The organism is Mycolicibacterium madagascariense, assembly GCF_010729665.1.
Taxonomy (GTDB): Bacteria; Actinomycetota; Actinomycetes; order Mycobacteriales; family Mycobacteriaceae; genus Mycobacterium; species Mycobacterium madagascariense.
The window spans coordinates 115,344-173,014 of record NZ_AP022611.1 but is presented as its reverse complement, the minus strand read 5'-3'; the positions used below and the strand labels follow the sequence as shown (position 1 = coordinate 173,014).

Genomic DNA, 57,671 nt, shown 5'->3' with positions numbered 1-57,671 from the left:
TTTCGCGTCCGCGCGCGCGCCGGGGCCGCATTGGCGGGAACGATCGCGCTGCTGGCGGCCACGAGCGTAGGAGCGAGCTGGGCGGTCACCCCGCCAGTGGTGCCGCCCGGCCCGCCGCCGGCTGATCCCGCACCGGGCCCGGACTGGCCGATGAAGCAGACTCGCGCCTGCACCCTCACCGGCGTGATGCCGGGCAGCGATCTTCGCGAGATGCCCCCGGCGCTGCCGCTGCTCGACATGCCCGCGGCGTGGCAGGAGTCGACCGGGGCCGGAGTGGTCGTCGCGGTCATCGACACCGGAGTTGCGCCCTCCCCGCGCCTGCCGCATCTGGTGGCCGGCGGCGACTACGTGATGGGCCAGTACGGCGACGGCCTGGCCGATTGCGACGCCCACGGCACCCTGGTCGCGTCGCTGATCGGGGCCTCACCCTCCGGAGCCCCGCTGCCGGTGCGCCCGGAAGGTGCCCAAGTCGCGCCGCCGCCCCCCGCAGCTCCCGCGCCCGAACCGATCCCGCCGCCACCACCACCGCCGACGATCACCGTCACCAAGACCACCGCCGCGCCGCCGCCTCCGCCGCCCCCGCCGGCCGAGCCGCCCCCGCCGCCGGGAGACCTGCCGCCAGGGCCGCCCCCGGCCTGGGGTCCCAGCGGTCCGGTCGCCCAAGCGCCCCGGCTGCCCATGCCGCAGCTGCCACCGCCGACCGGCGGGCCAGACGGTCTGATCGGGATCGCCCCGGACGCAGTGATTCTCGCGATACGCCAAAGCTCGCAGAACTTCGGTTTGAAGGACCCGCGCCTGGATCAGGACGCGGAGCAGACGCGCAGGACCGGCGACATCAACTCGCTGGCACGCGCCATCGTGCACGCCGCCAACCTCGGCGCGCGCGTCATCAACATCTCCCTGGTGTCTTGCATCCCGGTCACCAAGCCTACCGATCAGACGGTGCTGGGTGCAGCCCTTCGCTACGCGGCAGTCGACCGCGACGCGGTGATCGTCGCCGCAGCGGGCAACGCGGGCACCCAGGGGTGCACTCAGAACCCGCAGCCGCCGACCGGGGCGTCCGGGTGGGACGAGGTGACGACCATCGCCTCACCGGCCTGGTTCGACGATTACGTGGTGGCGGTGTCGGCCACCGACAACTTCGGTGCACCACTCATGGGGCAAGCCGCGTCGCTGCACGGGCCGTGGGTCGACCTTGCCGCGCCGGGGGCTGACATCGTTGGACTGTCGACCTCGGGCAGCGTCATCAACGCCTCGATCGACGAGGACAAGTTCAAGCCCATCATCGGCTCGTCGTTCTCGGCGGCCTACGTCTCCGGCGTGGCAGCGCTGGTGCGGGCGAAGTTCCCGCAGCTCTCCGCAGCCGAAGTCATTCACCGGCTCACGGCTACCGCGCACGCGCCGGCCGGCGGGCGCGACAACGTGATCGGCTACGGCGTGGTCGACCCGCTCGCGGCGCTGACCTGGGATGTGCCCCCGGCGCCGGCCAAGGCGCCTACGGCGACCGATGTGCCGTTGCACGTTCCGCCGCCCCCGCCCGCACCAGATCCGCGCCCGGCGCGCATGCTGGCCGCCCAGATCGGGGCCGGTGTGGTGTTGATCGGTGCGGTGCTGTGGGGAACGACTATCTGGCGAAGGAAGAACCAACGATGAAGGAACGCACCTGGAGTGCACGCGCGGATCTGCGCGCCGCACTGCCGACCGAGATCCTCGCCGTGGTGGGCACGGGCATCGCCGTCGCCTTCGGCGCGCCGTGGTGGGCAGGAGCGGCTGGCGGCGCGGTCCTGGGGGCGCTGCTGTTCATGGTCAAGGCCGCACGCCTGACTGCCTGGCAGTGGCTCACGCGGTCCATCGGTCGGCTGCGCCACAAGGACCACCGCGTCGAAACCGGCGAGTTCGTCGACGTCGACAGCGACGGCCACCCGTTGGGACTGCACATTGACGGGCACACCCTGGTCACCATGGTCAACGTGTGGGGCCGGCCCTACATCCCGACCCTGCTGCGCCCACAAGGTGCCGAAACCCCGAACACGCTGCCGCTGACCGTGATCGCCAAACAAATGCAGCGCGTCGGTCTCGGGGTAGACGTCGATGTCATCGCCCAGGGCCGCCGCACCGCCAGCGACAGCTACGGCCAGTTTTACGCCCAGCTGCTCGCTGACCGGCCTGCAGCCGGGCAGCGCACTACCCTTCTCGTCATCCGCATGGACACCCGTGCAGCGGACACCGCGGCGGGTCTGATGTGGCGCACCGATGCCGCGGCCGCGGTCGCCGCGGTCACGCGTCGCATCACGCGCGCGCTGCGCCAAAGTGGTTGCCGCGCAGAACCGATGACGGCCGAGGACATGCGTCAGTCCGTGCTGGACATGCACGGCGGCAGCCAAGAGGACATCGAGAGCACCTTCAGCGAAGGATGGAAGGACCTCACCCACCGCGGAACACACGTCACCAGCTATTACCTCAGCGCCGAGGACCTCAACGCCGAACGTATCGACGACATGTGGGCGATCACCTCCGATCACACGCTGCTCGCAATACACCTGCGTCGCTCGAGCGAGGGGATCACAGTGTCGGCGACGGTCCGCTTCACCACCGCCCAACCGCTGCTCACCCCGCCGGCAGTCATCCTCAACCGCTACACCGGCCGCCAGTGGTGGGCGTTGTCGGCGCTGCTACCGGGTGCGGAGCGGATCACCGGTATGCCGGCACGCCTGCTGACCGACGATCTCGACGCCGCAGTGGCCATCGGCTCGTCGGGGGTCATGCTCGGCAAGGTCGACGACGCGCTGCTGCTCATGCCGCTGCGCGATCCTGCCGGGCCCACGCGCATCGTCATCGACGCCGACGACGACTTGGCGGTGCGGCAGATCATTCGCCGCGCATCGGCCAGCGGTGAAATGGTCGCGGTGTACGACCCGCGCCGCCGCTGGGCCATGGGCGCGCCCTCCTCGCGGATCTGGAACACCGCCGACCTACGGGCGCAACCACCGCGGCCGCCCACAGTGGTGGTGCACAACGGGACCAGCAACCCGTATCCCGGCGCGCCGGTGAGCATCAGCGTCGGGGCCGGAGCCCGGTCAGTCGAGCCCGATGTGCGAATCACCCAGCGCAACGGGCGGATTCGCATCGAGACCGAACGGTTCACCGCACGCGTCGATGCGGTGAGCTTCCGCAGTGAACAGGTCTTCCTCAACTGAGGACTAAGCCAGGGCCGGCGTCGCCGCCTCAGGCGCCACCGGGGGGCTGGAGCCGACGCCGGGCCAGCTCGATCACCTGCTGAGACCAAGGCGTGTACGCCGGGATGTGGGGTCCGGGCACAGCGCCCGGCGCATTGGCGATGGCACGCAGGCCGGGCTTACCTGCGAACATGTCGTCGAACTCCGCCACGGCTTGACATGCCGGCGACATGCTGTCCAGCAACTTGGTCTCGATGGCTTTGTTCACCGTGGCCAGCGGCTCGGTAATCTCCTCGGCCAGGTCGAGCAGGCTGGGGTTTTGACTCAGAGCCACGATGTCGGTCTTCGCCGGTTTCTTCATGTCGGACTGAGCAACAAAGGACCGGTCCACGGTCACGATCCAGGTCGATTGGACCTTGCCGCCGACCAGAAGCTGATTGACCGCCGCCGTGACAGCTTCCATCGACTCATGCACCATGACGTTGCGCAGGTCGTACAGGAACCGATAACCGGCGAATCCGTCGTAGAGACCGTGAAAATCGCTCTTGGCTTGGCTGTATTCAGGGCTTTTCGCCCCGTAGGCCTTCTCGATACGCCGCAGCATCTGGTCCTGGTGATAGACCACCGACGAGCACAGCGACAGCGCGGTTGCGCGCAAGCTGGTCAGCCACGTTGCGAACGAGTCGGGAGCCGAGTTGAACTGGACCAGGCCAACGTCCGAAGCCTGGTTTGCTGCCATCACGGCTGACCGCAGCAAGCTCTTCGACGAACTGAAATAGGAGTAAATAGAGCCAAACACAAGACCGGCAATTTGCTTGTAGGCGTCCTTGAATCGCGTGTATTCGTCACTCGATAACACACCTATCTGCTCGAAACTCACCGCCTGCCCTGAGGAATCGGTCGTGATCAGCAGGGCGCCGCGCGCATCGGTCGGCGGGCCGCCAGGATTCGTCATGCCCTCCAGCCTGCCCCGCCTGTCCCGCACCCGAGATGGCGGGCTGCGGTCCTGGGCTAACGGCGCCGCTACGTGCCGGCGAGCGCGGTGGCCGGCAAGTGGGCGAGGGTCGTCGCAACCGCGGCTAGGTACCAGAGGCTGCCCAGTGCAGCGACGGCGGCGGGCATGGCCAGCCGGGTCCAGTTCACGGGTGCTGGTCGTCGGCGCGGGACACGCAAAGCGTCTGACACCGGCTTAACGGCGGCTGGGTCGGGATCGAGCAGGGTCGGCATGGAGACGGGAGCCGGGCCAAGGATGAGGGTGTCGTCGACATCGCGCTGCGCGGGTGCCAACGGCCACCAGTCGCTGGAACCGTCGATGGCCAGCCACCCTTCGAGAACACCGTAGGCGGCGGCCGAGGCGAAGGTGGCCGGGATCTGGGCCAGCAGCCACGGGATGATCAGTGTGCTCATCAACGACGGGTTGGGGTCATAGAGCAGCGGTAGGGGAGCCCCGCAGAGGATCGCAGCGCCGAGCAGCGCCGCGATCGGGTAGGCCTGCAGACGCTCGGGGATCAACCCGGTGATCGCGGTATAGAGCATCCGGCCGGCCGGCCACCCGATGGGGGCGGCTGCAGCAAGGGCTGCCGCGACTCCGGTTTCGACGGCGCCGGTGGTGGTGGAGGACGTACGGAAGATCAGCGGCGGTGTCACCTGGTCGTCGTGCGGGTCGGGGCGGGCACCCACCTTCGCGCGGCTACGGGCCCGAATGCGTTTGCCTAGCAGTTCCGCGCGACGCTTCTGGAACATCCAAATGCCGGCACGCGCGGCGATCCAGGCGCGGCGCTCCTCGTCGTAGATCTCAGCGGGCATGGCCAGACCCGAGCAGACCTTCCACCAGCTCCAGGGCGGTGTGCAGCTGTGTTCGGGTGCTTTCCAACACGGTGACGACGTGTTCGTGCGCCGGGCAGGCAGCCTCGCTGGATGCCGGGATGCGCGAGGTGGGGGTACCGCCGTCCATGACGGACTCCGCTGAGCCCGGCGCCCATCCCAGTGCCCGATCGATGCGCTCTAGGGTCGATCGCGATAGCCCGCGGTCCCCGGTGAGCGCCTTGTTCATCGTCGATGGCGACGGCCCGCCGCGGGCGAACATCTGCGTGCGGCTGATTCCCAATGCGCGTCGGCGCTCGGTCACGAAGTGGTGCAACCGTTCTATGCCCTGCTCTGGTACCTCCATGAGCTAACAGAACCATATTTCGCCCTTAGTCGTCCATGAGTGTGGACACATTTACCTCCTAGTGGATACGGTGCGGTGACATAGTTGGTCATTGACCGGTCCGAGGAGGCTAGACGTGAAGACCATGCTGATGGTGGCGGCAGGGGTGGTGGTCGGGTTCACCGTCGTCATCGCCGTGCTCGTCCAGATACTCGTGCAGCTCACTCCGGTTCTGGTGGCGGCCGCGGTCGCGATCCTGGTCGTGCACCTATTGCGCAACCGCCGGCCGCGTCAGAACGTCCAAGTCCTTCCGGCTGCACCGTGGACGCCCACGCACGTCGCGCCCGCGACCCAGGCGCCCATTCCGGCTCCCCGCGCTGCGGCCTTGCCGGCGACTGCTGGCCCCGTGGAGGACCTGTACCTGCGATGGGGCCCGTCCGAGACCGAGGGTCTGGACACCGCCCCAAAGTTCACACCGCGCGCCGCGGTGCCGCCAGGCCGGCGTTCGCGCGCGGGCAGCCGTCCCACCGGCAGCGATCGGGGTCGGCGGCCATGACGCATGCGCTGACGACTTGGCATCGGGCGAGGCGAGACTTTTCAACGGCGTCGCGGGATCTGTACGCCTCCATCTCCACCGCGACGGGGCAGTCGAGGCCCGCGCCGGGACGGACCGCTGCGCAGCACAGCCATACCGACACCGAGGAGTGGCTGAGGGACATCGACGCGCTCACCTTCCTCGACTCTTGCCCGAGCACCTATGCGAACGACCGTGTCGTTCAACAGCTTCAGGAGTGGTGCGCAGCGCGTGACGTTCTCACGAACGCGCCGTGGAACCTGAGGGAACGGTTGCGGCGCGGCGTCGCGGCCCGGTGGTCGTTCACCGTCATCTGGGGGCCGACAGTGCGAAACCTTGTCCGGCGACCGCAGTCGTGGCGTCCATCGACGGTATGTGCCCTCGCCGCCGTGATGGGCGTCGATCTGATCGAAGGCAGCCGACGCATGGCGCGTTGGCGTGGCGTGGTCGATGCGAGGCTGTCATGACGGGCCACATCGACAACGACGAGTGGCTCAAGAACATCGGGGCGATCAGCGTCCACGAAGGCGACGACCGCGGCGACGACCGCGATGGCGACCTCCCCACCTCGACCACGGTGCGGACGCCGCGAGCTGCGACGGCGATCAAGAATCCCGACCTTGAATCAAACGAGATCCTGCCGGAGGCGACGCCCTCGGAGGAGTTCGGCGACGACGGCGAGGAGGAATCGGCCTCTGGGTACGGCGAATTCGACGACGACTACGACGCTTCGGGACGCGATGTTTTGCTCGGTTCGCCGCTCGACATCGGCGGGCCGGCAGTGGAACTGGACGACGGCCCCGCCGACGCCCGTTCGGAGGACGGGCCGCCGCGCCGGTTCACTCCGTGGGTGTTGGCCGCGTTCGGCGCTGTGGCCGCTATCGGCACTGTCATCACGCTGGTCGTCACCATGGCCAACTCGCCCAGCGACCAGCCGCCGCGACCCACTGCCGCGCCGGTGGCACCCCGAACGGTCGACGTGGCACCGCCGAGCACACCGCCGAACACCGATGGGCCGCTACCTTTTACAGCGTCCTCAGATTGTCCACCGGGGTCCACATCGGCACAGTCAGTAGCCGACCCCAGCTCGACCACCCCGTGGGTGTGTGTGAGATCGGTCGACGGGCAGGTCCTGGAGATCGATTTGGGGCGCACGTTCGTCATCACTGCGGTGTCGATCGTGCCGGGCGCGGTGAACAAGACCGACGTCGGACCTGACCAGCCCGATCCGTGGCTGCAGCATCGCGTGGTCACGCGGGTGCAGTGGCAGTTCAACGACACCGACCGAACGGTGAAGAATCAGAACACCGGCAATGTCCGCGGCGAAGCCGTGGAATCGGTTCGACCCGGCGTGCTGGCCTCGAAGATCACCGTGATCATCCAGGAGACCAGCCGCCCGCCCGCTATTGCACCGTCTGGCAACACCCCCACACCGCCGCCCAGCGCCGGACCGTCGATCCTCGGCGACATCCTCGGCGGCACTCAAGGTGGGGCCGCTCCCGCGCCCGTCCTACCAGGCGGAGACGCCTCTCGCGATCCGGCGGACGGAACGTTCGCGGTGTCGAGCATCAAAATCATTGGACACAAGGCGGTTTGACATGCAATTGACGAACACGTGGCGGCGACGCCTGACCACGACCGGCCAGGGCGGCGCCAAGGTCATCGTGATCATCCTGGTGGTCTGCTCGGTGATCAGCGGGGCGTCCACGCTGTGGCGCTGGGTCTTCCCGTCTGACGAAACACCGGTGGCGGTGACGGCGCGCTCGGTCGGCAACGAGACCGCTCTAGTCGAGAGCTACGCCATTGACTGCGTGACAGTGCTTTTGACGGCCAGCAGCAGCCGGGCCGCCGAGGTGGCGCGCTGCTTCCCCGACACCAGCGACATGTCGCTGCCCACGACCTCCCCGCTGATCGTCTCGGCGCAGGCCGCCTCGGCGACGTTCGTCGGCGAGACGGCACCCAACGTCACCACCTACGGCGTCATCGTGGCCGTCACCGAGCAGTCCTACACCAACGCCCCGCCGATGCGCAGCTACTACCAGCTGCCGGTCAGTGTGTACAACGGCAGCTCACCCCGCGCGATGGCCAAGCCCGCACGCCGCGACCCGCCACCCCCAGGGGTCGACGTGTCCCTGGACTACCCGGTCACCATCACCAACGACGCCGTGCTGGCCGGGGTGATCAGCGGGTTTGTGACGTGCTACCTGACTGACGCCAACGGCATTGAGCGGTTCGTCACCGTCGACTCGGGCCTCGGGCCGCTGCGCGCCTACGCGACAGCCACCGTGACCTCCATCCGCGCTCAGCGTCAGGTTCCCGACGCCCCACCCGAAGGCGCCGAGCTGCGCGTCTGGGTCACGGTGAGCGCCCGGGCCGCCGACTACACCACGACGCCGCTGCAGTACCCGCTCACCTTGCGCGCCACCGGGGGCGCGTGGTCGGTCGCCGCAATCGACGTGGTGCCCGCGATCGACCCCGACGCCCCGCCGACCCCCGTCGCCGGCGCAACGCGATGACCCCCCAGCACCCGCCGCTGGCGACCCGCCTTCGGTTCAGTCCATCCAGCATCACACGAAAGGAAACACGATGATCAACGAGTCGGGCACAACGATTTTGGCGGCGCAGGGGATCGTGGGAATGTCCCAGGAAATCTTCTCCATCGTGGTCGTCGTAGGCGGCCTCGCGGCGATGGCGCTGGGTATCGCGGTCGGCTTACGCAACGGGTTCAAGCAGGGCATCGGATCGGCCATCGCGGCCGTCGTGGGCGGCATCATTCTGTCGCTGATCATCGCCAACGTCGCGGGATTCCAGCAGTCGGGCAACCAGGAGCTGCAACAGCGCGGCATCGTGTCGGTCTACGGCCATTGACGTCTCGCCTGTCTGAACTGGGCGCATCCCTGCTTTGCGCCCTCGCCGTCGCCGCGCTGGTCAACGGCACCACCCAACTGATCGACGACACGAACAACCAGCCCATCCTCATCAGCAACCACGAAGAGAGATGACCGTGCAAAACGAGGTCCACACCGGAGAGCCGGCGAAGGTCTTCACCGGAATCCGCGACGTTCCGATCTACGCCGGAGAGTCCTCGACGGGTAACCGGCTGCCCGGCGGCCCCTACCGCGCTCCCGAGCTGATCGCCATCGGCATGATCGTGCTTCCCGCCCTGTGGTGGTTCCGCACGCACGAAGGCACCGGGTTCGGAGTGCTTGGCGGCGCCGTCGTCGCGGCGGTCCTTGTGACGGTGATCCTGCGCATGGTGCTGCCTAAGCGGCGGCCGTCTCTGTCCGCCCGCGTTTCTTTCGCCCTGACCACGATCCTGCCCAAACATGCGTGCGCGGCACGCCCGCGCACCAAGGAGCGTTGATGACTCGCAATGCTCAGCCGCGCGTCGATCATCTCTACGACCCGCCCGTGGCGGTGATCGGCAATCTGCGTTTCACCCGCGGCGGGGTGTACGCCGACTACCTCATCGACGGGCTGCCCCTGGTGCTGCGGCCGCTGCGCACCCATGAGCGGGGGAGCCGCTACTACCGCAACCTGGCCCGCGCGTTGCCCTCGGGATGGTCACTGTCCGGGCTACTGGACACCACCGATCCGAACCGCCTGCTGCGCAACATGGTTGGCAACCACGGCCACCGATCGGAATGGGTGGAGCACTGCCGACTGTGGGAGCCCACCTTTAACCCGGCCGCCGCACCCGCTGGCGCGCCGGTCTTCCTCGAACAACGTCGGCGCGGCTGGCTGACCTTCCCCGTCGACAGCGGCCGGGGCGGTCGCAACGCGGCTGGCGCGGCCACCAAAGCCAAGGACTGGGTGGTGGGCCGCGACGTCGACTCCGACACCTCGGTAGCGGCCTACGCGCGCCTGGCCGCTGAGGTCGTCGCCTCCGTGCCCGCACAGTTCAGCGTCCGCGCGGCCAGTCCACTGCAGATCCTGTGGCAGCACCGCCACCAAGTCTTTCGCGGTGCACTGCACGAACCGATGCCGCCGGCCGCAGCCGGCCCGGACCGGCTGACCGGCGCGGCTTTCGTGCGCCCCGGAGTCGACGAGGGCGCCAATGCGGTGCGGTCGTCCTGGTGGCCGACGATGCGCCCCGTCGTGCGCCTATATGACGCCGATCGCCCCGATGGTCCATGGAGTTACCAGGCACTGCTACCGGTCACGCATTTTCCCGACACCGGCCTGCGGTTCACCAAAGCGGCCTACCTGTATGCGCTCGACAACGTCGAAACCGACGCGACCATCGACTGGATGCAACACGTCACGGTGCGCAGCCCCGACCGCGCCGAGGCGCTCAACGCGCGCGCGGCCAAGAACATCAAAGATCAGATGCGCCAGCGCGGCCGCATGATCGAAGAGGACGACGAACTCGACATCAAGCTGGCCAACACCCGCGAGTACAACGCGCAGATCAAGGCCAACCCCAGCGAGCGCGAGCTGGACGTCGCCACGCTGATCGCCGTGGGCGCACCCAACTTGGAGGTGTGCGAGGACGCGGTGAAGCAGGTCCGCCACGAACTCGACCAGGCTGAGATCGCCGTCAGTCGGTGGCGTGGCGCTCAATCGAAGCTGTGGGCGGGGTTTAATCCGGGCAGCGAAAAGCACGCCCACCTCGACGAGTTCCGCGACCCAACGTCGGCGCACCTGTGGGGCCGATTCACACCACTGATCTCCACGCGCGTGGGTGACTCCCGCGGGACACCGCTGGCTGAGAACCAGAACACGTTGCGCCGCAGCTTGATCCTGCACGACCCTGAGGGATGCGCCCGCCGGCAGAAGAACACCGGGCTGATCGTCATCGGTGACCCAGGGGCAGGAAAGTCCAACCGCGCCAAACTCTCTGGGATCGAGGTGGTGCTGCGCGGCGGCAAGGTCGACGTGTTCGACCCCGGCACGCACGGCGAGTGGGGCCAAGCCTTCCGCAACGTCACCGACACCACCACCGTCGACTTGGGAGATTCCCGGTTCAGCCTTGATCCGCTGCGCATGTTCCCGTTCGAGGAGGCCGGAGACGTGGCCGCCGACCACATCCTGCCGATGATCGGGGTTCCCGCCGACAGTGACTTGGAGAACCGGTTCACCCTCCTGGTGAGCCCAGACATGCGTCACACCAACGGAATCAACTCGATGCGTTCACTGATTGGGTATCTGCGCGACCAGCCCGGCGCCGGCAACGACATGCTGCTCGCCCGGCTGGAAGCCTGGGCCACCCAGCGGGCAGCGCGGGCCATCTTCGACGAGACGCTGCCGGCGTACTCGACGTCGCAGTCCCTGGCCACGATCTGGCTGACCAACCGGCTGGGCCTGCCCGACGCCGACGACATTCTCAACCCGCACCTCTACGACAAGCTGCCCAAGAGCGCGCGGGCGGGCATGGCGATTTACGGGCTGATCATCGACACGGTGCAGCGCCATCAGTTCCTGCGGCGCGAGCAGTTCTCGACGATGATCTTCGAAGAGGCCGCCGAACTGATGGCCTACCCCGCTGGTGCGCGCACGGCGCACCGCATCACACGTCAGGGCCGCAAACACGCCACCGGCATTTGGCTGATTTCCCAGGACTACCGCGATTTCGAGCGGATGGGCGACAAGTTCATCACCCAGAAATGGCTGTTCGCGATCCGCAACGAGGAGCTGGCGACCAGGACGTTGGAGTGGGCCGGTGTCGATCCCGCGCTGTATCCCGAGGTCGTGCAGTCCTACTACGAGGACACCAGTCCGGCCGAGTCGGCCGATGACGAGGACAGCGACGACGACGCCTTCGGCAAGGTTCACCCGTCGCGGATGGGGGAGGGGTTCATCGTCGATGAGCGCGGTCGGCGGGCGCGCTGCCGCTTCCTAGGCGCTCCGACCGCGCAGCTCGCCAACGACGTCGACAGCACCCCGCCCGAGGAAACTTCCACCCCGCGCGAGGAGGTGCTCGCATGACCTCCGGCGCTGTGACGCTGTGGTTGGCCGACCACCCACGGGCACGCCGCGCCGTGGTGACGATGACGCTGACCTACACGCTGTCCTTCGTGGCCTTGCTGTGCGCGCCGAATGCCGTGGCCGCCGGCGGGTCGGCGGCGCTGGGCTGGACCGGGCTGCGCGACACAGATGGTGTCCCGGTCGCCTTCTACTTCCTGTCGATGGTGTCGGTCCGGGAAGCCGCGACCAACAACGGGCAGGACATCTCGATGCTCGATCCGAGTACGTGGATGCCCTGGATGGCCGCCGCCATGGAACGCGCCGTGGACAATGCGACGGCCGCGTGGTGGCTGGGCATGATTGCAGGCACCTTCATCTTCATCATGGCCGCGGCGCTGTGGTTTCTGCGCTTCGCGTTGTCCACCGGCTGGCTAGCCGCCGTGGCCACCTTCGCCGCGCCGCTCTACAACGCCGTGAACTCCCTGGTCAACTCAATGATGTTGGGACCCATCGCCATTACGATCTGCGTCACCGTCGCGGGCTATCACATACTGCGTGGACAGCCCGGCCGAGGGTGGGCGATGCTCGGAACCGCCGGCGTCCTGACGGTCCTGCTGGCCACGGTGTTCTCCGATCCCATCAGCGACCTCTACAGTGACCACGGCCTGCTGGCGCTGGGCCGCGGTACCGGACTGGAGATTGCCCAGGCCGCGACCGGAGCGCCCTTCGCCTCCGGCGGTTCGCTGGACGCCAAGCTCGACGCCCTGATGGCCAACGTCGTGACCGCCGGGGTACGTCACCCGTTGCAGGTCCTCAACTTCGGCATGGTGGTCGATGACGTCGGCGGATGCCGACAAGCGTGGAACACGGCCATCATCGGCGCGGGCGGCGTGGACGGCCCCGGCCCGGCACACGCCATGGCCAGCTGCGGTGCGCCGCAGGCCCTGGCCTACGCGCAGCGCCTCGGGGGGTCCGACGCGACGATCGGCCTGCTGCTGGTCCTGGTGGCGATCGTGGTGGCGTTCTTCTACTTCTACGTCGGCCTGTCGGCGATGATGGTGGGGATCAAGTCGCTGTACTTCGGAATCCTGGTGGGCCCGTCCTTCCTGATCGGAATGCTGGGCTTCGGACGAGCCCTTGCCTTCGCCAAACACTGCGGCACAGAGCTTTTCATGCACGTCGTCCAACTGATGGTGTTCGAGGTCTACCTGGCCGTCTCGGCGATCGGCATCACGTGGGTGCTGACCACCGACGCCTTCGGCGCCGCCACCACCACGGCCATCCCGCGGGTGCTCATCATGGCCGTCGCCGCGGCTGCACTGTGGCTGGGCTTCCGGTTCGTCGACCGCTCCTTCCACGCCGACAGCACCGGCACCATCGGACGCCAGATCAGCAGTGCCTGGCACGCGGGCACCGGTGCCGTGCGCGAAGAGACGGCGAGCTCGGTCGCGCGGGGGGTCAGCGCACGCCGCAGAGCCCGCCGCGACGCTGCATCCGGCGACCAGGACTCCGACAGCGGTTCAGAGGCCCGGCCCACACCGGGGGTGGAGTGGTTCAAGCCGCGCTCGACGAGCACGGCGCACACCGCGGTCACCGGTAGCGGAGCGGACACCGGCGCCGCCACGACATCGGCGAAATCCGCAGCCAAGTCCGCCACCACCACCGCGGTCATGGGCGCGGTGAAGGTGGCTGCCCCCGAGGTGGCCGTACCCGTCGAGGCTGCGGCGAAAGCGGCTGGCGTCGCCAACAGCACCGGGCACGTGCTCCGCTCCGGCAAGAACGCCAACGGCGCGCCGCCGTCCCGACCCGCCTCCTCAGGGTCGGCCGACACGTCCTCACCGGCCCCACTCCGCCAGCCCGGCCCGGCCACCGCAGCTACCCCGTCCTCACCCGTACGTGCGCCCGCGCAGGCCCCGACGATGGCCAGTCGCGGCGCGAACCAGACATCCGGCCGCCCGTCCGAAGCGGGGTCTGCACCGGCGCGCGGCGGCGACGCCTCAGCGGGGACAATTGACTACGACGGGCCGCGCCAGGGCGACACTGCGGCACTTCGCGCCTCCCGACCGCCACGACCACCGCGAGAGATTGGGTCATAGACGATGAGCACTGCGCGCGACTACCTCGACGCCGGATTCGACGCCTTGGGCCTGCTCGGCAACCCGGCTGACCCGAACACCGCGCGGGAGCGGTTCCGCCGGGCGGTCAGCATGGACCCCGGCATGTGCGACGCGTGGCTGGGACTGATCGCCACGGGTGATCACTCCAGCGAGACGCTGCGTCACGCCCACGACACCAGCGCGACGCTGCACCGCGAGACGCGTCGCCTGGGCCTGCAGGACACTGCCTTGGAGGCCTCGGTGCCCTCGCCGGGCTTTATCGAGGTGTTCCCCTACACTCCGGCGTCGATCACGTTGGCGTACATCGCGGCACTGCTGAGCCAACAGGACTACGACGCCGCCGAGAAGCTGCTCGAATCCTTCGACACGGCGCGCGAGCCCATGCAGTCGCCCATTTGGCGTTGCCTGGGCGCCACCCTGCATTACGTCACTCAACGCTGGACCGACGTGCTGGACTGGGCCGCTCGTCCCGTCAGCGGGACCTTGCGGGTCGTGGATGCCGCGACCGACCTGATGGCCGGGATCGCCCATGTGGGTCTCGGTGAGTTCGATGCCGGGCTGGTCCTGCTCAAGGGTGTGCCCTCAGATCAGGTGAGCCCCCACGCCGCTGCCATCGCGGCGCTGTACCGGGGATACGCCCTGCGTTGGCTCGGCCGCGAGAACGACGCGCGTGCCGAGTTCGGCATGGCCGCTGTCGGCGGCCGCATGCTGCCCGACGCGTCCTCGGCTCTCGCCGACACCACGTTCGGACCCAAGACCACTACCGCCGAGGCCATTGCCGCGCGCACCAGCCGCTGGGACCCGCAGTCCGGTCCGAGCACCGAGGAGCTGCGGCAAGCCGAACAAGCCCAGGCCGCCGCCACCGTCCTCGAGGAGGCCGAGCGCGACCTACAATCCTTCATCGGGCTGGGCGGGGTGAAGGCCCACGTCAACAAGCTCAAGAACGTGCAGAACTACGACCGGGCGATGGCCGCGCGCGGGGAGGGAGTCGGGCAGCGCAACGCCCTGCACTTGACCCTCGTCGGCCCTCCGGGGACGGCCAAGACATCCATCGCACGCGTGATGGGCAAGATGTACTTCGGCCTCGGCATCCTCACCTCGCCGGAGTTCATCGAGGTCTCACGCAAGGATCTCGTCGGTGGAGTGATCGGCGAGACCGAGGCCAAGACCGGCGCCACCCTCGACCGTGCCCGAGGTCGCATCCTGTTCGTCGACGAGGCCCCCGAACTGTACAAGGAAGACAACGAGCGCGACTTCGGCCGCATCGCACTCGACGTGATCATGAAGTTCGCCGAAGATCACCGCGACGACACCATGGTCGCCCTGGCCGGCTACGCCAGCGACATGAACCGCCTCCTATCGGCCAACCCCGGCCTGCGGTCGCGGTTCCCCACCCAGCTCGAATTCAGCTCCTACAGCGCCAACGAGCTGAGCCAGATCGCCGCGCTGTTCGCCGACAACTACCGCGTGCTCGTTGCACCCGAGGCGGTCGACACCTTCAACCGATACACCACCTGGCTTACCTCGACGCTGAGCAACAACCCCAAGAACCCCACCGAGCTGCTCATCGACATCGCCGGTAACGGCCGCTACGTGCGCAACGTCATGTCCGAAGCCGTCGAGAAGATGAAAGCGCGGGTCGTCGCCGACGCCTCGATCGACCTAGCCACCGCTGACCTCAACGTGCTGCGGACCGTGGTCGCCTCCGACATGGCCGATGCCGTCGGTACGGTCCTCAACGCCGCCGGGATTCCAACCGGCGGGCAGGGGTGACGTGGCACGCGAGGCGGAAGTGGCCGCGCTCAAAGCTATCGAGGACGCGTACCAATGGTGGACGGTCACCAGCGACCAGCTGCACCGAGACGTCGGCGAAGCCGCCGAGCGCCGTGGTGGGGCACCTGCTCAGTCCCTGAGCGCCGACTTCGACGCCCAACTCGCGGTCACCCGCGCCGTGGCCGCATTCGCCCACATCTGCCCGGACACGGGCCCCGATATCGACGGCCTGCCCGGTGCCGCCTTCATCCAGGCGCTTTACCACGTCGGCAGCCAACCCCGCCTGGATCAGAGCATCGCCGATCTGACCCACCAATGGCAGTCCTGGCTAGCCGAGACCGTCCGATGGTCGCCGGAGTCGGAGATCCCGCCACCGGCCCGGCCCACCTCAGATGCCCACACCCGAGTGTTGACCGCAGTCGACGACTGGTGGAGCTTCGGGGCTGATCGACTCCATGAGCAACTGGTCGGCTCGCTGACCGCCCAAGGGCACCACGTCACGGAATCAATCGACACCGGTGTTGACGGCGAGCTGATCCAGTCCGCGCACGTGAGATTCGAACGCGACTCGTCCACGCCGGGCCCGTGGGCGCGGCTGCGAGCGCTACTGCATGTCGGCGACCGCCGGTAACAGTCATGGACACCGAGACAGCATCGGACACGCCCGGACGCACCGAGCGGTCCGCCGCCCCGCCGGTAGGCGATGCTGTGTCTGTGTTCGAGGTGGGCAACCTGGTGGGGGGATATCGAATCGAGCGGCTGGTGGCCACCGGTGCCACCGGCACCGTCTACGTGGCCAAGAATCCCACCCTGCCGCGCCGCGACGCCCTCAAAGTGCTCAACCCCGACCTGTCCCGCGACCCGGCATTTCGGGAGCGGTTCGTACGCGAAGCCGACATCGCCTCACTGCTGAACCACCCGAACATCGTCTCCATCCACAACCGCGGCGAAGCCGACAACGGCCAGCTCTGGATCGCCATGCACTACGTCGAGGGCACCGACGCCGAGGCCGCACTGCAAGCGGGCACCATGACCATGCCACGAGCGCTGCGCATCGTCGGTGAGGTCGCCAAGGCCCTGGATTACGCCCACCAGCGCGACGTCGTCCACCACGACGTCAAGCCCGCCAACATCCTGTTGGCGCCCGGACCTTTCAATGAGGAGCAGGTACTGCTCAGCGACTTCGGGGTGGCCAGGGCAGCCGGCGCAGCAGAAGACTCCGACGACGCGACACTGGCGGTCACCCTTGCCTACGCCGCCCCGGAAGTGATCACCGGCGGCGCCGTCGATGGCCGCGCCGACATTTACTCCCTGGCGTGCACGCTGTTTCGATTGCTCACCGGTAAGCAGCCGTTCTACAACGCCGAGGGGACGACCGCTCTCGCGTTAGCCCATCTGCGTCAGCCGCCGCCGCGGACCTCCGAGCACCTGCCTGCGGCCAGCCCGCAACTGGACGCGGTGATGGCCCGAGCGTTGGCCAAAAACCCGGCCGACCGATACGGCTCGGCGCGTGAATTCGTCGCCGCGGCCTCAGCCGCGGCGACGCTCACGCCGCGCCGCGCGCCCACAGTCCCACCGGTGCCCGGAACCCCGCCGCGCACGCCAGGGTTCCGCAAGAGTTTCGATGACCCGATCAGCGTGACGCCAACGCTGCGGCGGCGCACACCGGCGAAGCCGGTGCTCATCCTCTGGGCGGTATTCGCCGTCGTAGCGCTAACCGCCGGTGCCCTCTGGTTCAAACTCATTGCTGGATGGTCGGATTCGCCGACCGACACATCGACATCGACATCCACGACGGCGGTGACGAGCCCCGCCGCTCTCCAGCTCGACCGGTTACTGCCCTCGGGTTACCCCGCAGGGACTTGCGACCCCGCGCCGGTCGACGGAGGTGCGGCGGCCGCAGTCGCGTGCGGCCCCAACGTCGACCTCGGCGGCCCTACGTCGTCGACATACACGCTCAGCAGGGATCTGCCGGCACTCCGCGCGTCGTTCACCGACGCCATGAATCGCTCCATCGCTCGGATCTGCCCGCCGAACATTCAGTCACCGGGGCCGTGGCGTCGCAATGACAGCCCGGACGTTGTACGGGGGACCGTCTTCTGCGGGCTGCAGGGCGGCCAACCCGTCGTGGTGTGGACCAACGACGACAAGCTGCTGCTCAGCGTCGTTCGGGCCGCGCAGCCCGCCGCCACGCTGGAAGGCCTGTACACGTGGTGGTCGTCGCATTCCTAGCGCGTTTGGCGGAGTGTTCAACTGCGCAGGGTCACCAGTTGAACACCCAGTGACCACGGCTACTCGCGGGCGGCTATAAAAGGCGTTCATCTGAGGAAACGTCCCGGCTGGCCAATTCGGCTCTGGTGGTGGACTGCTGAGCGTGCCGCCCGCCACGATGTAGCCCATGAGCAAGCGGCCCGAGCCCTATAGCCCGTACTGCGGGTTGGTCGTCAACGACAACGAGCAGTACGAGAAGGTCCAGGGCGCACCACATTTGGCCATCAGCGCACCCACGCGCACCGGTAAGACACGGCGCCTGCTGGCCCCGGCTGCGGTGCTGCATCCCGGACCTCTGGTGGCCGTGTCCAGCAAGGAGGACCTCGCCGAACTGGTGCTCATGCGCCGCGGCGTCACGGGCCCGACCGGGGTCATCGACCTGCGCCCGGAGAAGACGCTCGTCTGGCCGGCAGGGGTGCGGTCCATGGTCAGTGACCCCACCGCGTCGATCGGATCTGCCGACGAAGCTCTCACGGTCGCCGAGACCATGCTCGCGACCTCCGGTGTCGGCTTCGGTGGAGCGTCCAGCGGCCAGACGGTGGCCGCTGGCGGTCTGTGGGAGTCGACGGCCAGCCGCCCGCTGGCGTGCCTGCTGTACGCGGCGAGCCCCCAGGGCAACAGTCAGGGCATGCCATGGGTCCTCGAAGCCGTCGAGAACCTCGGGGTCGAGGAGGAGGAAGACGGCCCCGGCGGCGGTCAGATGTCGCTGGAGGCCACACCGTCCTGGATGACCGCGGCCGCCCTGTGTCCGCATCCGATGCTCTCCGATCCCATGCAGCGCGTGCTCACGATGAACAGCCGCATGCGCGACAGCGTGGCTATCACCGTCTCCAAGGCGGTTACCCCGTGGGTGCGTCTCGGGCTCAGCGCCACCGAACATCTCGACCGGCTCAGCGCGGTCGACGAACTGAGCATCGAATCCTTCGATGTCTCCATGCTCGACGACCCCGACGCGAGCCTGTTCGTCATCGCACCCAACACCGGCACCGTCGCCGGCGCGGCGGTGGCGTTGATCGACTCCATCATTCGCCATTTCCGCAAGCGCACCGCTCAACACCAGCTCGAACACCGGTTGCTGCTCGAACTCGATGAGGTGTGCAACTCCTGCCCGCTGCCCGCGCTGCTCAATTACGTGGGCGAGTCGGCGGGTCTGGGCGTCAACATCATGGCCACCGTCCAGGCGTCCAGCCACTTCGACGTCGTGTACGGACCGAAGTACGCCGACGCGCTGCGCGACATCTTCCCCGGCACCGTCGTGATGTACGGCGCGCATGAGCGCCACTTGCTCGAACAGGCGTCGCACTGGCAAGGCCTGGGGACACGGCGAACAGAGTCTTATGAGCCCAACGGTGGAAGCCGTTCGCAGTCATCACATCTGGGCGCGATCATCGACTGGCAGGAGCTGCTTCCACAGAGCTATGAGGAGGCCCAATTGCTGCTTCGGGGCACTGCGGGTCGCCGCGTTCAGATTCCCGACTGGAGCCAGTTCCTCGACATCTACGACAGCGCGATCCAGACTCGTCAACGCCGGCAGCGGACGGCCGTTGCGACGGCCTGACGGGCCGAGCAGGACGTACGTCTTGAACTCTCGCCCGTCTCGGTGATGCGGTCGGCGGGCGTACCGTCGATGCGTGGCCGCTGGGCGTTCTGTGGTGCGCCGGCGTGCGACGCCGGCGCCGATGCTGGCCACGCTCGGCCCGCCGCCCAGCGGCGATCGGTGGGCTGTGGAGTGGAAGTTCGACGGCCAGCTTCACTGAACTTGTCAACGTTTAGTTGGGCTCGTCAATCTTTGAACTCTCGTCGACGTGTTTAGCGGATGATCCCCGTGCAGTGGGTGCACTCAGCATGCACGACTAGAAAAAGAGATCGACTACGCGAGCGTAAGGAACAGCTTCTCGAGTTCGGCCTCTGTCATGGGTGCGGTGTTGCCGTTGCGGTCGGCGACGATGCATTCGCGTAACCCGGTGGCGACGATCTTGAACCCTGCTCGGTCGAGTGCGCGGGATACGGCGGCCAACTGGGTGACGACGTCCTTGCAGTCACGCCCTTGTTCGATCATGTTGATTACGCCGTTGAGCTGTCCCTGGGCGCGGCGCAGCCTCCTGAGGATCGCGTCGATGCTTTCTTGATCGTCGATCATGTGTTCCTCCGAAGTAGTCCGTTGATTTCAGCATACCCGCATGGGTATCGACCACGGTTTACGGCGCACTGGGCGAGACGGGCTCGCGAACCGAAGGGATCGGCCTTTTGCGGATGTTGAGGGGCCACCAGAACCAGCGAGCGAGAAGCGCAGCGATGGAGGGGGTCATCAGCGAACGCACGATGAGGGTATCGAAGAGTAGCCCCAGGCCAATCGTGCTGCCCGCCTGTCCTATCGAGCTCAGATCGCTGGCGACCATCGACATCATGGTGAACGCAAAGACCAGCCCCGCCGCAGTGACCACGGCGCCGGTCTGACCCATGGAGCGGATGATCCCGGTCTTTAGCCCGGCTCCCATTTCCTCCTTGAAGCGGGAGACGAGAAGCAGGTTGTAGTCCGAGCCGACGGCTAGCAGGATGATCAGCCCGAAGACCGGGGCGATCCAGTTCAGGTCTAGACCGAACAGGTACTGCCACACCAGGACGGTGAGTCCGAAGGCGGCACCGAGCGAGAGCAGGACGGTGCCGACGATCACCAGGGACGCCACCAGTGCTCGGGTGATGATCACCATGACAGCGAATATCAGTGTCAAGGCTGCTATTCCGACGATGAGGAGGTCGTAGTGTGCGCCCGACTGGATGTCGCGGTAGATGGCGGCGGTGCCGGCGAGGTAGAACCGTGCATCGGTCAGCGCGGTGCCCTTGACCGCTTGGTGGGCGGCGTCGAGTTCGGAGGTGACCGACGCGATGCCGGCGGGGGTCGCCGGATCGTGATCGTGGGTGATGATGAAGCGGGCCGCTTTGCCATCGGGTGAGAGGAAGAGCTTCAGTCCGCGTTGAAAGTCCGGGTTCTGGAAGGCCTCTGGCGGTAGGTAGAAGTAGTCACCGCTCTTGGACGCGTCGAACGCCTGTCCCATCGCGCTGGCGGTGTCGGTCATCTGGGCCATCTGAGTAATGAGGCCCGAGAAGGTGCTGTGCATGGTCAGAAGGGAATTGCGCATCGACTGCGCGACACCGATGATCGGTCGAAACTGGGTGACCACGTCGGACACGCCACCGTCGGCATCGCCGATGTCGGTCATCAAAGCGGTCATGTCATCGCTGAACGTGTCGACCCCGTCGATGGCCTCGAATACCGACTTGGCGCCCGAGCAAATGGAAATGTCGAAGCAATGCGGTTCCCAGTAGAGGTAATTGCGCAACGGTCGCACCGTGTCGTCGAAATCGGCGAGGTGGTCTCGAATCTGGTCGAGGGTCGCCTTCATTTCGCCCGTGTCCCCGACCAGGCGGTGGGTGGCACCGCCGATGCGGGCCAGCGAGGTCTCGATCCGCTTCATGGAACTGATCATCGCGCCGAGGTCATCGCTCATCGCGAGCATGTCGGCGACCCTGTCCCGCACGAATTGCAGGTTCTGCTGGATCGGTATCGATTGGGCGCTGATTTGAAAGGGAATCGAGGTGTGCTCGATCGGCCCGCCCAGGGGGCGGGTGATGCTCTGCACCATGGCAATTCCCGGTGTCCGGAAGACCTCGGTGGCGATCTTGTCGAGGACGATCATGTCCGCACTGGTCCGCATGTCGTGATCGCTCTCGATCATCAGGATGTCGGGATTCATCGTCGCGGCGCTGAAATGCTTTTCCGCAGCCGCATATCCAACATTGGACGGAGCGTCGTCGGCGATGTAGAAGCGGTCGTTGTAGCTGATCTGCATGGTCGGCACGACGGCGATGCCGACGACGGCGATGGCCAGGGTGGCGGCAAGCACCGCGCCGGGCCATCGGACCGTCGCGGTGCCAATGCGATGCCACCGTCGGACGTTCGACTCCCGCTTGGCGTCGAGTAGGCCGAAGCGGCTGGCCACCGCCACGACGGCGGGAGCCGCGGTCAGCGCTCCCGCGACGACGACCAGCAGGCCTATCGCCGACGGCAGCCCGAGGGCCTTGAAGTAGGACAATCGGGCGGAGTGCAGGCACAGGGTCGCACCTGCGATGGTCAGTCCCGAGCCCAGGATGATGTGATGGGTGCCGCGAAACATGGTGTAGTACGCGGCTTCCCGGTCCTGGCCGGCTCGGCGTGCCTCCTGATAGCGGCCGACGAGGAATATCGCGTAGTCGGTTCCCGCGGCGATCGCCAGCGTGGACAGCATGGCGACGACGAAGGTGGAGAAGCCCAGGACGTCGTGCGCGCCGAGCAGCGCGACGACTCCTCTGGCAGTGCCCATCTCGAAGCCCACCATGACCAGCACCAGCAGCATGGTGACCAGCGAGCGGTAGGTGATCAGCAGCATGATCATGATGACCAAGCCGGTCACGCCCATCATGATGAGCATGCTCTTGTCGGCAGCGTGGTTCATGTCCGTGGTCAGCGGTGCTGGCCCCGTGACGTACACCTTCAGACCCGCCGGTGGAGACGAACGAGCGACGATCTCTCGCAGCGCTTCGACGGAGGCGTTGCCTGCCGTGCTGCCCTGGTCCCCGGCGAGATTGAGCTGCACGTAGGCGGCTTTGCCGTCGCGACTCTGTACCCCGGCCGCGGTGAGGGGATCTCCCCACACGTCTTGCACGTGCTGCACGTGTTCGGGGTCGGCGTGCAGCTCGCGAACGAGAGTGTCGTAGAAGCGACGCGCCTCATCACCCAGCTCGCGGTCACCTTCGAGGACGACCATCGCGATGCTGTCGGAGTCCGACTCGTGATAGGTCGCACCAATGCGCTTGGCCGCGATCATCGCCGGAGCATCCTGCGGTGACATCGTCACCGCATGGTCCCTGGCCACCGACTCGATGGGCGGGATCAGGACGTTGACGGCGACGGTCAGCAGCAGCCACGCCACCAGGATCGGTACCGCAAAGCGTCGAATGAACCGCATGAACGCCGGACGGGCCTCGGAGTCCTGGGTCACGCGGCCTTCGCCAAACAGGAGGTCTGGGCGTGGTGTCCGTCTGCCCGGCCTTCGTCCTTGACCTCACCGTTGACCGTGATTCGGCATCCGATGGAGTCACCGTCGCCTTGCGCCACCACACTTGCCAGTACCGCGGGCGCGGACGTCGAGACGGTGACGCTCCAGGGCAGTCCGGTGAAGTTCGCCTGGTGCGCTTGGGCGTTCGCGTCCAGATAGTTGACGCTTCCGATCATGTCACGAGATCCATAGAGGTCGTAGGTCACGTATTTGACGTGAGCCTGTTCAAGGGGTTCGGCGTCGGCACCCGAGGCGGAGAAGATCGCCTCGGAGCCGAACGCGCCGCGCAACCTGACCACGGTCACACCGCCGAGGACGACTGCCACCACGACGACCACCGGTACCCAGCCCTTGGCGAGCACGCTCACCGCTGACGTTCTCCGTGTCACGTCAGTGCGTGGTTGGCGCAGCCGCCAATTCCCAGAGCGCTCGCCAGTCCCGTTCTTCGTCCTGTTTGTCGTGATGGAGCTCGACCGACGGAGCGGCCAGGTGGATCGCGGGGTGGGGCAGGGTGAAGAAATCGCCCTTGCCCTGGGCTGAGGCACCACCGCCGACGTCGACGTAGCAGAACCCCTCGCCGGACAGAGCGCTGGTGGCATCGGTGATACCGAGATGGTTGAGCACGTTGGCCGCCGCGGCCTTCGCACCGTTCTTGGCGAAGATCGCGGCCTTGGGCAGGGGGCGTCCCGACGGGGACGTGACGGCGGTGGTGTCACCAATCGCGTAGATGCCGGGATAGCGCGTCTGCATCGTCGCGTTGTCGACACCGATCCACCCGGGCTCGCCGAGCGTCAGGGCGGGCTCGTGGGGCGGCACGAACACCAAGAGGTCGTAGTCGGCGGTCGAACTGTCGGCGAAGTGGACCGTCCGGTGCTCGGCATCGACTCGGTCGACGGCATGTTCGGCGAAGAACGCGATGCCCTTGTCGTTGAGCAGAGCGACCAACTCCGGGCCGGCGAAGGGCCCGCCGATGGCATCGGTTGCGGCTCCGGGCTGTGCACCGAGATCTGGGTGGCGGTCCGTACTCCGTTATCGTGCAACAAATCGGCTGCCAGCATCGCTCCCTCATAGGGCGCCACGGGACATCGGTACGGCAGCGCGGTGACCAGGAATACCAGTTTGCCGCCGGTGAACTCACTGAGCGCTCGGTTGGCGTCGGCGGCGGCGTCGGCGCTGTAGTAGTGCACGGCGGTGTGCGCGTCGACGGCGTCCTGCAGTCCCGGAACCCGTCCGATCGCGTTTCGCGCGCCGGTGGCGATGACCAGGGCATCGAAGGACACCAGTTCGCCCGTGGCCAGCGTCACCACACGCGCTTCGGGATCGACGTGTTGGACCGCTCCGGTGATGGTTTCGACGTCCGCCAACGCATCTGCGGTCGGACGGATCGCGACACTGTCGCGGTCACGCCAGCCACGCATGACCCAGGGCAGGGTAAATCCGAGGAAGTGTGAGAAGTCCTCGTCGATCACGGTGACGTCGAGGTCGGCGAGGTCGACCCCGGTTTCGACGAGTTCGTGGACAACGCTGAGGCCACCGATCCCGGCACCCAGAATCAATAGTTTCTTAGTCATGTTCATCGACCTTTCTTGAACGGGAATGATCTACGATGTGGCGGCGTCTCGTGCCCGTCACACCACTGTTCGGTTGGTACGGACTTCTTGACGGCTTCGACGTGTGCACCGCAGCCCGACCACGTCGTCTTCTGGCAGACTTTGCATCGGATGGCGTGACACATCTCAGTGCGATCCCTGGGACGCGCGGGGCCGTTCGAGTTGGCTGAATTGGGGCGTGTTCGCCAACGCGGTGATCGCGTCGAACAGCGCCCGATGCGTGTGGCGATCGGGGACCGAGGTGAGCACCGGACCGAAGAGTGTCCGTCCGCCGATCGTCACCATTGGGCTGCCACCGCTCATCCCCAACGCCTCCTGGCTGGCTTCATGCGATCGGCGGACCGTCGCGTCCAGGGAGGCATCCGACATGGACGACACCGTGGCCACCTGAGCCCCTGCGGTCTTCAACACCTGCGTGGCGAGGTGCTCGTCCACCGCCACGTCGTGGTCGAAGTAGGCCGTACCGAAGGCGAAATATGCTGCCGACAAACCGCTCTGGCCGAGTTCACCCTGGATGGCCGCCATCAGCCTGCCGATGCGACGTGAATCCTCCATCCGGGCCTGCGCAGGAGGCGGCAACGTCTGACCCTCATTGAGCACCGCGAGGCTCATCAAGTGCCACTCGATGTCGAACTCGCTGGCCTCGGCGACCTCGGCCAACCACCTCGCGGTGTTCCACGAGAACGGGCACACCGGATCGAGCCACAGTTCGACAGCGGGATCGAGCGTTCCGGCTTCACGTGTTGGTTGCATCTGATCTCCTCAGCCTGGTCTTCGAGGGAGGGCGCGGTTCGGTGTCCGTACGTCTCTGAAATACCATACCCCCTATAGTATCAATCGCACCAGCAGAATGCGGATTGCTGATACCTGACGGCGTTGCTCGTGCGCGAGTACAGCACGCGACGGTCTCGACCTAGGTGGCAAGCCCAGGGAGAATGTCGCCCAAGGCGAACGTCAGTGGTTGCTCGAGTTGGGCGTAGGTGCACGAGCGCGCATCGCGGTCGGTTCGCCAGCGATTGAATTGGGCCGTGTGGCGAAACCGTTCCCCTTCCATGTGGTCGTAGCGGACCTCGACCACCCGCTCGGGTCGCAACGGCACGAACGAGAGGTCCTTGCCCGCATTCCATCGGGAGGCTTCGTTCTTGCGAGGGGTGCGTTCGCCGGCGTCGTGCGCGGCCCAGTTCCACGGGTGGTCATCGAAATTGGTTACCAGCGGCTGCATTTCGGTGAACAACTGCCGCCGCTTGGCCATGGGGAACGCACCGATCACGCCGACCGAGGCGAGGGTGCCGTCATTCGTGTAGAGACCTAGCAGCAGTGAGCCGATCGCTTCGTCGCTGGACTTGTGCACGCGGTAGCCGGCTACGACGCAGTCGGCCGTCCGCTGATGCTTGACTTTGAACATGACGCGTTTGTCGGGCTGGTAGGTGATCGTCAGCGGTTTGGCGATCACTCCGTCGAGACCGGCTCCTTCGAATTCTTCGAACCACCGTCGGGCGGTCGTGAGGTCGGTGGTCGTTGGTGTGAGGTGGATTGAGGGACCGGAGTGGGCCAAGGCTTCGACGAGTGCGGCGCGGCGCTCGGTAAAGGGCCTTCGGGTGTAGTCCTCGTCGCCCAGGGCCAGGAGATCGAACGCGATGAACGATGCAGGAGTCTTCTTGGCGAGCATCCGCACCCGCGAATCGGCCGGGTGGATGCGTTGTTGCAGCGCCTCGAAGTCCAGCCCGTGGTTGGTGGGGATGATGATCTCGCCGTCGATGACGCAGCGCTCGGGCAGCTCGGCGGTGACCGCGGTGACCAGTTCGGGAAAGTACCGGGTCAGAGGCCGCTCGTTGCGGCTGCCCAGCTCGACGTCGTCGCCGTCGCGAAAGCAGATCGATCGGAAGCCGTCCCACTTGGGTTCGTATGACGCGTCGGGTGGAATCGTCGGGACCGACTTGGCCAGCATCGGCGGGACCGGCGGCATGACGGGCAGCTTCACCGACTCATTGTGGCTCCTGTGTGGTGAACAGGTTGCTTCCCTGCGAAAGTCGTTGATGCGCTTCGGCTTGTCGGATGCGGAGATGCTTGATGCTTTCCTCTAGCGCGGCGACCTCGCCGAGCCACGCACGGTCCTTGGCCTCGACGAGGCGCTGCTCGGCGTTCTCGGTCATCTCGTCGATGCGGCCCAACTGGGCGGGATCGACGCGCAGGAACCGGCATCGAGTGCAGGCGTGTTCGTGCACGCACGCCGTTCCGTACGGGCGGTGACATTCGCCGAGCGCCACTCGGCGCAGCAGGAAGTGGTTTTCGAACTCCGACCATTCGTCGTCCTCGGCGACCCGGTCTTCACCGCTCGGGCGCAACTGCCGTCGGCGTTCGATGAACGCCTGGTGAGCGGCGATGAGGTGCTCGGGGAACACCGCGGTGTATCCGCGGGTGGTGTCGAGGTCCAAGTGGCCCAGCAGTGCAGCGGCGATGTGCAGCGGCAAACCATTGTTGACCGCATCGGTGGCGAACAAGCGTCGAAAATCATGTGGCGTGAATCGGATTGGTTGACCGGCATCGCTGAGTCCGGCTACCACGGCTAGGTGGTTGAGGATGCTGCGCAGGTACTGCCCGGATAGCACTTCCTGACGCACTCCGACCTTGCGAGAGAACAAGTGCGGAAACGGTTGTCCGTGCATCTTCTCGGTGACGTCGTAGCGCACCGACAATGGCACGTGGTCGTGCCCGTCCTTGGCTCGCCGGAGCACCTCCAACAGGATTTGCACCAGCTCGGGAGTCATCGGGATGAGCCGCTCGCAGTCGGTCTTGCTGGGCACGATGTGCAGCAGCGGAACCAGCGTCCCTGTCGTCGATGCGGTGTAGTGGCGCAGGGACAGCTGCGTCAGCTCCATGAGTTCTTCGATTCGAATACCCGTGTGACGCAGTGTTTCCGCGACAGCCCAACACCAGAACCCGTCCTCCTCCACCGAGGTGACGTCGATGCGTTGCGCCACTCCGCGGATCCACAGCGGCCGTGGTTGACCCGGAGCGAGCCGGGCCCACACGCGAGCCCGTTCCAGGACGGCCAGTCGCTCCGGCGGCGAATCCCGCACGAACGTGAATCCGTCGACCACGAACTCATCGTGGTCGCCGGCTGCTCGAGCCTCCTGCAGGAACAGCGCACTGCGCTGCTTGTGTTTGTTAACCGCTGTCAGGAACGTCGGCAGCAACGGCGTGAGCATGCGGGTGCGACTCTGCATCTGACTTCTTTGGCGCCGTTTGTATTTGGCCGCTGCACGACTGAGTGACCGCGGGACTGGGCACGGCGCCACCCACACGCCCCAGCGCACGGGATCGTCGTGCGACCACTCGGCCAGATCGCGGTAAAAGCCACGGATGGCGAACAGGATCGAGTGGGTTTCCCGACGTTCACGCCCGTCAGTCGTCAGCGCCAGTCTCTCGCGCCACGTGGTGGTGACCTCTGCCGACAGCTGTAAATCGGCCTGCTGCGGGTTGATTTGCAGGACCTCCCACCAGAACAGACGCACCAGTCGGTAGGCCAGGCTGTCCAGTGAGCCGTAGTCCATGCCAGGGCGGATCTCTTCGAGATAGTCCACCAGCAGATCCCTCACGCCCGAGGGTGGGATTCCGTACCGGTCGACGAGGGTGGCGGCCGAATGCTGACGGGTGTTGCCCTTTGCCGACCACGCGGCTCGCAGCGTCGGAGCTTCCGCGGCCAGTGGCCCAAGTCGCACCAGCAATTCCCAAAGGAGGTGTTCGCGACGTGCGCGTCCGGAGGTCTGCACCACGTCGGCGTAGTACAACAGATCATCCCCGGTGATCTGCTCGATGGTCTGACCGGTGCGGATCATCACCCTGGCCAGCCCTGCTTCGGCGTCGCGCCGATGACGATGCATCGCTGCTTGGTACTCGGGTAGCTGCCGCAACTCGGCGAGGGCGCTGCCACCGTTGACGTCGAGGAATCGAGCGGTGTTGACCTTTGCTCTGGAGTCGAGCATCCAGCTGTAGGAAGGTCGTAGCACCCGGAGTTGCAGTAGCGAGTTCATTCCCATCAGCGTGGGTGACCAGTGGTCGTAATGCGGAAGGTCCTGATGGTCCATCCAGGTCCTTGGCGCGGCGTCCGAGCCGCTGGCCAGCCACCGTTGTTCCCACGTGTCACCGGAAAAGCTCATCAGTCGGGTTAGTAGCGCTCGCGTCCCACGAACGATTGTCTGTCGGCGCGGAGGTTTGGAGGAGCGATGGTGCCGATCGACCACTTCACACAATTCTTCGACGGTGTGCCGTTGCATCACGGACCCAGAGGCATCGTCAGGTAGATCGGGAGGCGGCTGACTTGCGTCGCATCCCTTCATGATTCGCAATTTGCCGGTCCGACCAAACCGATCGTCCGGCGGGATCGCTGCTAGGTGAGGGGAGTCGGGCCGTGACAGCAGTTGAATCGACGGGGCCGCCGCCGCACGGGTCGCGGCGGCCTGCCGCCGCGGCTGCGGTCGGGTGTCCTCGTCCTCGATGGTCACGACGGCGGAAGTCCCAACAATTCGCGGACCGCGGCCGCGTCATAGCTCGGTTCAATAGTCGGCGTCGATGTTGGCGGACGGGCGTAGTGCTCGAGCACCTTGCCGACCAAATCCTCCAGCCGCGGCTGGGCGTAGATCTGTGTGGTCGTGACGCTGGCATGCCGCAGCACCGTCTGTACGTCGACCAACGTGAACGCCGGGTCGGCGAGCAATCGCGCCGCCGCCGTGTGACGGAAATCGTGAAGCGACCAGTTCGTTCCCAACGCGTCATTCGCCCGGCGAAGCACCGCGCGCATAGCGTGATAGTTCAACGGTGCCGACTTGGATCGCCGTGTCCACCACACCGGACCGCCCGGACTCATTGGCGGCTGCTGCTCAGCGAGATAGAGCGCCAGCCACACGAAGGAGTCCACCGATGCCGGCACCACCTCCCGCGCCCGACTGCCCTTGCTGGTGACCGTGATCGTGTAACGGCCGGCATCGAGGTCGCCGTGACACAGTCCCAACAACTCCGAAGCCCGGACTCCCGACGACAGGTAGAAGCTGACCAGAGCCCGGTCGCGGTGGCTGCGCAACGCTGCGAACAACGTGGTGGCGGCCTCGTCCGGGATCCCCCGCCAGACGGGGCGCGGCGTCTTCTGCCGGTAGTTCGCACGCTTGTGAATCACGAAGTCCTGCATGGGATTGTGGTGCGCGTACGGACGTCCGCCTCCGCGAGTCCGTTGTGCTGGTACCGGGTTGACCAGAGGTCCCAGGTTGGCCGCGCAGGCGTGATCGTAGAACCCGAACAATACCGACAACTGATGATTGATCGTGCGTGCCGCGTACTTCACGGTCAGCTCGGACTTGCCGGTCACGGCATTGACGGAGCCGGGCAGAGGCCCGTCCGGTCGCCGGCGCAGACGCTGCGGATTCGGCGTCTCGCGCAGATACTCGACGAATGCGCGGACATCGACGCGCTCGGCTCGCTCCCACGAGATCAGACGCTCATGCAGGAACCGGAACCACCGCAGTAAATCGAACGCGTAACTTCGAATCGTGAGTGGACTGCAATCCGATGCCGCGAGCTCCCGCAGGTACGACGTCGCCCCACGGTGCTCCGCGTCGGGGAAGACCACCCGCCATGGCAATCCACTCGGCACTGACTCCACTCGACCCAAGGCCGTCACAATGCGATCCTCCGTCTGCAGCCCTCCTCGCATCGAGAGGCTCGCCGAAGTTCAGTCAACTAGACGGGCCAACCTGATAGCCGATCGAGGCGACGTCGTCACGTTCTCGCGCAATGGTGCCGATGTGTCGCTGACGTTCCCGGAGCTGGCTTCGGTGAGCCAGGCCGTGGGCGGCCGCGCGGTAGTGCTCGACGGCGAGATCGTGGCCCTCGACGCACAGGGGCGCCCGTCGTTCACGCGGCTGCAGCGCCGATGGCCTCAAAATCGGCGGCCAAAGCCCCATCTACTCCGCTCGGTTCCCGTGCAGCTCATAGCTTTTGACGTTCTCTCGGTCGACGGCCGGGATCTCACTGACGAACCCTACGTCAAGCGCCGCGAGGTCTTGGAGTCGTTGATCGTCGAGGAGACCGGGGTGGTAACGGTGCCCAAGGCGTTCTTCGGTGTGCCGGCCGCGGACATGCTGGAGGTAGCCGCTCAGCACCATATGGAGGGCATCGTGTCCAAGCGGGTGGACTCCCCATATCGGGAGGGCCGCTCGCCGTGGTGGGTGAAAAGCCCGGTGCGACGGACTGCGGAGCTTGCGGTGGTGGCGTTCGCGGGGCCGCCGGGGCGAGTGGGGGCGCTGTTGGTGGCCGGGCACCGCGACGACGGTGTATTGGAGCTGGCCGGGCAGGTCGGCACGGGGTTCAGCGCGGTGATGCGCCGACATCTGTTCGAGGTTCTGCACCCCCTCGTGCGCGGGGTGCCCTCGGTGGTGAATCCGCCGGTCGACGACCAGGGTTGGCGGTGGGTTGAGCCCCGGCACGTGGGGGAGGTCGCGTTTCGCGAGTGGACGCCGGCGCAAGGCCTCCGGCACGCCAGCTGGAAAGGCTTGCGTGAGGCCGACGTGCTCGCGACCCGGCTGCCCTCGGTGATCTAGTCGTCGATGCCCGCGCCCAGCGCGTGCTCGGGGCTGTCGACCTCCGGGCCGGGTGTGCGCCACCCCAGGGCGAGGTGGCGGCGGTGCGCCGCCCGCACGGCGCGCGCTGCGCCGTCGTACTGGGCGAGCACGTGCCGCCACGGTTCGCTGAGGTGCGTGCGGCCGAGGCGATCGGCCAGGGCAACCGCCGGCACCGGCTCGAGCAGCAGATCTGTGGGCTCGGCGGGCGCAACGGTGAGCGTGGTGTGCCAGGGCAGGGAGTGGGCGAGCAGCTGCATGGCCGACTCGCTGGGCCCGCGTATGGTCCGGGGCTCTAGAAGGATCACGCGGGCGTCCGCGGCCGCGGCGTGGCGTGCGATGTCGACGAGGTGGCCGGGCTCGGCGGCGGCGGGATCGTCGATGACGACGACGGCTCCCGGCGGCAGTGCCCACTGCTGGTTGCTGACTTGCTGGTGAGCGTGGCCGACCGTGGTGATGGTGTCGGCGAGCTCGGCGTCGCGCGCCGAAGCCGCCGCCGAGTCGGTGGCCGAGAGCCAGAGCACTTTGCGGTCGGCGGCGTTAGCGGTGCTGCGCAGGGTGTAGAGCGCCGCGGCGGTGTCGTGATCAGCCGCGTCGGCGCGGGTGACACTGAGCCGGTACGGCTGCGCGGCCAGGGCTTTGAGTTGCTCGGCGGTGTAGGGATCGTGGGCGGCTAGGGCCGCCGCGGGAATGTCCAGGGGCGTGCGGGTGAGGTCGACGCCGCCGGCCACCTGCAGCAGCGCCACCTCGTCACGCGCCGAGTCCAGCAGCTGCTCAAGCGTCGCGGAGGTCGCGGTCTGGCCGGCGGCGAAGGCGGCGGCGACGTCGCGCTCGGCGCGTCCGAGTTCGCGGCGCAGTTCCTGGCGACGGTCGCGCAGCTGCGCGCGGGCAGACAGGTCTTCACGCTCGGCGTCGGCGCGCGCGGCCTGGATGTCGTGTTCGGTGACGATCTTGCCGCCGCCTGCGGCCGCGGTGCGCGCGGCTTGCGCGTCGGCTAGGGCCTGCTGGAACTGCAGTGCCGGCGGCTGATCGGGCAGCAGGCCGGTGTAGAACGTGACGTCTTGACGGGCTGAGGCGAGGTCGAGTTCGTCGACGTCGGGGTCGGCCCGCAGCAGGTCGAGCCGGTTACGGGCGTGTTCGACCATGCGGAGCATGTCGTTGTAGGCGGCGTCGGCGTCGGCCCACTGCTCCATGACCGCGGCCAGGGCGAGGGCGTATGGACGATCGGCGTCGACCTGCTGGCGCATTTTGAGCAGCGCGTCGGCCAGTGCGCGCATGGCTGGACCGTTTCCGGCGCGAATGTCCGTGCTGAGGGTTTTCAGGTTTGCGCAGACCTCGCGGTATTCCTGTTGCAATTCATTGACCAATTCCATGGTGATGCCCAATTCCGGTGTGGGGCGGTTTGCTGTGAATTCTTCGAATTGCAGTCCGTCGAATTCATCTGGCCCGTATTCGAGCCAGTCGTCGGGGGCCGTGGTGTCGAAGTAGTCGTCGAAGGGTGACGGTTCATCGACGTCGGGGTAGGGGCTTTCCGGGTCGGGCGGGTACAGCGCTTCCTCGTCGGGGTGCGGCGGTGCCTCCTCGGGGGTGGGAAGGTCCGCGTCGTCGATGCCGAACCGCGCGTGCAGCCGGTGGGTGAAGGCATCGACGGTGTAGGTGATCAGCCGCGCGTAGTCGCCGGGGGGAATGGGGTGGTCGGCGTCGGCGGCGTCGGCGAGATGCTCGGCGGCGACGTGGAGGAGGTCCCGCGGTGTCCACTTGCGCGGGTCAGCGGCGCCGATGGCGGCAACCAGCCCCGGCCAGGCCGGGTCGGAGGTGATGGTCTCGGTCAGCGCCGCCCCGAACACCGCGTCGACATCGACGATCCAGGCGGGCCGTAGGCGCGAATGCGTGGTGGCCAACGTGGCGGTCGGCGACAGTGCGCCCGCGATGCGCCACCACAGTGCTGCAGCGGGCAGCTCGTCGGGCAACGGGCCCTGGCGCGCAGCGGTGGTGATGATCTGCCGCAGATCAGGAGCGGTGCGAGTGGCCTGGGCGAGTTGGGCGGCCAGCTGTGGCCAGTACGCATCCGAGCGCACGCGCGGGTCGATCGCGTCGAGGAGTTCGTTCCAGCGCGTCGTGTCGGCACTGCGCCGCCCGATGTCGGCCGCGGCGTAGCGCTGCAGGGTGGCCTGCACGTCGCGGGTCCGCACGGGGTACTGCCGCGCTCCGGTGAGACGCGTGTCGGCGTCGTCCACGCCCACCGCGGCGCGGAACACGGCGATTTCGGCGGTCAGCGCGGGATTCACCGTGATCAGGGGCCGCGCCCACGCGGGGGCGGTGCCATTGGTCCAGGCCCGCGCACGCTCACGGATCTGGTCGGCTAGGCCACCGACCAGTTGCTCACGCCGAGCCAGGTAGGCACCCCATTGGGGGTCGTCGGCCAGGGCCGGCGGGATCGCGGGAAGCCAGCGCAGCACGCCGATGCCCGCGGAGTGCGTGCCGGCGGGGTCGATGCGGTGATCGAGGACCGCGGCCGGGTCGGCGGCGTCATCGACGCTGCCCTTGGCCAGCGCTTCGACCAGCAGCTCGCGGGGGTCGGCACCCCCCAGGGCCAGGACGGACAGGTTGCGGCGCAGCACCGGCCAGGCTTCACGCTCGCTGAGGCGGGGGATCACCCCGTCGGCGATGGCGTCCAACCGGTCGCGCGCACCGGCGCCCAGCTGGCTTTCCGCGGCCACGCCGAGGGCGTCGTAGAACATGTCGGCCGCGGCCTGCAGCCGCGTCGCGGGATCTTCTGCGCGGCGGGCTTCGGTGCTGGCCGACACCTGGGCACCGTCGCGGGCCAGCGTGCGGGCCAGGACATCGACGGCGGTGTCGGGGTGGGTGGCCTTGGGAGACAGCAACCGGTGCGGATCGCCTTCGGCGGTAGACAGGTACAGGTGGTTCTCGTCGGTCGCGCGGGTCATGGCCACGTAGAGGTGCTGGCGGGTCAGCGCGTCGGAGCCCACGATGTGGCAGGTGCCCGTGGTGTCGCGCCCACCGGCGGTCAGACCCTGAGCGGAGTCGATGGTCGCGGCGTAGCCGAGCGTGACGTGTTCGGCGATGTAGTCGGCGGGCAGCGTCACGATGCGTCCGCTGCGCAGGTGGCGGGCCTTCACGCCGCCGTCGCCGAGGACCTCGGTGATGGTGTAGCGGTAGCCATTGCGCACGAAGTCGTTGCGCCCGATGCGAATCCAGCGAGCGTTCTTGCGGGTGCGGATTGTGTCTCCGACGCTGGCGTGCAACTGGTCGGCCAGCACGACCGTGGCCGCCCGTGCGGCCTCGGGATCGTCGGCCAATCGGTCGTCGCGGGCGCGCGCGTTGAGCGCGTTGATGACGTCGTTGGTGGGGGCGAGCAGGATGCTGTCGGCGCCGGCGGCGAGGTCGGCCCGCCACGCCTCGTACGCCATGTCGGCGGCGGTCTCGTCGGTGCCGACGTGCACGCGGTGGTGGTCGATGTAGAAGCCGATGCCCGCGGGGTCGGCGTCGTGCAACGCGAGCCCGGCCGCGGCCTCGGCCGGCGACTTGAACCGCACGACCTCACTGAGGGTCAGCGCGTCGGTGGCCTCGGCGATGTCACGCAGGACACCACCGGCCGAGATGGACGACAGCTGGCCGTCGTCACCGACCAGCCGCACGCTCGCACCCTTGCGCAACGCGTCGGTGATCATCGCGTCCAGGCCCGCGGTGGCGGCCTTTCCGGCCTCGTCGACGACGATGAGCGTGTCCGGACCCACCTCGTCGAACCAGCCGGGAACACCGAAGGCTGCGGCCTTGTCCGGGTCGGCGCAGAAGACGTACTTGTCGAGGGTGTCGGTGGTGGCTCCGAGGTCCTGCCCGAGCACGATCGCCGCGTCGGCGGTGGGGGCCAAACCGATGACGTGGCCACCCGAACTGCGCCACGCATGAGCCAGGGCGGCCATGGCGGTGGTCTTGCCCGTTCCGGCCGGCGCGAGCGCGAGTGCGACACGGCGCCCCGAGGTCGCCATCTCCGACACTAGTGCGGTCTGGCCGGGGTTGAGCGTGCGTCCTCGTGCCGCCGAATCCGCAAGCGCCAACTCCACATCGGCGGGCGTGGCGGCGCGGCCGTCGCAGCGGTGCACCGCGTCCAGAATGCGGCGCTCAGCGGCGAGCGTTTCGCGGTTGGTGTAGAGCTGCACGCCGTGGCGCGAATAGACGCTGGCACCGTCGCGGCGACGCAATGCGACAGGCTCGTCCAGCTCAGCATCGGCCACCCGCGCGTGCGGCACCGAGAAGCCCTCTCCAAGAGCGGTTTCGGTGAGACGTTCGACCAGTGCGACATCGTGCCCCACCCCGTGGGTGCGCGCGATGCGCAGCGCCTCGGCGCGCACGTGATGCGGCTGCCAGGTGGACCGTGATTCGGCCACGGTGGCGATCAGTTCGCCAGCACGCGACGTGATCCATTCCCGGTCGACGACGGGGGCGCTGCGGGCGCGGTGGGGACCGGTCAGAACACCGGCCAGCATCGTGTGCACGCCATCGCGCCCCATGACCTCCACGGCCTGCGTGCGCCATACGTGGCGCTGCTCGGCCAGCGAGCGCGGTTCGTGCTTGGCTTCGCGCGATTCCAACGTCGCCTGTTGGGCCAGCGCGATGATCTCGGTGTTGGTGGGTTCGCGTCCGTGAGCGGCCTGAAACGCCTTGGCCAATTCGGCGGTACGCGCCTCGATCGCCACGCGCCGGCTCGACCACCGCGCCATCAGCTCCGCCGACATTCCGTCGACTTCGCGGACCGGTCGTTTTCCCCGCCCGCGGGACTGCTCGACGAAGCCCACCCGGAGGCGCTCGATCATGTGCGCTTCGAGCCGAGTGTTGTACAACTCCGAGGCCGCCACCGTCACCCGGTGCAGCGGTTGACCGTCCAGCGCGAGCCACCGGCGCACGCCGTTGGCGTCCACGTAGGAGACCTTGTTGGAGATCGCAACGTGAGTGTGCAGATCGGGATCACCGGCACGCGAATCGCGATGGGTGAACGCGGCGGCGATCAGCCCCTCGGTGTCTACCTGGGCGATACCCCCGGCGCCGGTACGGGTGAACGTGGCTTGATCCTGCAACCACTCCAGCACGTCGGCGACCGCGGCGTCGTGGGCGGCTTCGACCTGCTCGGACACCGACAGCGGGGCGATGGCCCACAGCGCCGAGACTGATTTCACAGGTGAGAACGTCAGGTCGTAGCCCGCGACGGCGGTGGTGGCCGCGCGCGTATTGCGGGCGATGAATCCCGACAGTTCCCGGTCGTCGGACGGTGGGCGGCCGTACTCCTCGGAGAACAGATCCAACGCCACGCGGGTGCGGATCTGCGCGCGGATCTCGGGGTCGATGGCGGCGTTCCAATGTGCGCCGGTTTCGGCGTTGTGGTCGCGGAACGCGACCGCTAATCGGCGCGCGAACTCCGGTTCGCCGTCGACCACGCGAAATTTGCGTCCGAGGCGTCCGGCGGCCCGTTCGGGGCCCGCACCGCGCCCGTTGACGTAGGTCGAGATGGCATCGGCGTTGGGGTGCAGCCCCACCCCGTAGAGGTTGCGCATCTGCGATTCACTGACGCCCGACCCCTCATCGACCGTCCAAAGTTCCTCGCGGGCCTGCGGACTCACTTCGCAGCGCCCGGTGTCCGACAGCGCGGCCAGGCCGCGGCCCATCCACCGGCCCGGCGATTCGCCCTTGGCCGAGTAGTAGTCGGCCAGCGTGGAGCGGCCCCGCTCGGTGCTGTCGGCGGCAGCGACCTGCCGCACCAGGTACAGGTATCCGTCCCCGGCGGTCAGCTTGTGCAGCGTCATCACCATGACGCGCACGCACGGGTCCGCATGCGCCGCACGCTACGAACAGCACGCCCGGCGAAGCCACCACCAAACCGGGGGTTCTTAGAAAACTCTTAGACGGGGCGCTTCTCCTGAGTGCAAGAGGTGTGTGGTCTGTCGGTGAGCTGTAAACGGAGGGTGCGAGGAGGGTGGGTGGCGATGGGTGCGGTGGTTGGCGATGGGGTGAGGTGACGGCGGGTTTGGGGGTGGTGACGGTGAGGCGGTAGGAGGGCGGAGGAAAAAGTGGTGAGCGACGAATGTGGCTGTGGTGGTGGCCTGCTCGGGCCGAACGCTTCTAGGGTCCTCGACCATGACGGCAGCGAGAACATCCAAGGCGGAGGCCCGGCGCCGGGCGGTGGAAGCGGCTCGGCGCGCCAACGAGGAGCATGCGGCGCGGGAGAAGGCGAACCTCAAGGACGCCACGGTCCTGCTTCACGCGATCGACAAGCTCGACGCGATCGGCGAGTGGAAGAAGGAGCGGCGCGCAGAGCTGCGCGCGCAGGCCGACGCGCAGCTGGAGCGCGAAGAAGCCAAACGGGTGGGCGACGAACGCGAAGCAGCGGGCGCGGCGATCGAACGGATGCGTGAGCGGGGTGAGACGCTGACGACGATCGCGACCAAACACGACCTCGGGATCGGCATCGTGCGCGCGATGGCGCGGCATGCGCCGAAAGCGGGAAATCCGCTACCGCGGAACGGTTCGCATGCACTAGGTCCCGATGTGTCTGGAACGGGTGAGGCGGCGGCGGGTGGCGCGGTCGGCCCGGTCGTGGGCGAACCGCCGGCCGAGGCAGCCTCTGCGTGAGGGTTCGCACCGCCGTGCACCGCAGGCGTGGCAGATGGTGTGGCAGACCGTGAATCCGGCGACGAGCGAGCTTCCGGCGGCGTGCTGCGGCGTCGCATCGCGGCGCAGCAGCCGGGGCCTGCGCGGTGACGCTGCGGATGGCCGGCCTTTCCGCACCTTCGCGTGCCTGGAGGGCTCGCTGACCGCCGGCCCGCGGTGCCGCAATTGCGGGACCGCGACCGTGCCAAGAGGGTCGCGGTGTGCCGGGGCGTTTGGCGGGGTGCGGCGGACGATGGTGCGGGCCGCGTTGAACGTCGGTGTCGGCGGTTAGGTTCACCGGTCATGAGGAGTGCGGGGGAGCTGATCGTGGATCGGCGGGTGCATGCCTCGGAGATCGCGCGCTTTCACCGGCATGTGGTGTGCGGTCCCACGGTGTCGGACTGCGACATTTGGACGGGTGCCATCGGCGCCGATGGCTACGGCCGGTTCTATCTCACCCGAGCGGGGTCGGGGTTGTGTGTGCGGCCGCATCGCTACGCGTTGGCGATCGTGTCCGGGGTGGTGGCCGCTGGGGTGCTCGGTCTTCACGAGTGCGACAACCCGGTGTGCGTCAAGGTCGCTGATGCGACAGAGCCGCACCAGCACGTGGTTTCGGGGTCTCAGGGCGACAACATGGGGCGCATGGCGCGGATGCGCCGCGGCGGTGGCCGATATGCGCTGCGACGCTTCGACAGTCGTGGCGTGCGGCGTGAACGGTCGGTGGCGCTGCGCGAGGCCGTGCGCCACGGTTGGGATGCCGCTGCGGTGCAAGCCGCGCTGTTGGGTGATCAACCCACGCTGTGGTGAGCCCGCAACGCGGTGCCACGCGGTCGTCGACCGCGACGCGGTGACGGGGTTGGCGCGCGGTGTCGCATCGCCCGATGACGGGGGTCAGAGGATGCGCGTCGGCGTGCGCCGTGGAGTGTTCCTGTGGCGGTTTAGCCGCGCTGCAGCAGCGTCGCGTCGCGCGGCGGGGCCACGGTGGTGGCGTCGAACCACACGGGCACGGCTGCAATGCCGGCGGTGCGGGCCCAGCAGATGCGGTGCTGGCCGATCGTCTCGCGCTCGCCCTGGCCGTTGACGTACACGCGCAGCGAGTCGCTGTAGCTCAGCAGCGCCAGCGCCAGCCGGCGATCCGCCGGGGCGAGCGACGCGAACGACGGGTGACTGCGTGCGGCGCTGGCGATGGTCGCGGTGTCGGCGCTGACGGGGAACGGCTCGAGGAAGGCCGTGATGGCGGGCAGCGCGATGGTCCAGTCTCCCGAGTGGACGTCGCAGCTGCGGCGGCGCACGGCGATGTCCTCGCGCGCGGACAGCGCGCGGTAGCCGTCCCGCCCGGGGTGGTGCCCGAGGGTGCGGATGGCAGCCTCAAGAGCGAGGGGACAGTTGGACCGTGTGCCGTCCGGATGGGGCCGCTCGCCCATGGCGTGAGGGTGGGGCAGCTCGGCCACGCTGGTGAGGTAGTACGGCATGGGCTAGGACGCGAGGGCGTGCGCGGGGCCGATTGCGGCGAAGACGGCCCGGAGGTCGCGACGCGCGGCGAGTTCGGTGTAGGGCTCGATGGTGGCCACGCCGACAACGCGCGGCTGGCCCTGGGTGAGTGAGATCAATTCGTACGCCGCGTGGGCGGCGCTGAGCTGAGTGGGCTGGTAGTAGTAGTCCGAGAACACCAGGTACGCGTGTAGGGCGGCCTGGGCGGCTTCTGGGGTGTCGTGCGGCGTGCTTACGTCGCGGCCGCCCTCGTCGATGGTCAGCGTGTACATGGGGGCTCCTTCAGTGGTTGACGGTTGGTGCGGCGGGGGCGTCGTCGCCGGGTGAGATGACGACGGTCGCAACCCGTTCCGCCCCGTGGCCGGCTCCGGACAGGACCGCGTACACGTCACCGCCGAGATCGACGATCCGGTCGAAGGGCTGGGCGGCGGCGATGTGTCTACGCGCGGCGTCGAAGGCGTTCTCAGCGGTGGCGTGGTCGAACGACTCCCACAACGGCATTGCGTCGGATTCGGCCGGTTCGGTGATGCTGGCGGTGTACGTCATGGTGCGAGTTCCCGTCAGGCCGCGTGCGCCAGGAGTGACTTGATGCGGTCGGGCCGGAAACCTGACCAGTGGTCGTCTCCGGCCACCACCACGGGGGCCTGCAGGTAGCCGAGGGCCATCACGAAGTCGCGGGCTTCGGGGGTGGTGCTGATGTCGACGACCTCGTAGGAGATGCCCTGCTTGTCGAGCGCCTTGTAGGTGGCGTTGCACTGGACGCAGGCGGGCTTGGTGTAGACGGTGACGGGGGCTGTGGTGGCCATTTCAACTCCTTTATCGTGAGTCTTTCCGGGATATTTAAGTACCTCCTATTCTAATTGCTGGCAGGCTATTTAGCAACGGATATAGCGATATTCTAAGCATGAATCTATGGCGTCGATCTGCGGGTTTATATCCGCTCGCTAATGACACTAGGAAATCCGCTTATTTCGCACTAGGCGGCATTTCTGCCATTTCCTTTTCTCGGCGTCTCTTGATCCGGGCGACACCAAAGTGGCCCCGCGGAGCGCTACTCCACGGGGCCACTGGTCGGGACCGCTAGTCCTCCGTGCAAGCCTGCCGGTACACGGTCTCGGCTTTGCGCTTGCCGAGAATCACCTGCTCGATTTCGCTGAGCGTGTAGCCGTTCTCCTCCAGGAACCGCAGGTAGGTCTTGGTGATGTCCTGGGGTCCGCGCCAGGCGTCCTTGCTGGTGCGGACCTCGATGGTGGCGAGCACCATCCCGAGCATGATCACCAGCGCGCGGGCATCGCCGGCGGCGGTGAGTTTGGCGACCGCCATCTTTGGCGTCTCGTTGTCGGCCAGGCCGAGCAGCTCGGGGGCGAGTCGCTGGCCGTGGTAGTCGTTGAACAGGTCCGCCCGGTTGGTGAGCGCTTCGGCGAGATACAGCGCCGCGCCCTTCGGGGCGGTCTTGCGGGCAAGGAGTTTGTCGCGCACCCATTCCCGGCGCACCATCGCTGCCGCTTCGCCCAGCTTGTTCAGGGCGATCAGCTTGCGGCGTTCAGCGCGTTCCTTCTCGGCCGCTTCCTCGCGGGCCCGTTCCCGCTCCGCCGCCCCGTCCGGGTCGCTCTCGTCAGCGAGGCGCTCGGCGTCGACGCCGTACCGTTGGGCTCCATAGGAGGTCAGGGTGACTCCGGCGCCGATGGGGTTGGTGCAGTAGTACTCGGGCCTCCAGGTGGTCGTCTCCTTGACGGTGCGTACGTGCCGCAGCCCTTCCTGCGGTTCGGATTCCGGATCGTCCTCGGTATCCCAGTCGACGTCGCGCTCGTTGACCGGCTCGCCGGTCTCGGCATCGACGAATGCCTCCTCGCTGACGAGCACGACCGCCCAGTGTTGGGCTTCCATGGCGGCAATCGCCTCATCGGTCAGGTGCTTGCCCTCCGCGTCGAGCAGGTAGTTGGTGCTGATGTAGCTCTTGTCGGACCAGCTGGGGTAGCCGCCGAGCACGGTGTATCCCTTGGCCGTGAACGCTTCCGCCGCCCCCTCGTAGCGGCGGCGCTCCTCGCGGTCGGCGCGCAGTTGGGCGACGCGGTGCGCGAACTGGTCGGTGCCTGCGACCTTGATCAATTCGGCCTGGGCCTCGTCGTCGCCGTCGAACTCCACGAAGCTGGTGGCCTCGATCAGGTTGAGCTGCCCGGTGTCCAAGGCGCTCATCGCCTTCTCGGATTCGATGGCTACCTTGGCTGCGGCGACTGCCTCTTTGGTGGTGGACAGCCCCTTGGCGACCTTCGTCGGTGACACCCCGTCGAGCAGCAGCTGGTTGATCCCGCGCGCGCGCTCGGCGTCGGTGAGGGGCAGGCGGCGGTCGTTGGTCACGATCTGCTCGATGACGCGCTGGGCGCGAACGGCGGTCTCATTGCCATCGACGGTGCGCACGTACACGGGCACCGATGTCAACCCGACCTGGCGTGCGGCCTGGATGCGGCGCTGCCCCTCGCGCACCAGGGGCTTGGCCTGCCCGTCGATCCGTACTGCGAGCACGGGAACCATGACTCCGTGCTCCTCGATGGAAGCAAGGAAGTCGCGGTCCAGACGGGGGTCCAGTCGAACGTTCTCTTCGATCTCAATGTCGTTGGGTGAGAGGTGAAGAAGCTCGGGGGTGGCGATGGTGGTCATTGGGGTTTCCTTTCTCCGTTTGTCGAACCTGTTGCTTATAGGCTACACCACGTGTAGCCTATAGGCAACACATTGGAGACAACGAGAAGGGCTGATTCCCAATGAGCACAAGCCTCGATCAGCTCCCCGGAATCGCTGAAAGCGACTGCGGGGTAACGGTTGTGCTGAGTTACGGCATGGGCGTGGATTCCACCGCGATCCTGCTGCGCTGGCTCGTCGAGCCGTCCAGCCGCGACTTCGACCTGGCCGACCTCATCGTCGTCACGGCCGACACCGGGGGAGAGTTCGATCAAACGATCACCGACGTCGAGCAGATCGTGCTGCCTGCACTGCGTCGCCATGGGGTGCGCTTCATCCAGGTCGGCCGATCGCAACGCAAGACCACTGCCAAAGGAGATGGTGTCGCGGTCCTCCAGGACACCACCGCACCCACACGCCTATACCGTGCGGCCTACACGCTGGCCGATGAAATGCTCTCGGCCGGAACCGTTCCGCAGATCGGCGGCACACGGATCTGCTCGATTCACGCCAAGGGCAACTGTTTGGATTCGGTCATCGCCACGGTGACCGCCGGTCGGCGCTATCGCCACGTCGTGGGCTTCGAAAGCGACGAGGGCTCACGTGCGGTTAAGGACGCGCTGTTCAACACCGACCGCCGCACGGGCTGGTACCCGTTGCGCGACTGGGGCTGGGATCGAGACCGCTGCTCGGACTACATCGCCGCGATCACCGGGCGCCGGTGGTTGAAATCAGCCTGCGGCTTCTGCCCGTTCGCTATGCGCACCGAAGCGGGCCGCAGCCACGTGGCCCAGAGGTGGCGTCTGGAACCACAGCAAGGCGCCTATGCCCTGTTCCTCGAGCACGTCGCACGCAGCCTCAACGAACGCCAAACCCTCATCGAGGGCAGCTCTGCTGCCGACCTGGTGGCCACCGCCGGACTGACCGAGGTCCAGTCACAGTTCGCGGTCATGCTCGACGAGTCCGAACACGCCGTCTACGAGGTCCGCCGACTCACCCGCAGGCCCGCCACGGGTGGCGCGGGGCGTGGCATCACCGCTCGCTCGGTGCGGGCCGTCGCTCGGGGCACCCGCGCCCAGATGGGCCAGGACCTGCATGGGCGCGGCGGTGAGCGACGAATCGGTGCCGATGGGATCGTTCGCCATGTCGTGCGCGAGCGCGGCGACCAGCTCCCAGCACTGGAGTTCTTCTACGTCGTGTGCCCGGCCGTGGTGGAGGACAAGCAACGGACCGGGTTCGAATCATGGTGGCAGGAGGCGACGACCGATGCTGTGCTGTTCTGAGTCCCCGCGGGCCCGTCCCGGCGGTGTAGCCTTTGGGCAACTCCGAGGGAAGGGGACGGACATGGAGGCGACACCCGCCGACGACGGTTCGCTCATCCTCGCCGCGCTCGGTGCAGCGGTCCGCGAACACCGCACGGCCGCCGGCCTCACGCAAGCCCAGCTTGCCGAGCGGGCGGGCATCGGCCGGCCCCATCTCAATCACATCGAAGGTGGCCGCAAGAGCCCGACCGTGGTGGTGCTGGTGCACCTGGCCCGCGGGCTCGGGGTCGACCCGGCGGCCCTGCTGGAGACGCAACCGCTCAGCGGGGCGACGCGCTGACGCTACGCGCCACCTCAATACGTTGAATCAGTGCGGCGGCCTCCGCATGGTCGGGACTACCGGCATCGTCGGTGCCCGTCTGTATGAGCGCCACCAGCCCTCCATCGGCGCGCAGCTCGTAGCGCGGTGAGTGGGGCAACTGGGTGGTCTGCGCAGCGTGCATCGCGTCGAGCGCTGCCGCCAGGACGGCGGTGACTGCGGCGTCGTGCTCCTCGGCGGTGTCGATGATGGTGTCGACGCGGCCCGCGGTTGTCATCGTTAGAGACCAGGCAACGGTCACGGTGTCCTCCTCGGTGGGTGGGGGTTGTCCTGGGCCTGATTGTGCGGGGCCCGAACGCCGAAAGCGGGCCTGTCCTCCACGGTTGTGGATGAACAGACCCGGCTCGGTCTGGCCTGTGGATAACTACCCCTGCGAGGGCGGGTAGTCCTGGTCGCGGGGATCGGCGGCGAAGTCCGGCCCATCGAGGAACACCTGCGTCGCTGTGCGGTGGGCCTTTGTCAGCAGGTCCACGGCGCTGACTGCTCCGTCCTGATCGAGGATCTGAAAGGTGATGGGACCGAGGTGCAGGTCCAGCCAGCGGATCTGGCGCGTGCGGTCGCGTGAGAGTTCCTGTCGGGGCACCACCGCGTAGGCGGGGCGGCGCATCCAGTCGATGGCCGTGGTCGGCACCGCGAAGGGTTCGGCTGCGATCGGCGCGGGGGCCGGGATGTGTCGTGGGATGAGCACCATCGCCGCACGTGCGGCGCAGAATCCCTCCAATACCCCTTGTGTGGCCTGCGCCGACAGCATGGTCATCAAGAGAGAGCCCCACTGCACCCGCAACCGGGTAGCGGGGGAGCAGGCGTGACTCACGGTGATGTCGCCGTCTTGCACGCCCTGGATGCGGACGATCGTGTGGCTGACCAACGCCGCGGGGGTGACGTGCGCTTCGGTGGATCGAGTTTTCATCAGATTCGCCTTTCAGTTTGCGTGTTGCTTATAGGCAACACTATATCGTCAATCATGGTGTTACGCAACAGTTTTCACGCAATCATCTGCGCAGATATGCGCGGTTTGAACACCGTCTTCGTCAAGGCCTCTACGTTTCCCGGCCACGTGACCACGCCGCCACGTACAGCCAAGCCGGGAGGGAAAAGGCGGACGGCGCTGTGCCCGATGGGCCCTTCCCCGCCGGCAGAGGCCCGAGACACCTGCATGCAACCTGGCCTCCGGCGATTCGCTACCGAGCCGCACCGTCCACGGCGCACCCGGCCCGAAGCTCTCTGAATTGATCGGCGGCGAAGTTGGCTCTGGTGGTGGACTCCGATGCGCGGTGCTCCGTACCGTCCGTTCGCATGACAGCACCCATGTCCGGTGCCCTTACGGACGCCGAAAGCGACTTGCGCACAGCACAGTCGGAGACCGACCCGCATCGCCAGGGCCAGTACGCGCGCTCGGCGGCGGACTCGGCCGCCGAGGTGGCCGTCGGTGGCAGCACCAGCGAAGCGGATCGGGCTCGCGCCGTGGAGGTCATGGACGCCGCCCTCGCACTTGCAGCACGTAGCCTGCTGCGCGAGGCGCAGTCGACACTCGCCGGCGCCCGGGACAACACCGACCCGCAGCAGCGACGAGAACTGGCTCGGGTGGCGGTGAGCAAGGCGCGACAGGTCAGCCGCCAACGAGATCTCACCGACGACGAACGCGCCGAGGCCCGCCAGATCATCGGGCACGGACGGATGCTCGCGACAACGGTGGAAGCTGCCGCTCGACGCCAGCAGCGCGTGGAGCGCGAGCAGGAACAACCCGGCATCGCCATCTGAACCCCAGAGAGACTCGCGGCGTGAGGTGCGTAACCTCAGTCGCGTGGGGGAGGCAGACGCAGCACCACGCCCTCCGATAGCCCTGAGTGCCGCCTGCAGCGGCTGGGCACGTTCGGCGCACTACATCACCGAGCCAGTTGACGACGGCGACGTGCAGCTGCGCTCCGAGGCCGGCGCACCGTCGCGATACTTCATCCGCCGCCGCGGAACCGACCGCCTCGTCCTCACCGAGGCTGAGGAAGATGCTGACGAGCATCCGCGGCTGTTCGTCGCCGACATCGGCGTCCTGGAGAAACACCTGGCCGCGTTGTTCGCCGACGACATCCGCGACGACCTCGACCTGCCCTTTCTGGAGATGGACTGGTCGATAGAGGCCGTGGCTGTGGGATACCAGGTAAGCGATTTCGAACGCGGCTACCGAACCCTCACGCGCAGAGGAGGTGAGCCCGTCGCCGCCGCACCTGACCCGACCCTGAGCCTGCTTACGCTGGTGCCGCTGTCCCACTACATCCAGTGGTCGATTGCCGACCTGAAACGCTCGTTCCTCAACCCGGCCGGCGCCCCTCTGTTGCACCGGGGCCGCTACGCAGCGCGCTAGGTGCCATCCAGTGAGGAACCCTCGTCTGGTGGTGGACTACAGCGCCAGCGACGATCTACCGTCAAGTGGTGGGCACGACGAATGCTGACGGGCTACTCACCGAGCGCCAAGTGGCAGACGAGTCCGGGCTGGCCGCCGAGCTTGTTGCGGATCTCATTCCTCGAGCGTCAGCCGAGACCGAGGCCTACGACGAGACAGGCCTGTGGCGCGCAAAGGTCGCAAAAATGCTGCTGGACAACGGTATACGGATGAACCTCGTCAAGGTGGCAGTGCGTGAGCCGCTGACCGTTGCGCAGTTGCGGGCCACGGTCGAAAACGCTCCGGCGGGGCCGTCAACGTAACCCAGTGGGCACCGGCGAGGACGCTGGCCACCTCGGTTAACGTCGCGGGCCTTCGACTCTCCCCCCGCGATAGGGTTCATACCCACTCCTTTCTCGCATCCAGGGGGAGCGAAGCGACTATGGGGAGGCGCCCACAGTGAAGTTCTCGACCGTTCTTGCTGCGACCGCGGTGACCGCTGGGTCGGTGCTGGGCGTTCCGATGGCCCAGGCCAACGATGAAGTGGCCCCCACTCTGACGTCTCTCGGACAGGCCGCGCAGTTGGTCAACGGGTCGGCTGTGCAGACGTGGACCGTCAGCGGGTTGAAGCCGAGCGGCGATGTCATCCCGTGGCACGTCAACGGGACGCTGTGGGAGGCCACCGCCACCAACGAGGCCGTGCAAGGTTCGATCCAGCCCGTGGTGTCCGATTTCAACGCTCGCGCCCGCAACGGTGACACCTACCGAGTCTTGTTCTTGGCGGCTACCCCGCAGGGGGTGAACCCAGCCGTCCTGCCGCCCGGTGCGAAGACGTCGGGCAAGGTCTACTTCGACGTGACCGGTGAGCAGCCCGACAGCGTCGTCTACAACAGCGGCGGCCATGATCTTGCCGTCTGGCTGACCCCGCCGCCTGCACCCGTCCCCTCAGGAACGAGCGCCGCGCCGTTCGGCGGTTCTCGCCCGGGGGTGGCCGATGCTGCACCGTCCGCCGCGGTGCCGCCGGCTCCAGCAGCACCGCCCGGTGTTGTTCCGGCCGCGGGGCCAGTCCCTGTTGGAACACCGCCGCCGACTGGGGCCTCCGGCACGCCCCTCCCCGGCAGCACTGGGACGCCGCTGCCCGAGGGCAGCTCCGGGACCCCGTTGCCGGGCACCTCGACCTCACCAACGGGCACCGCAAGGGACGTCCCCGCGGGGACCGCGGGGACGTCCATGCCCTCCGACCCCGCGGCTCCGGCCGCGACACCGGCACCGGCGACGGCGTCGAGCCAGCCCACGGGTAGCGCGGTACAGCTCGCTCCGGCAGGCAGCTCGCCCGCTAGCGGGACGACGAAGGCACCTGTGACGACGACCGTGCCCGCGCCGGCACCGTAGCGTCCGCTGGAGGGGATGTGGGTCTTGTCAAAGGGGAAGCCATGGCGGCCGAGGCACGTGGCTACTGGGCGACCGACCGCACCGTGTGCTTGGCCCATGTCGACGACTCGGTACTGAAGGCCGCCATCGCGGACCACCTTTCCGAGCCGAACTGCAGCTACTGCGAGATCGTCGGCGACGACTCGAATCCCGTAGCGGCTCCGCTCGATGATTTGTTGGACGTCTTCATGGTCGGTGTCCGGCATCTCTACGAGGAAGCCGAGGCCTCGGGGGTGCCGATTCAACCGGGCCGCCAGGTGACCACCGTGTACGACGCCGACGACGTCGTGTGGGAGGTGCTGGAAGAGCATGCCACGACCGGACGGACCCCCGACGACGGGTTGGCCTCGGACATCACAGCCGCCCTCACCACGCAATCGTGGGTACGGCGAGACTGGCAGCGACTCACACCCGATCAGGTCCTGCAATATAGCTGGGACTCCTTCAAAGAGCTTGTGAAGTACTCCACGCGGTTCTTCTTCACCGGGGCCCTAGGCGACGCGAGTGCCGATGGCGAGAGGCTGTCGGTGCTCGAATTCTTCCGCCAACTGGCTGCGGTGTTGTCCCAGACCCCCGAAATATTTCCCCAGCCGTGCCCCCGGTTGTTCCGCGGCCGCATGACCGCAACAGACCCAGACCCGAGTGACTACGACGCCGCCAAACTTGGGCCACCCCCGCCGCAGCGGGCCGCCGCCAACCGGATGAGTCCCGCCGGGATCAGCATGTTCTACGGCGCCACCGACCTCGACACCGCCGTGGCCGAAATCGGAGCTCACAGTTCGTACGGGTATGCCGTCACCGGGGAGTTCACGACCGCCCGCGAAGTACGACTGATTGACCTGACCAAGCTCCCCGCGATTCCCAGCATCTTCGACGAACAGTCCTTTCGTAGCTACTACACGATCTCGTTCTTGCACAACTTCGTTCGGGATCTCACCTTGCCGGTCGACCTCGACGGCCGTGAACACATCGACTACGTGCCCACCCAGGTATTCACCGAGTACCTCAAGTACTCCTTCCCTGCCCGCGTCGATGGTCTGATGTTTCCCAGCGCGCAGGGTCCAGGAGCGAATGTCGTGGTGTTCTACGGACCTGAATTCTGCGCGGATGAAGGCGATGTCGGCGACTACACCCGGCTCATCCTCATCCGTGCGTCGGTGACCAAGCATCGCGTCACCACTGTCATCAAGCGGTAACGATCAGACAAGCACGTGGGGCCAAAACGGGCCTGGCACAGAGCTATTGGCTCTGGCGATGCCATCAGTCGTTAGCCTCCAGCACGGAAGGTGTCTTTGCGAATGACGCTCAGCTCCGCTCGGGCGTCTTCGAGGTAGCGGTAGGCGGTGGCGCAGCCGGCGTACCGGGGGAGGCCGGGTATTAACACGCAGCCGACCTGGGGCCAGTGCGGATCGACGCGATCAGCGGCCACCAGGCCTCGATGTCGCTCCTTCGGGGAAGGGGCGGGAATTGTGTGCATGGCGACAACCCCTGCTGTCGTGGGGAGCATGGTGTGGGCGACTTCGGCGACCGACCACGGTCTGAGCCGATCGTGGTGTTGGAAGGCGGCGTCGACTACGGCGTCCAGCACCAGCAGCACTGTTCCGATCGGCACACCGCCGGTGAAGTCATCTTCCTCACCGAGCCGGTCGACAAGCCAAGCGCCGTCGAAGAGTTCGGCGAAGTCGGCCGCGACGGGGCCGTAAAGATCAAGCACTTCCGCGACAGGCTGCTCACCGAGCCGCAGCACGAGGAAATCGACGTAACCGGCGATGACGTCGGGCGCGGGCCCACGTGCGTCGAGCGGTGAAAGGTGAATCTCCGCTCGCCAATCCAGACCGCACGTCACCGTTGCCGACCAGGTGTCCAGACTCTCGTAATGCATTCGAGGAGCTGTGAATTCGACAGTCGTGGCGCATCCGTCGTGCTGAAGCCCGCGGATGTAGTCAGCGATATCGACTGCTGTCATTCGTCTCCTAGGTGGGGTGATTCGAAACTCACCCCTACTGGCCGGCCGGCGGTGCATGTGGGCGGAGGTTTGGTTGCTCAGCTGGGCGTACGCGAGTCTGGCGCGATGCCCCAGTGGCTGGCGATGGGCTGCGGGATGGTCAGGCCGGATACGGCGGCATCGATCAGGGGGTACGCCGGCAGCCTTGGCGCAAGGTGGCTGTCCCATCGCCCGATGGGGCCGGTGGTCTTGCCTGACGCCAAGAAATCAAGATACGCGCGCGCCAACGAGACTCGCGAATCGTGCAGCCAGCTTGTGGTCGTGGCGAGTTGGTCCTGAAGAAACGTCATGGCGGCGACGTAGTCCGGTCCCGGCGCCCCGCCGGGCTGGGTGCACTGGGCGAGCTGCTCGACCAGGAGGCGTACGGCGTGGCCGTTGGGCCCAAACTCGAAGCCATCGGGCATGAGCTGAACGACTTCGATGTGTCGGGCCCGGATTTGACGTGCCTCGTGCTGCAGCATCGGCTCGAAGCCCAGCACACGCGTCGGTCTGACTTCCCAAACCTCCCAGGGGAGGTATTGGTGTGCGTAGCCGAAGTTCACCATGTACGCCGGCTCCTCGAAGAGGCGGAAGCCCTTCCAGCTCCGTGAGGTGAGGCGACGACCGGGAGCCAGCTTCGCGAAGGCCTGCATGTTGATTGCGTCTCGGCCGCGGTACGCAGGGACGTACCACGAACGGCTGGCGGCTTCGGCGGCGGCGGCGGCCTGGGTGTCCATCAACGTCACAGCACCCATTCTGCAACCAGCAGGCGACACCTGGTCGGATCACCGTTGATACCTGACGAGGACCGAGAACGCCGGGCCACACATGAACCTCAAGTAGGTGATGCGGTGCCGCGCATCGAGGTATCCGCCGGTGATGTCGGGCGGTGAGATGAGCCAGCCCCGCACGAACGGGTCGGCGATTGGCTGCTCGCGCACCCAAGCCCACCATTGCTCATCGTCGATCAGATCGACCCCGAGCAGCGGCGCCGCGCCCGCGAGCGTGGCCGCGCCGGCCGCCACGTCGATCACGTCGCGGCTCCAGGCCCGCGCTCCCAACTCCTCGAGGACCACGTTCTTGTAATCGATGTTCGTTTCGAAGGCCCGCTTGTGAACGGCAGGTGTGAGACATCCCGAGCCGAGCAGTGCTACCAACCGGCGCTCCAGGCGCCGATACTCGGACTTGCCCAGTCCGTGCGGCCACGGCAGCGAGTCGAGGGAGCGTAGTTCGTACCGGATGATCGACGTCATGGGTAGAGCGCCAAGACTCAGGCGCGCCGGTGGTCACCGTCGACCGTTATCCGCTCCTTGACCACGTTGCCATCATCGTCGACATCGACGATCGTGACGCCTCGCGTGCAAGGAACCGCCGGTTCGGGCGCTTGGTCACTCGCCGGGCCGGGTGAGTTCGCCGACGCCCTCCGCGCAGACCTGGCTGTGTTCACCTCCGGCGGCATGCCTTCGTAGGCCATGAGTTCGATTCCCCTTCCTGAGCCAATTGCGTCACCGTGACGAATGCTCGTCGTGGATGAAGTCGCTTAGCCATTGCCGTATCGACGTCAGACATCCATCGTCGACCGTTCCGGCCAGGCTGGCGATGCGTTGCCGGCTGATCGTCCGCGGCTGCTCGGTCATCGCGAAGGACGGGCGATCCAGGGTGAGGCTCGGTCCGCTGAGTCTGACGTGCTGAGGCCAGCCCCGGTCGGTGGTCGTCACGGGAACGACGATGGCCAGCTCGGTGACCGCATCGAGGTAGCCGGACGATGCGACGACGACTGCCGGTCGGCGGCCGGCTTGCTCACGACCCACGGTGGGATCGAGGTTGACCCACACCACCGATCCGGGAGCCACGAGAACGCTCACTGCGTGGGGTCAGTGTCGGCGTCGACCGTGGCCCAATCGGCGGTCTCCGTGCGCCAGGAGGTCAGCGTCTCCTCGTCGGCACCACTGATGGCGGCCGCGACGGAGGAAAGGCGCTTCTGCCGCTCCCGTCCCTCCATGAGCTGTTCCAGGAACTTCTGGACGGTCTCGCCCTCTTCGGCGGCACCGGCGCTGATGCGCTCGCGCAGCGGCTTACTCACCTTGATCGTGGTCAGATCCGACATATGGTTATAGTACCTCAAGGTATGCCCGATTGGCATACATTTGGTATGCCGATAAGGGTTATTATGTCAGTTCCGTTGGCGCGCAACGTGTCTCATGGCTTCCGCGTCGGCGGCGTCTGTCCAGTCTCGATGTAGTTGTCATCTTTCGCAATGAAGGTGTTCATTTGGGATTTTGTCCGTTTTGTCTCATTGCTGTTGTCATCAAATTCGGGACGTGCGGATTTGACCCCGGAGTCGACCGGTTTGCGGACCTTGTGGCGCAAAGGCGTTGCGCTCGTTGCAGACATGTGCGGCTGTCGCTCACGGGTACAGCTTTAGCAGCACGTCTTGGTAGAGCTGCGCCCTTAGCGGCTGATTATTCGTCACTGTGACGTAAAAGCACCGGTTCCTGAAACCCTCACGAACTGCGGCCAGTCGTCACTCGATGGCACGCTTCACGTCATAGCCGTGTCAGCTCTTTGGCGCTTCGAAGGTCGTTAGATCGGTGTGCCGCGACATTTCAAACCGCGCGGTGCCCTATCCCCCACTGCGACAGTGCGTCTCAGGCCCATGGATAATTGTCATTATCCATGACAAAAGTCTCCATTTTGCGTCCGACAAATCGGCATCCGATCCCTCTTTGACGACGCGGCTCCGATCAACCCAGTCACGCTGAATAGGAGGCCGCCGCGACTAAGACGGAACTGCGGCTCATTTGGGGGCTGCAGTACGCTCCTTCCTGCGGCGCGCCTAGTTGAGCGACACCGACCTTCCACCGGTGCCTGCACCGCTGAAGGATGCAGGTGTACGGTCTTGCAGACGCTGGCGTCTTTAGCATCGTGCGTGGTCTGCTATACAGCAGGTACTCGGCGTGTCGCACCCTGGGCTTGGGCGCAAACAATTACGGCCGCCTAGTCCTCACGGGGGCTCTTGTTGGCCCGCCACAATGCTCCGCGCCGTAAAACCCATGCGCAGGGTAGCCAGGCCGACGTCGGCCCCAAGCGATTTGGCCGCGGCTATTCCTTCATGGCCTACGTGGCGCCCTGGAACGACGCGTTGAGAGCGGGTCCCTCGAGCGTTTAGGGCTTTCGCCCAAAGCACGGATCGGGTGGGCACGAAGTGCGCTGGCGCAAGAAACATTTGAATACAACTGCACGGAGGCAACAGATCCTGAACGCACATCTCATTCACGGGAGGCACTGGGGCAACGGGGCGGTGCGTAGCGCCGCGTGGGACGCTCTCGGGCGTTGTCGGGATATCCACCTCTACCGATTTGGCCCTAGCGCACCTCCCATCAATGCCGTATATTTTGCGGCGCCCTGTACGCCCGTACAGCATCGCCACCAGGCAGTTTATTCCGCGCTCCGGGGGGATACACGTGAAGCGACTCAACGGCATGGACGCCATGCTGCTGTACGGCGAAACCCCCAACCTGCACATGCACACGTTGAAGGTGTTGGTCGTCCACCCCGACGATCCCTCCGCGTTCACCTTCGACACCTTCAGACAGACGGTCGCGGACCGCCTTCACCTGTTGGATCCGCTGCGCTTCAAGCTTCAGGGAATTCCATGGCGGCTACATCATCCGATCCGGCTGGCGGACTGCGAGGTCGACCTGGATTACCACCTGCGGGTGGTGCGGGTGCCGAGCCCCGGAGGCCGCCGCGAACTGAACCAGGTGATCGGTGACGTGGCCAGTACGCCGTTGGACCGAAGCCGTCCGCTGTGGGAGTTCTACTTCGCCGAGGGAGTGGCCGACAACCGCTACGCGCTCATCGGCAAGGTGCATCACGCACTTGCCGACGGGGTGGCATCGGCCACCCTCATGGCCCGTTTCATGGGCTTGATGGACGACACGACGCCGACCGTCACCGCTGGGCACCGAGTGACGCCTTCGACGTCCGCCTTGCTGCGGTCCGCAGGACGCGACCACATCGAGCAGGTCGCTGGCTTGCCGAAGTTGTTGCGCGACGCCACCACCGGACTGTCTCAACTCCACCAGCGGGTCCGCGAACGCGGCGATCGGCCCCACATGGCCAAGATGTTCAAACCGCCACCAACCTTCCTCAATCATGTGGTCTCGCCGGTTCGGACATTCGCCAGCGCCACCTTGTCGTTGGCAGATGCCAAGGAGACCTCCGCGCAGCTCGGCGTGACCTTCAACGACATGGTGCTGGCCACGGTCGCCGGGGCGCTGCGGGATCTTCTACTTCGGTACGACGGCAGAGCCGACCGACCGTTGTTGTCGAACGTCCCGATCAGCACCGATCGATCCCCGGACCGCCTCAGCGGCAACGAGCTCAGCGGCCTCCCCGTGTCCCTGCCAGTACACATCAATGACCCACGTGAGCGGGTGCGCCTGATCGGGCTGGCCACGACGACCGCCAAGGAGGATCACCACGTCGTCGGACCCGACCTGTACAGCCGCATGATGGGTTATTTGCCGACGGCTTTGGCTCCCGCGGCGTTTCGGCGCCAGGCCAAGCGGGCCACGTCCAACAAGGTGATGAACGTCCCGGTCTCCAACGTCCCAGGGCCCCGGCAACGCGGGAACATCGGCGGGTCGCCGGTCAGTGAGTTCTATTCGACGGGCGTGTTGTCGGCCGGTGTCGGCGTCAACATCACGGTGTGGAGCTACGTTGACCAGCTCAACATCGCGGTGCTGGCCGATGACCGAACCTTCGACGACGTTCACGAAGCGACGGACGCGATCGTCCACGCCTTCGCCGAACTCCGCAGGGCTGCCGGTCTATCCGATGACTTGCGCAAGGTGGAGACGGCAATGGCTGCGGTGAGCAGCGCGCAATGAGCGAAGCCGCAACCCTTTCGATCAGCGACTGATGAGGAACACCGTGAGCACAGGTGACGAAGCCGTGAAGTGGGACCCTGCCTTCACAGAGCAGGTGAAGGACAAGGCGTGGCCCGTGCTCAAGCGTTACTTCCGCGCGGAGGTACGTGGACTGGATGCGCTCCCGGAGGTGGGCGGAGCCCTGTTGGTGGGAAACCACTCCGGCGGTTCACTGACACCCGACGTAGTCATCTTCGGGTCCGCCTTCTACGAAAAGTTCGGATACGACCGCCCTCTGTTCACACTCGCGCACAGCCAGGTGTTCGTCGGACCGTTCGAGGGCTGGCTAGGCCGGTTGGGCGTCATCCACGCAAGCCGGGAGAACGCTGCGTCGGCATTGCACTCGGGAGCGGCTGTGCTGGTGTTCCCTGGCGGGGACTATGACGCGTACCGGCCAACTGGGAGCGCGAACGTCATCGACTTCAACGGACGAACAGGCTACGTGAGGACGGCGATCGAAACCGGGGTGCCGATCGTGCCGATCGTCTCGATCGGCGGACAAGAGACCCAACTCTTCCTGACACGGGGTACGGGGCTGGCCAAGAAATTGGGCCTCGGTCGATTCCGTGTCGGGATTCTACCCGTCAGCATCGGATTCCCCTTCGGTGTCAGCGTTTTCGTTCCTCCCAACATCCCACTTCCTGCGAAGATCGTCACCCAGGTGTTGGCGCCGATCGACGTCGTCGGCGAGTTCGGCAAGCAACCCGACGTTGCCGAAGTAGACGCACACGTTCGATCCGTGATGCAGCAAGCCCTCGACACGCTGGCACGCGAGCGCCGACTTCCGTTCATCGGTTAGGTCGCGTCGCGGCCGCCCACGCACCGGACTGTTAGGCGCGCTCGTTCAACCAGATGCCCGCCGGTGCAGAAGCGAGCCCGACGTCGTGCAGCGTGAGAATGCCCGGGGGTGCGGCGGCGACGTCGACGGCGGCGTTCACCGCGGGCATCGCCGTCATCGTGTCCCATTCGTGGTTGCCCCAGGTTTCGGGCGGGATGAACCGGATGCGGGTCTGCACCTCGGGCTCCCCCTTGATCACGACGTGGTAATGATCGTCGTCGAACTCCAAGTGCTCATTGAGATGCTTGGTGAGGTACCAGGCGACGTTCGACTGCACGACGGTGTTACCGTTCGCCTTGCCGTTCCAGCCCGCTCGAACCGCGGCAATGGTGTCCTTGTTCAACCGCAGCCAGCCGAGATCGACTGTCTCGGCCGCGGTTGCATACTCGATGAAGAACTCCATGTCGTCGAGGGTGTGGTGCAGCGCGACCGCCATCCGTTGGACGGAGTCGTGGAAGGTGCTGAGCCACATCTGGGCCATCTCGATGACCTCGGGTGTCGCGTGCGGAAGTCCAAAGCCGAGCGCTCGCCACGTCTCGGCGGACTCGTATACCGATACGTTCGCCGACTCGGCGACCGACACCATCTCGACGCCGCGGCAGACCGCGGTCATGGTCATCGCAGCAGTTATCGTGTTGATCCAACCTGGGTTGACCCCGGTGACGTACAGCGAGCTGTCTCCCCGCCGGCAGGCGTCGGCGAGCCGTTGCTTCGTATCGCCCTGAATGCCGCCCACGTTGAGGAACAGATTGGTGCTGATCACGTCGAGTCCGCTTTCGAGCAACCGGACGGCATGCTCGACATCGGCCATGAACGGTGTGTAGATCACGGTGTCTGCACCGAGAGCGATCAGCGCGTCGATGTCCGTGGTCGCTTGAACGCCCGTCTCGGGTCGGCCGCACAGTGTGCCTGCGTCGGTACCGGCCTTGTCGTCCGAATGCGCGTAGACGCCAACCAGTTCGAGCCGCGGATCGTCCAGTATTCCGCGGGTGCTGAGCTTGCCGACCTTGCCGGTGGTCCACTGGATGACGCGCAATCTGTCCATCAGCCGAAGGTCCTATCGGATGCGTGTCCCGCGGGTGCGGAAACCGGTCGAGCCTCATGCAGGTGAGCTTGCGCCCGTCGTACCAGGTCGGCGTCGTCATGGTCGAGAGTGGACAGTTGCGACCCAACGGAATTCGCGATGGCGATGAATCGATCGTGCACCACCGATGCACGCAGACCGAACCGCGGAAAGGTGTCTTCGTCCGCCGGGCCACCAAATGGTGTCCACGTCAGGACGAACTGCAGCAGGTGCCGGTCAAAGGAGTCCACTACGACCCGTCCCGTCTCGGAGGCGTACTCATCACGTCGTGCCAGCACGTCGTTGTGCGTTGGCTCGGTCCAAGGAGGTGACCGCCTCGTGGTTCCACCGGTCCACGTCGACGACGTCGGTGATCGGATGTCGCCTGACCGGCCCGTGACTTCCTCGCGGCCACCCGATCATCACGTGCCCTGCGATGACCCAATCGTCAGGCATGCCAATCACTTCGCGGAGAACTTGCTCTCCGCCGTAGGAAGTCCAGCTGGTCGGACAGGCGCCCAGTCCCATGGCCCGCGCCGCCAGCAGGAAGTTCTGCATCGCGGGGAAGATGGAACCGCCCAATAGCAGGTCACTGGTGGCCGGGAGCTTCTGCTGGGCGAAGAGCACTGAGGCATGCTCGCCGGCGCCATCGTGCAGTTCGTAGATGGCGCGGTAGGACCGTGCTCGGGGGGTGTCGTCGGCGGCGGCGGGGCGCGACATGCCGTAGACCGGTTCGATGACGGCCAACGCCTGGGCCGCGGCGCGCGCCACGACGGCCCGCACCTCTGGTGACCGCAAGACCACGAAGCGCCAACACTGGGCGTTGGCACCCGACGGCGCCCAGGTGGCAGCTTCCAGGCACCGATCCAGCACGCGGTCATCGACCGGGTCGGCGGCGAACCGCCGGATCGATCGCGCGGTGGACATGACCTCCCAGAGGTCGTCACTGCCCATGCTCATGTCCGAGCCTCGTCGTAAAGCCGCATGTGCCTGTCTATTCCGGGAGACCGATGGTCTTGATGGCGAGGTACTCGGCGTATCCGTGGGTGCCGTTGCGGTAGCCCAGTCCGCTTTGCTTCGTTCCGCCGAACGGGCTGGCGATTCCGAAGTGACTCTTGCCGTTGATGGTGACGTTTCCGGTGCGCATGCGCTGAGCGATGGCGAAGGCCCGGTCGACGTCGGTTCCGCTGACTTCACCGGATAGGCCGTAGATGCTGTTGTTGGCGATGGCGACGGCCTCGTCGTCGTTGTCGTACGGGGTGACGGTCAGCACCGGCCCAAAGATCTCC

General features: G+C 66.8%; 52 protein-coding genes and 1 pseudogene (2 of these 53 cut by a window edge). 26 read left to right on the top strand and 27 right to left on the bottom strand.

Annotation, left to right across the window (positions count from 1 at the left end):
* Both mycP and eccE read left to right on the top strand, forming a co-directional pair.
* On the top strand, positions 1-1,653 hold the 3' portion of the coding sequence (mycP, locus tag G6N60_RS27865) for a type VII secretion-associated serine protease mycosin (protein ID WP_163744880.1). Its footprint begins 15 nt before the window's first position; 1,653 of the gene's 1,668 nt are visible here — the last part of the coding sequence; the start codon falls outside the window, past its left edge; it ends in the stop codon at positions 1,651-1,653.
* Positions 1,650-3,197: a type VII secretion protein EccE gene (gene eccE / locus G6N60_RS27860; protein WP_163744878.1), complete on the top strand. Its 1,548-nt coding sequence runs from the start codon at positions 1,650-1,652 to the stop codon at positions 3,195-3,197. Before mycP ends, eccE begins: the two co-directional genes overlap by 4 nt.
* 28 nt (positions 3,198-3,225) lie before the next feature.
* Here the strand turns inward: eccE and G6N60_RS27855 are convergent, their stop codons facing one another.
* The 3 genes from G6N60_RS27855 to G6N60_RS27845 form a co-directional block, all read right to left on the bottom strand.
* Positions 3,226-4,131: a hypothetical protein gene (locus tag G6N60_RS27855; RefSeq protein WP_163744876.1), complete on the bottom strand. Its 906-nt coding sequence runs from the start codon at positions 4,129-4,131 to the stop codon at positions 3,226-3,228.
* A 68-nt stretch (positions 4,132-4,199) separates the two neighbouring features.
* Positions 4,200-4,982, bottom strand: a complete 783-nt coding sequence (locus G6N60_RS27850) for a hypothetical protein (protein WP_163744873.1) — start codon at positions 4,980-4,982, stop codon at positions 4,200-4,202.
* Positions 4,972-5,346: a helix-turn-helix domain-containing protein gene (locus G6N60_RS27845; RefSeq protein ID WP_163744871.1), complete on the bottom strand. Its 375-nt coding sequence runs from the start codon at positions 5,344-5,346 to the stop codon at positions 4,972-4,974. Before G6N60_RS27845 ends, G6N60_RS27850 begins: the two co-directional genes overlap by 11 nt.
* Before the next feature lie 124 nt (positions 5,347-5,470).
* Between G6N60_RS27845 and G6N60_RS27840 the strand changes: the two genes are divergently transcribed.
* From G6N60_RS27840 to G6N60_RS27785, 12 genes are all read left to right on the top strand, one after another.
* Positions 5,471-5,881: a hypothetical protein gene (locus G6N60_RS27840; protein WP_246241445.1), complete on the top strand. Its 411-nt coding sequence runs from the start codon at positions 5,471-5,473 to the stop codon at positions 5,879-5,881.
* A gap of 373 nt (positions 5,882-6,254) precedes the next feature.
* A complete protein-coding gene (locus G6N60_RS27835) occupies positions 6,255-7,496 on the top strand; it encodes a hypothetical protein (RefSeq protein ID WP_246241408.1) in 1,242 nt (413 codons plus the stop codon).
* 1 nt (position 7,497) lies between these two features.
* Complete coding sequence (locus tag G6N60_RS27830; RefSeq protein WP_163744868.1) at positions 7,498-8,415, top strand: conjugal transfer protein; 918 nt, start codon at positions 7,498-7,500, stop codon at positions 8,413-8,415.
* Positions 8,416-8,485: 70 nt separating this feature from the next.
* Positions 8,486-8,767, top strand: coding sequence for a hypothetical protein (locus G6N60_RS27825; protein WP_163744866.1), 282 nt, complete (start codon positions 8,486-8,488; stop codon positions 8,765-8,767).
* Positions 8,764-8,901, top strand: coding sequence for a hypothetical protein (locus tag G6N60_RS27820; protein WP_163744864.1), 138 nt, complete (start codon positions 8,764-8,766; stop codon positions 8,899-8,901). The genes G6N60_RS27825 and G6N60_RS27820 overlap by 4 nt, the downstream gene beginning before the upstream one ends.
* Positions 8,898-9,263: a hypothetical protein gene (locus G6N60_RS27815; RefSeq protein WP_246241406.1), complete on the top strand. Its 366-nt coding sequence runs from the start codon at positions 8,898-8,900 to the stop codon at positions 9,261-9,263. The genes G6N60_RS27820 and G6N60_RS27815 overlap by 4 nt, the downstream gene beginning before the upstream one ends.
* The gene (locus G6N60_RS27810; protein WP_163744863.1) at positions 9,263-11,827 is read left to right on the top strand and encodes an ATP-binding protein; all 2,565 of its coding nucleotides are present in this window, start codon (positions 9,263-9,265) and stop codon (positions 11,825-11,827) included. The genes G6N60_RS27815 and G6N60_RS27810 overlap by 1 nt, the downstream gene beginning before the upstream one ends.
* Positions 11,824-13,902 carry a hypothetical protein gene (locus G6N60_RS27805; protein WP_163744860.1) on the top strand — a complete coding sequence of 693 codons (2,079 nt, stop codon included), beginning with the start codon at positions 11,824-11,826 and terminating at the stop codon, positions 13,900-13,902. The genes G6N60_RS27810 and G6N60_RS27805 overlap by 4 nt, the downstream gene beginning before the upstream one ends.
* A gap of 3 nt (positions 13,903-13,905) precedes the next feature.
* Positions 13,906-15,696 carry an AAA family ATPase gene (locus G6N60_RS27800; protein WP_163744858.1) on the top strand — a complete coding sequence of 597 codons (1,791 nt, stop codon included), beginning with the start codon at positions 13,906-13,908 and terminating at the stop codon, positions 15,694-15,696.
* A gap of 1 nt (position 15,697) precedes the next feature.
* Positions 15,698-16,327, top strand: a complete 630-nt coding sequence (locus G6N60_RS27795) for a hypothetical protein (protein ID WP_163744856.1) — start codon at positions 15,698-15,700, stop codon at positions 16,325-16,327.
* Entirely contained in the window at positions 16,282-17,928 is a 1,647-nt protein-coding gene (locus G6N60_RS27790; RefSeq protein ID WP_246241404.1) for a serine/threonine-protein kinase, read from the top strand. Before G6N60_RS27795 ends, G6N60_RS27790 begins: the two co-directional genes overlap by 46 nt.
* Before the next feature lie 166 nt (positions 17,929-18,094).
* Entirely contained in the window at positions 18,095-19,525 is a 1,431-nt protein-coding gene (locus G6N60_RS27785; protein ID WP_163744851.1) for a type IV secretory system conjugative DNA transfer family protein, read from the top strand.
* A gap of 312 nt (positions 19,526-19,837) precedes the next feature.
* Here G6N60_RS27785 and G6N60_RS27780 read toward each other — a convergent pair whose 3' ends face one another.
* The 8 genes and pseudogenes from G6N60_RS27780 to G6N60_RS27745 form a co-directional block, all read right to left on the bottom strand.
* Positions 19,838-20,107: a metal-sensitive transcriptional regulator gene (locus G6N60_RS27780; RefSeq protein ID WP_163742410.1), complete on the bottom strand. Its 270-nt coding sequence runs from the start codon at positions 20,105-20,107 to the stop codon at positions 19,838-19,840.
* Between the two features lie 58 nt (positions 20,108-20,165).
* Positions 20,166-22,973, bottom strand: coding sequence for an MMPL/RND family transporter (locus tag G6N60_RS27775; RefSeq protein WP_163744984.1), 2,808 nt, complete (start codon positions 22,971-22,973; stop codon positions 20,166-20,168).
* Positions 22,974-23,002: 29 nt separating this feature from the next.
* Positions 23,003-23,431 (bottom strand): MmpS family transport accessory protein, encoded by a 429-nt coding sequence (locus tag G6N60_RS27770; RefSeq protein ID WP_163742407.1) that lies wholly within the window; start codon positions 23,429-23,431, stop codon positions 23,003-23,005.
* 22 nt (positions 23,432-23,453) lie between these two features.
* A pseudogene (locus tag G6N60_RS27765) lies at positions 23,454-24,640 on the bottom strand (NAD(P)/FAD-dependent oxidoreductase).
* A 159-nt stretch (positions 24,641-24,799) separates the two neighbouring features.
* Positions 24,800-25,426, bottom strand: a complete 627-nt coding sequence (locus G6N60_RS27760) for a mycothiol-dependent nitroreductase Rv2466c family protein (protein ID WP_163742404.1) — start codon at positions 25,424-25,426, stop codon at positions 24,800-24,802.
* A gap of 160 nt (positions 25,427-25,586) precedes the next feature.
* Complete coding sequence (locus G6N60_RS27755) at positions 25,587-26,654, bottom strand: ATP-dependent DNA ligase (RefSeq protein WP_163742401.1); 1,068 nt, start codon at positions 26,652-26,654, stop codon at positions 25,587-25,589.
* A gap of 4 nt (positions 26,655-26,658) precedes the next feature.
* Entirely contained in the window at positions 26,659-28,833 is a 2,175-nt protein-coding gene (locus tag G6N60_RS27750; protein WP_246241013.1) for a tyrosine-type recombinase/integrase, read from the bottom strand.
* A gap of 341 nt (positions 28,834-29,174) precedes the next feature.
* On the bottom strand, positions 29,175-30,296 hold the full coding sequence (locus G6N60_RS27745; RefSeq protein ID WP_246241011.1) for a tyrosine-type recombinase/integrase: 1,122 nt from the start codon (positions 30,294-30,296) through the stop codon (positions 29,175-29,177).
* Between the two features lie 52 nt (positions 30,297-30,348).
* On the opposite strand from G6N60_RS27745, the gene G6N60_RS27740 reads away from it, so the two are divergent.
* Positions 30,349-31,266 (top strand): ATP-dependent DNA ligase, encoded by a 918-nt coding sequence (locus tag G6N60_RS27740; RefSeq protein ID WP_163744849.1) that lies wholly within the window; start codon positions 30,349-30,351, stop codon positions 31,264-31,266.
* Here G6N60_RS27740 and mobF read toward each other — a convergent pair.
* Complete coding sequence (mobF, locus tag G6N60_RS27735) at positions 31,263-37,109, bottom strand: MobF family relaxase (protein ID WP_163744982.1); 5,847 nt, start codon at positions 37,107-37,109, stop codon at positions 31,263-31,265. The two genes, G6N60_RS27740 and mobF, sit on opposite strands and share 4 nt — an antisense overlap.
* Before the next feature lie 325 nt (positions 37,110-37,434).
* On the opposite strand from mobF, the gene G6N60_RS27730 reads away from it, so the two are divergent.
* Both G6N60_RS27730 and G6N60_RS27725 read left to right on the top strand, forming a co-directional pair.
* Positions 37,435-37,929 (top strand): hypothetical protein, encoded by a 495-nt coding sequence (locus tag G6N60_RS27730; RefSeq protein WP_163744847.1) that lies wholly within the window; start codon positions 37,435-37,437, stop codon positions 37,927-37,929.
* Between the two features lie 321 nt (positions 37,930-38,250).
* A complete protein-coding gene (locus G6N60_RS27725) occupies positions 38,251-38,754 on the top strand; it encodes a hypothetical protein (protein ID WP_163744845.1) in 504 nt (167 codons plus the stop codon).
* Between the two features lie 131 nt (positions 38,755-38,885).
* On the opposite strand, the gene G6N60_RS27720 is transcribed toward G6N60_RS27725, so the two are convergent.
* The 5 genes from G6N60_RS27720 to G6N60_RS27700 all read right to left on the bottom strand — a co-directional run bounded on the left by G6N60_RS27720 (position 38,886) and on the right by G6N60_RS27700 (position 42,096).
* Positions 38,886-39,419, bottom strand: coding sequence for a hypothetical protein (locus tag G6N60_RS27720; RefSeq protein ID WP_163744843.1), 534 nt, complete (start codon positions 39,417-39,419; stop codon positions 38,886-38,888).
* A gap of 3 nt (positions 39,420-39,422) precedes the next feature.
* A complete protein-coding gene (locus G6N60_RS27715; protein ID WP_163744841.1) occupies positions 39,423-39,710 on the bottom strand; it encodes a hypothetical protein in 288 nt (95 codons plus the stop codon).
* A gap of 10 nt (positions 39,711-39,720) precedes the next feature.
* Positions 39,721-39,984, bottom strand: coding sequence for a hypothetical protein (locus G6N60_RS27710; RefSeq protein ID WP_163744839.1), 264 nt, complete (start codon positions 39,982-39,984; stop codon positions 39,721-39,723).
* A gap of 14 nt (positions 39,985-39,998) precedes the next feature.
* The gene (locus tag G6N60_RS27705; protein WP_163744837.1) at positions 39,999-40,244 is read right to left on the bottom strand and encodes a redoxin NrdH; all 246 of its coding nucleotides are present in this window, start codon (positions 40,242-40,244) and stop codon (positions 39,999-40,001) included.
* Between the two features lie 274 nt (positions 40,245-40,518).
* On the bottom strand, positions 40,519-42,096 hold the full coding sequence (locus G6N60_RS27700; RefSeq protein WP_163744835.1) for a ParB/RepB/Spo0J family partition protein: 1,578 nt from the start codon (positions 42,094-42,096) through the stop codon (positions 40,519-40,521).
* A gap of 176 nt (positions 42,097-42,272) precedes the next feature.
* Between G6N60_RS27700 and G6N60_RS27695 the strand changes: the two genes are divergently transcribed.
* Positions 42,273-43,397: a hypothetical protein gene (locus tag G6N60_RS27695; RefSeq protein ID WP_246241402.1), complete on the top strand. Its 1,125-nt coding sequence runs from the start codon at positions 42,273-42,275 to the stop codon at positions 43,395-43,397.
* A gap of 61 nt (positions 43,398-43,458) precedes the next feature.
* Positions 43,459-43,716, top strand: coding sequence for a type II toxin-antitoxin system RelB family anti-toxin (locus G6N60_RS27690; protein ID WP_163744830.1), 258 nt, complete (start codon positions 43,459-43,461; stop codon positions 43,714-43,716).
* Here the strand turns inward: G6N60_RS27690 and G6N60_RS27685 are convergent.
* Together G6N60_RS27685 and G6N60_RS27680 are read right to left on the bottom strand one after the other, a co-directional pair.
* Positions 43,697-43,996, bottom strand: coding sequence for a hypothetical protein (locus G6N60_RS27685; RefSeq protein ID WP_163744828.1), 300 nt, complete (start codon positions 43,994-43,996; stop codon positions 43,697-43,699). The two genes, G6N60_RS27690 and G6N60_RS27685, sit on opposite strands and share 20 nt — an antisense overlap.
* 123 nt (positions 43,997-44,119) lie before the next feature.
* On the bottom strand, positions 44,120-44,665 hold the full coding sequence (locus G6N60_RS27680) for a hypothetical protein (RefSeq protein ID WP_163744826.1): 546 nt from the start codon (positions 44,663-44,665) through the stop codon (positions 44,120-44,122).
* Between the two features lie 386 nt (positions 44,666-45,051).
* Between G6N60_RS27680 and G6N60_RS28775 the strand changes: the two genes are divergently transcribed.
* From G6N60_RS28775 to G6N60_RS27655, 5 genes are all read left to right on the top strand, one after another.
* Entirely contained in the window at positions 45,052-45,516 is a 465-nt protein-coding gene (locus G6N60_RS28775) for a hypothetical protein (protein ID WP_246241400.1), read from the top strand.
* 43 nt (positions 45,517-45,559) lie between these two features.
* Complete coding sequence (locus G6N60_RS27670; protein WP_163744824.1) at positions 45,560-46,114, top strand: Imm61 family immunity protein; 555 nt, start codon at positions 45,560-45,562, stop codon at positions 46,112-46,114.
* Positions 46,115-46,182: 68 nt separating this feature from the next.
* The gene (locus G6N60_RS27665) at positions 46,183-46,455 is read left to right on the top strand and encodes a hypothetical protein (RefSeq protein ID WP_163744822.1); all 273 of its coding nucleotides are present in this window, start codon (positions 46,183-46,185) and stop codon (positions 46,453-46,455) included.
* 136 nt (positions 46,456-46,591) lie between these two features.
* Positions 46,592-47,524, top strand: a complete 933-nt coding sequence (locus tag G6N60_RS27660) for an MPT63 family protein (protein WP_170312609.1) — start codon at positions 46,592-46,594, stop codon at positions 47,522-47,524.
* A 41-nt stretch (positions 47,525-47,565) separates the two neighbouring features.
* A complete protein-coding gene (locus G6N60_RS27655) occupies positions 47,566-48,759 on the top strand; it encodes a HEPN-associated N-terminal domain-containing protein (protein ID WP_163744820.1) in 1,194 nt (397 codons plus the stop codon).
* A gap of 71 nt (positions 48,760-48,830) precedes the next feature.
* Here the strand turns inward: G6N60_RS27655 and G6N60_RS27650 are convergent, their stop codons facing one another.
* The 5 genes from G6N60_RS27650 to G6N60_RS27630 form a co-directional block, all read right to left on the bottom strand.
* Positions 48,831-49,529, bottom strand: coding sequence for a hypothetical protein (locus G6N60_RS27650; RefSeq protein ID WP_163744818.1), 699 nt, complete (start codon positions 49,527-49,529; stop codon positions 48,831-48,833).
* Between the two features lie 77 nt (positions 49,530-49,606).
* Entirely contained in the window at positions 49,607-50,284 is a 678-nt protein-coding gene (locus G6N60_RS27645; RefSeq protein WP_246241443.1) for a hypothetical protein, read from the bottom strand.
* Positions 50,285-50,332: 48 nt separating this feature from the next.
* The gene (locus G6N60_RS27640; protein WP_163744816.1) at positions 50,333-50,800 is read right to left on the bottom strand and encodes a hypothetical protein; all 468 of its coding nucleotides are present in this window, start codon (positions 50,798-50,800) and stop codon (positions 50,333-50,335) included.
* 252 nt (positions 50,801-51,052) lie between these two features.
* A complete protein-coding gene (locus G6N60_RS27635) occupies positions 51,053-51,412 on the bottom strand; it encodes a type II toxin-antitoxin system PemK/MazF family toxin (protein WP_163744814.1) in 360 nt (119 codons plus the stop codon).
* Entirely contained in the window at positions 51,409-51,654 is a 246-nt protein-coding gene (locus G6N60_RS27630) for a hypothetical protein (protein ID WP_163744812.1), read from the bottom strand. Before G6N60_RS27630 ends, G6N60_RS27635 begins: the two co-directional genes overlap by 4 nt.
* A 1,357-nt stretch (positions 51,655-53,011) precedes the next feature.
* On the opposite strand from G6N60_RS27630, the gene G6N60_RS27625 reads away from it, so the two are divergent.
* Both G6N60_RS27625 and G6N60_RS27620 read left to right on the top strand, forming a co-directional pair.
* Positions 53,012-54,442: a WS/DGAT/MGAT family O-acyltransferase gene (locus G6N60_RS27625; RefSeq protein WP_163744972.1), complete on the top strand. Its 1,431-nt coding sequence runs from the start codon at positions 53,012-53,014 to the stop codon at positions 54,440-54,442.
* A gap of 43 nt (positions 54,443-54,485) precedes the next feature.
* Positions 54,486-55,280, top strand: coding sequence for a lysophospholipid acyltransferase family protein (locus G6N60_RS27620; protein WP_246241398.1), 795 nt, complete (start codon positions 54,486-54,488; stop codon positions 55,278-55,280).
* A gap of 31 nt (positions 55,281-55,311) precedes the next feature.
* Here the strand turns inward: G6N60_RS27620 and G6N60_RS27615 are convergent, their stop codons facing one another.
* From G6N60_RS27615 to G6N60_RS27605, 3 genes are all read right to left on the bottom strand, one after another.
* Positions 55,312-56,367: an NAD(P)H-dependent amine dehydrogenase family protein gene (locus tag G6N60_RS27615; protein WP_179969829.1), complete on the bottom strand. Its 1,056-nt coding sequence runs from the start codon at positions 56,365-56,367 to the stop codon at positions 55,312-55,314.
* 297 nt (positions 56,368-56,664) lie between these two features.
* The gene (locus G6N60_RS27610; protein WP_163744806.1) at positions 56,665-57,342 is read right to left on the bottom strand and encodes a nitroreductase family protein; all 678 of its coding nucleotides are present in this window, start codon (positions 57,340-57,342) and stop codon (positions 56,665-56,667) included.
* Positions 57,343-57,376: 34 nt separating this feature from the next.
* Positions 57,377-57,671 carry the 3' end of an aldehyde dehydrogenase family protein gene (locus tag G6N60_RS27605; protein ID WP_163744804.1) on the bottom strand. It continues 1,184 nt past the right edge of the window, so only the last 295 of its 1,479 coding nucleotides appear in the window; its start codon lies beyond the right edge, outside the window; it ends in the stop codon at positions 57,377-57,379.

Coding starts and splice junctions, on each gene's coding strand:
- eccE (WP_163744878.1), top strand. CDS start 1,650: ATGAAGGAACGCACCTGGAGTGCACGCGCGGATCTGCGCGCCGCACTG.
- G6N60_RS27855 (WP_163744876.1), bottom strand. CDS start 4,131: ATGACGAATCCTGGCGGCCCGCCGACCGATGCGCGCGGCGCCCTGCTG.
- G6N60_RS27850 (WP_163744873.1), bottom strand. CDS start 4,982: ATGCCCGCTGAGATCTACGACGAGGAGCGCCGCGCCTGGATCGCCGCG.
- G6N60_RS27845 (WP_163744871.1), bottom strand. CDS start 5,346: ATGGAGGTACCAGAGCAGGGCATAGAACGGTTGCACCACTTCGTGACC.
- G6N60_RS27840 (WP_246241445.1), top strand. CDS start 5,471: ATGCTGATGGTGGCGGCAGGGGTGGTGGTCGGGTTCACCGTCGTCATC.
- G6N60_RS27830 (WP_163744868.1), top strand. CDS start 7,498: ATGCAATTGACGAACACGTGGCGGCGACGCCTGACCACGACCGGCCAG.
- G6N60_RS27825 (WP_163744866.1), top strand. CDS start 8,486: ATGATCAACGAGTCGGGCACAACGATTTTGGCGGCGCAGGGGATCGTG.
- G6N60_RS27815 (WP_246241406.1), top strand. CDS start 8,898: ATGACCGTGCAAAACGAGGTCCACACCGGAGAGCCGGCGAAGGTCTTC.
- G6N60_RS27810 (WP_163744863.1), top strand. CDS start 9,263: ATGACTCGCAATGCTCAGCCGCGCGTCGATCATCTCTACGACCCGCCC.
- G6N60_RS27805 (WP_163744860.1), top strand. CDS start 11,824: ATGACCTCCGGCGCTGTGACGCTGTGGTTGGCCGACCACCCACGGGCA.
- G6N60_RS27800 (WP_163744858.1), top strand. CDS start 13,906: ATGAGCACTGCGCGCGACTACCTCGACGCCGGATTCGACGCCTTGGGC.
- G6N60_RS27785 (WP_163744851.1), top strand. CDS start 18,095: ATGAGCAAGCGGCCCGAGCCCTATAGCCCGTACTGCGGGTTGGTCGTC.
- G6N60_RS27780 (WP_163742410.1), bottom strand. CDS start 20,107: ATGATCGACGATCAAGAAAGCATCGACGCGATCCTCAGGAGGCTGCGC.
- G6N60_RS27775 (WP_163744984.1), bottom strand. CDS start 22,973: ATGCGGTTCATTCGACGCTTTGCGGTACCGATCCTGGTGGCGTGGCTG.
- G6N60_RS27760 (WP_163742404.1), bottom strand. CDS start 25,426: ATGCAACCAACACGTGAAGCCGGAACGCTCGATCCCGCTGTCGAACTG.
- G6N60_RS27750 (WP_246241013.1), bottom strand. CDS start 28,833: ATGAGCTTTTCCGGTGACACGTGGGAACAACGGTGGCTGGCCAGCGGC.
- G6N60_RS27740 (WP_163744849.1), top strand. CDS start 30,349: ATGCGATCCTCCGTCTGCAGCCCTCCTCGCATCGAGAGGCTCGCCGAA.
- mobF (WP_163744982.1), bottom strand. CDS start 37,109: ATGGTGATGACGCTGCACAAGCTGACCGCCGGGGACGGATACCTGTAC.
- G6N60_RS27730 (WP_163744847.1), top strand. CDS start 37,435: ATGACGGCAGCGAGAACATCCAAGGCGGAGGCCCGGCGCCGGGCGGTG.
- G6N60_RS27725 (WP_163744845.1), top strand. CDS start 38,251: ATGAGGAGTGCGGGGGAGCTGATCGTGGATCGGCGGGTGCATGCCTCG.
- G6N60_RS27720 (WP_163744843.1), bottom strand. CDS start 39,419: ATGCCGTACTACCTCACCAGCGTGGCCGAGCTGCCCCACCCTCACGCC.
- G6N60_RS27715 (WP_163744841.1), bottom strand. CDS start 39,710: ATGTACACGCTGACCATCGACGAGGGCGGCCGCGACGTAAGCACGCCG.
- G6N60_RS27710 (WP_163744839.1), bottom strand. CDS start 39,984: ATGACGTACACCGCCAGCATCACCGAACCGGCCGAATCCGACGCAATG.
- G6N60_RS27705 (WP_163744837.1), bottom strand. CDS start 40,244: ATGGCCACCACAGCCCCCGTCACCGTCTACACCAAGCCCGCCTGCGTC.
- G6N60_RS27700 (WP_163744835.1), bottom strand. CDS start 42,096: ATGACCACCATCGCCACCCCCGAGCTTCTTCACCTCTCACCCAACGAC.
- G6N60_RS27695 (WP_246241402.1), top strand. CDS start 42,273: ATGGGCGTGGATTCCACCGCGATCCTGCTGCGCTGGCTCGTCGAGCCG.
- G6N60_RS27690 (WP_163744830.1), top strand. CDS start 43,459: ATGGAGGCGACACCCGCCGACGACGGTTCGCTCATCCTCGCCGCGCTC.
- G6N60_RS27680 (WP_163744826.1), bottom strand. CDS start 44,665: ATGAAAACTCGATCCACCGAAGCGCACGTCACCCCCGCGGCGTTGGTC.
- G6N60_RS28775 (WP_246241400.1), top strand. CDS start 45,052: ATGACAGCACCCATGTCCGGTGCCCTTACGGACGCCGAAAGCGACTTG.
- G6N60_RS27655 (WP_163744820.1), top strand. CDS start 47,566: ATGGCGGCCGAGGCACGTGGCTACTGGGCGACCGACCGCACCGTGTGC.
- G6N60_RS27650 (WP_163744818.1), bottom strand. CDS start 49,529: ATGACAGCAGTCGATATCGCTGACTACATCCGCGGGCTTCAGCACGAC.
- G6N60_RS27645 (WP_246241443.1), bottom strand. CDS start 50,284: ATGGACACCCAGGCCGCCGCCGCCGCCGAAGCCGCCAGCCGTTCGTGG.
- G6N60_RS27640 (WP_163744816.1), bottom strand. CDS start 50,800: ATGACGTCGATCATCCGGTACGAACTACGCTCCCTCGACTCGCTGCCG.
- G6N60_RS27630 (WP_163744812.1), bottom strand. CDS start 51,654: ATGTCGGATCTGACCACGATCAAGGTGAGTAAGCCGCTGCGCGAGCGC.
- G6N60_RS27610 (WP_163744806.1), bottom strand. CDS start 57,342: ATGAGCATGGGCAGTGACGACCTCTGGGAGGTCATGTCCACCGCGCGA.